Here is a 57,671-nt window from a genome sequence, read left to right on the forward strand (position 1 = left end):
CATAAATTAAATTGAAGGGGCATGCGGTATTTACTTTATTGATTTTGGACTATTCGTCTGAGGCAAAAGTTTACATGCCTTTGAGCTGTGCTGAAAAACTGGCAGATAATTATCTAGCTGAATGAGCCCAAATTCAACAGCACTGTTTAACAGAGCAAAATTGCCAATCAGCTCGATATGGGAGTGGTCTGCCATGATTTCCCGCCTTATGTCTGTGATAGAAATGTCCCCGTGAAACACACTAATAGGGAAGCTTAAAGCTTCTCCACTGATTTATAAGGAGGGTATAAGATGGCTACCCGTCAATCTGTAGAACAATTTCTTCAGCAGTGTGAAGATGCGATAAGAAATGCAAACGAGCAGTACCAGCAGGCAAGCATGCAGGAACACTTCAATAATCATGAATACACAGATGCAATGCAGGGGCTTGAGGTTGCTTTCAATGATATGGCTGATCTTGCCCACAGCGCCAATGCACAGCAGCGGGAGCAGCTCCACAGGATGAGGCTTCAGCTGCAGCAGCTTCAGAACAGCATGACACTGCTCAGGCATTAAGGGGGAAGCATGATGAAAAAACGTTCAAAGCAGAATAATCCGGAACAAAAGACAAGAAACGGCATCAATAACCAGGATATTGAGCTTGGCAGGGATTATGATCCTGTAAAAGAATCAAAAAAGAAATATGAAAAAAATCTCGGGAGCCAGCCCATCAAGTCGAAGCAGCATCCTGAGCCTGAACAGCTTTCATAAAAAGAAGCCGGCTCATCCAGAATGAGCCGGCTTCACCTATTATCCCAGCCTGGCAAGGAAACCTTCAACCGTATGATTGAATAAATCAGCTTCTTCAAGGAAAGGGCAATGGCAGCTGTCTTCAAAGATGACCAGCTCAGAATCAGTGCTGTGCTCCTGTATATATTGGCCAGCCGCGACAGGTATCAGTTTTTCCTCCCGTCCATAACAGAGCAGGGACGGCTTTTTCAGGGTGGGATAGAGCGCACGGTAATCAACGATTGATTGATCAAACAAGATGCTTGAAGCGATCGATTCAGGCATTGCGGTAACAGCATCCATCATCCATTCAAAATCTCTTTCCGCAATGGTTTTTTTGAACATCAGCGGCAGGAATCCGCTCACAAACCCGTGCCTGTTATTTTGAATCTCCTGCATAAAATGGATAAGGGCAGGCATATCAAACGCACCCATTGGAAAATCAGGCCACTTGAAATCAGAAGGCAGTTCATCAACGATGATCGTTCCCTTAAGATGTTCCTCCCCGAACTGCTTAATATACTCCCAGACGACAAAAGCTCCCATTGACCAGCCGGCAAGGACCACATCTTTTAACTCAAGCTTTTCCATAAAGTCATGAAGATCCCTGGCATATGAAGAAATGGTATGGCCGGAGTGCGGCTTGCCTGATTTCCCATGCCCCCTCATATCGACGGCAATGGTTCTCGCCCCGGAAATCCTTCCGAGCTGCTTTCTGAAAAAAGCGCTGCTCATCCAGACGCCATGTATGACAATGACCGGTGTCCCGGTTCCTGAATCCTCATAATACAGTTCAAGGTAATCGCTGATGGCTGCCCTTGGCATGAAAACTCCTCCTTTATTTTTAGATGGAAAATGAATATAAACCCACATGCTATACACGCTTTCCGCCTGTTATCCATTGAGAAAAACAGCTGCTGGGCAGGACGATATTTTCTTCTGTTTATTTTTATTCAATCCCTGGAAAGTTTAGGCGAAAAAACATGAAACTTTTCTATTGCAGGGAAGGGTAAAAACCACTAGAATTGTTTTGGTGTTCGAAATATTATTTAAGCAAAGGAGCGTTTTTCATGCCTCGTGCCCTCTGGCTTTTAATTATAGGGATGGCGGTGAATGTAACAGGCTCTTCTTTTTTGTGGCCTCTTAATGCCATTTACATTCACGACCATCTGGGCAAGTCGCTGTCGGTTGCGGGGATTGTGCTGATGCTCAATTCTGCAGCCAGTGTTGCCGGAAATTTATACGGCGGATATCTTTTTGATAAAATCGGGGGATATAAATCGATCCTCCTTGGAATAGGCATTACAGTATTAGCTCTCACAGGCCTTACCATCTGGCATGGATGGCCGCATTATGTGATCTTCCTGACTGTCATCGGATTCGGATCCGGGATTGTTTTTCCATCCATGTATGCCATGGCCGGTTCGGTCTGGAAGGAAGGCGGGAGGAAATCGTTCAACGCCATTTATGTAGCTCAGAATCTGGGTGTCGCGGTTGGAGCAGCTCTTGGAGGGCTTGTCGCCTCATATTCCTTCCAATTGATTTTTCTTGCGAATGCACTGATGTATATCATTTTCCTTTTGATAGCTGTCTTTGGGTATAAAGGGATCCAGACGATTTCCGGAAACCAGACATCTGTCCTGAAAGAAAACAAAAGGATCAAGAACCATGCCAAGCTGTACGCATTATTGATCCTTTGTGCCGGCTATCTGTTGTGCTGGGTCGGCTATGTCCAGTGGCAGTCCACGATTGCGGCTTATACACAGGAAATTAATATTTCCCTGAAGCAATACAGCCTGCTGTGGACAATCAATGGAGCACTTATCGTCCTTGGACAGCCGTTTTTAAATGTAATTCTGAAAAAAATCGGCAAGAATCTGAAGACACAGATCATTACCGGGATCATCATATTCATCGTTTCATTTGCCCTGGCAGCTTCTGCTGAGCAATTCTCTGCATTCATTGCTTCCATGGTCATTCTCACAATCGGTGAAATGCTCATTTGGCCGGCTGTGCCGACTATCGCCAATGATCTTGCCCCAAAAGGGCGGGAAGGTTTCTACCAGGGAATCGTCAACAGTACGGCGACCGGCGGCCGGATGATCGGGCCGCTTCTTGGAGGAATCCTTGTAGATTTAAATGGGATGGGCATGCTGTTCTCCGTATTGATCGGACTGCTGGTCATTTCCATCTTTACAACCATCATGTATGATAAAAAGCTAAAACAGTCGGAAGAAATGACTGTTCGTGCATCCTAAGCGCCGGATTCCGGCGCTTTTTATTTGGTTGTGCTATTCCATGTTTCACCCACATTTCTGACATTCAATCTGTCCAATTGTTCTGTGAAGTATTTATTTACAAAGGCAGGCGATAAGATGGGGGGAAATTTTACTTGAATTCTTCCAAAGCGGTTCTAACTGCCATCAAAGTTTAAATAAACCTGTTCATTGCAGTGCAAGGCACGTAGACTCCTGCGGGATTGCAGCGGCAATGCTGAGACCCCGCAGCGCGCAGCGCGAGGAGGCTCAGCGTCGCCCCGCGGAAAGCGAAGTGCCTGGAACGGAAATGAACAGACTGCATGACTGCGCCAACCCTTCTTTTAGAGAAGGGTATACAAAAGGAAATGCCAAACCAGCTTGTCCCAATTTTTTATCCTCCCTCCTTTATTATCAGAAAAATGTGATAAAATTCAAGTAAGATTAGAGTTAAGGGAGAAGCAGATGAATAAAACATTAATGGAGCTTCCATACGAGATCCTGGAAACGATTGTTGAAAATGCTTTCGGCTGGCTGGTAGTGGTCGATAAGGAAGGCAAAATCATCTATATCAACCGCAATTATTGCGAATTTATCGGCTGTGAACGCGATGAAGTAATCGGCCGGGATGTGACCGGAGTGATCGAAAATACAAGAATGCATATCGTTGCCTCGACCGGGAAAGAAGAAGTGGCAGATCTGCAGTATATAAAAGGGAATTATATGATTGCCAACAGGATGCCGATCATGTCAGGAGGAGAAATCATCGGCGCATTCGGAACCGTCTTTTTCCGCGATACACAGGAATGGATGAAGATGAACAGCCATGTCAAAAGCCTGCTGAATAAAATCCAGCATTATATCCAGCATATCGACAGCGGGGTGAAATACAGCCTCGAGGATATTTTGGGGAAATCAAAGCAGATTGCCAGCCTGAAGGAAAAAGTCAAAATGATCGCTTCCAGCGATATATCCATTCTGATCAGGGGTGAAAGCGGGACAGGAAAAGAGCTTTTTGCCCACAGCATTCATCAGCTCAGCGCCAGGAGCCATCAGCCTTTTGTCAAAATTAATTGCGGTGCGATACCGGAGCATCTCCTTGAATCCGAGCTTTTTGGATATGAGGAAGGAGCCTTTACCGGGGCGAAAAAGGGCGGGAAAAAAGGGAAGTTCCAGCTGGCGCATGGTGGGACTTTATTTTTGGACGAAATCGGCGATATGCCGCTCAATATGCAGGTTAAGCTTCTTCGCGTCCTTCAGGAAGGTGAAGTCGAGGCAGTGGGCTCTGTTAAGCCTATCTCAGTCGATGTCCGGATCATCGCCGCGACAAACAGGCCTCTGGAGAAAATGATGGAAGAAAAACGGTTCCGGGAGGATCTGTTTTACAGAATAAATGTAGTTCCGTTTTTCATTCCGCCCATTAGAGAGCGAATGGAAGACCTTGAAGAGCTGGTCGACTATTTTACAGGCAAAATTACTAAAAAGTCAGGAAAGAGAATAACGGGTATTGATGAAGAGGTGCGCCAGATTTTTCAGGCCTACAGCTGGCCGGGAAACATAAGGGAAATAGAAAATGTGATGGAAGCATCCATTTACCTGACCAGTGATGAACGAATCCGGAAAGGGTCTCTTCCAGAATATTTGCGGGAAAGGGCCATTCTCCCGATTGGGACGAGCAAACTGAAGGAAATCCTTGAAGAGACAGAGAAGAGAGTCCTGGCGCAGAGCCTGGAAAAGTATAAAGATGATAAGCTGAAAGCTGCTAAGGTTTTGGGCATCAGCAAGTCGACTTTTTATGAAAAGGTGAAAAAATACGGGCTGGAAATCTAGCAGTCCGGAAAATCGGAAAATATTCCGGTCTTCCGGACTTTTGTTTTTTTTTGAAAAGAAGATAAAGATTTCTCTTGCGTGTTTATTGAAGGCGATTATCTAGTAATCCAGAACCTCCGCAAATTTTATAGGCAAAAACTTTTTTTCCGGAAATCCGGAAAAAAATTCGCAGAATAGCCTCCTTTACCTGCTGCTGCTTATTCGGACACTTGGCACATATCTTGCATTGGAATATGGGCAGACAAAATCTTAAGAAGGGAGGGTGTTATCCATTTAAATGTAAACGGTTTCAAATAAGGAGATAAATAAGGGGGAAAACGAATGCTTAGTATGATTGGATTGGTAGGTGGGCTTGCCCTCCTGATATTCCTGACGATGAGGGGCATGAACCTGCTTGTTGTCGGGCCGCTTTCAGCTCTGTTTGTTGCCGTGTTGAGCGGGATGCCATTATTTCCGCAGCTGGCGGGCGAGGGGGAGGCCAACCTGGTAGGAAATTATATGTCGGGCTTTTCAGGGTTTGTAACATCCTGGTATCTGATGTTCCTGCTTGGCGCCATTTTTGGAAAAGTCATGGAAGACAGCGGTGCAGCCGACAGTGTCGCTGAATTAATTGTTGAAAAGCTGGGAATGAAATACGCTGTCCTTGCAATAGTAGCTTCTTGTGCAGTTTTGACTTATGGTGGCGTGAGTTTGTTCGTTGTAGCTTTCTCCGTTTATCCGATGGCATTGAGCCTTTTTAAGCAGGCCAATCTTCCGCGCCGCTTCATTCCGGCCGCCCTTGCATTTGGGTCGGTCACCTTCACTATGACTTCTGCGGGATCTCCTGAAATCCAGAACTGGATCCCGATCGAACACTTGGGGACATCCCCGTATGCAGGCTGGGAGGTCAGCCTTATTGTCGCAGTCTTTATGATGATCTTCGGCTACTGGTGGCTGAAAAGGATCATTACAAAAGCCGTCAGCAAGGGTGAAACCTTTATTTCCAGGGAAACAGATCCGGTGGCCGAGAAAAAAGAACTTCCGCATCCTGTAATGGGAGTCCTGCCTTTGGCAGTCGTGCTGGTCATTGCCTTTATTTTTCATGACTCACTCGCACAATCCGCACTTATCATTGCTTTATTGGGTGGAGTCATCGCTACTTATCTGCTGAACAGGAAGTACTTCAGGAATTTCTGGAATGCTGTTTCCGAGGGGACGCTTGGAGCGCTTATTGCCATCGGCAATACCGCCGCGGTCGTAGGATTCGGCGGGGTGGCCAAGGCAGTGCCTGCGTTCCAGACAGCGGTCGACTTTATGACAGATATCCCCGGAAGCCCTTTGATCGGAGGAGCAATCGCGGTCAGTGTTATCGCCGGGATGACTGGCTCCGCATCCGGAGGCCAGGTAATCGCCCTGCCGCTGATTGCGCCGCACTATATGGATATGGGAGTCAACCCAGAAGCACTGCACCGTGTAGCGGCCATTTCATCAGGTGCTCTGGATTCCCTGCCGCATAACGGCTATGTGGTTACCACAGTCAGATCCATCTGCGGAGAGACCCACCAGGATGCGTATGGAGCTGTCGGCATTGTGACCGTCATCGTACCTCTGCTCGGCCTGGCATTGGCAATCCTCTTATTCTCGCTTGGACTGGGCATATAACATTTTTCGGAAAGGGAGAGATTTATCCAATCCCTTCCTTTCCTTTATGGAAGGAGAAAAGAAATGGTGCAAGGAAGAACAGTTCTTATCACCGGGGCTGCCCAGGGGATAGGGTATGAGATAGGAAAAAACTTTGCCAGGCAAGGAGCTAATCTTGTCCTGACAGATATTCAGGAAGAACAGGTTGAAAAAGCTGCAGAGCAGCTGAGGGCAGAAGGGTTCAGGGCAGTGGGCCTGAGATGCGATGTGACACTTGAAGAAGAAATCAAAAAGTCCATCCATTCTGCGGTTGAAGAATTTGGGGGATTAGATGTACTAATCAATAATGCGGGACTTCAGCATGTATCCATGATTGAAGATTTTCCGACAGAAACATTTGAGTTTATGCTTAAGGTCATGCTGACGGCTCCTTTCACTGCCATCAAACATAGTCTGCCGATTATGAAAAAACAGGGCTTTGGAAGGATCATCAATATGGCCTCGATCAATGGCCTGGTCGGGTTTGCAGGGAAGGCTGCCTACAACAGCGCCAAGCATGGGGTCATCGGGCTGACAAAAGTAGCTGCCCTTGAAGCTGCGCCCTATGGAATCACCGTGAACAGCATCTGCCCAGGCTATGTGGATACCCCGCTTGTCCGAAATCAGCTGAAGGACCTGGCAGTTACAAGAAAAGTCCCGCTGGAAAAGGTACTCGAAGAAGTACTTTATCCTCTGGTTCCCCAGAAAAGGCTTTTATCAGTAGAAGAAGTTGCCGCCTATGCCCTTTTCCTGGCTGGAGAAGATGCGAGAGGCATAACGGGGCAGGCCGTTGTTATTGACGGGGGATATACAGTGCAATGAAAAGATGCAGACAGCCGGCAAGGCTGCTGCGTCTTTTATTTGCCATCACAAAGAATAGTGAAGCTGTTTGCACGAGAGCACAGCCTTTGCATACATTGAAAAGTATAACTTTTCTAATTGAAGAGCATACTTGCATACAAAGGAGAATTTTAATACAATAGCTTTATATATTTTAAAGCAAAAACTATGATGAGGAATAGTAATGATGTAGTTCCGCTCATTAGAGAGCTGGCGGGAGGTGCAAGCCAGCCGGGACTGTCATGAACTCGCCTTGGAGTTGCAGGTGTGAACCACAGTAATGCCTGCCGTTTTCCGCGTTAAGGATGAATGAAGAGAGCGGCAATGCCGCTAATGTGGGTGGTACCGCGGGAGAATACATATCCTCTCGTCCCTGTTTTGGGATGAGGGGTTTTTTTATGGTCTTTTTCGCTGTAAAGCAGACCGGCAAAACCTTTCCCCAAAAGAAAAATTCATATTATGCAGGAGGAAAGCACAATGAGCTTCAATCACAGGGAGATTGAAAAGAAATGGCAAAAGTCTTGGGAAGCCAATAAAACATTTAAAATGGGCGAGGAAAAGGGAAAAAGCAATTTTTATGCGCTTGATATGTTCCCGTATCCTTCAGGCGCCGGACTTCATGTCGGGCATCCGGAAGGATATACAGCGACAGATATTCTGTCCCGTGTAAAAAGGATGCAGGGCTATAATGTACTCCATCCAATGGGCTGGGATGCTTTCGGGCTTCCGGCAGAACAATATGCCCTGGACACAGGCAATGATCCGGCAGAATTCACGAAGAAAAATATCGATACATTCCGCCGCCAGATCAAATCGCTTGGATTTTCATATGACTGGGACCGGGAAATCAGCACGACGGACCCGGAATATTATAAGTGGACACAATGGATTTTCACTAAGCTGTATGAAAAAGGGCTTGCCTATATTGACGAAGTGGCTGTCAACTGGTGCCCGGCACTTGGAACAGTCCTGGCTAATGAGGAAGTAATCGACGGCAAGAGTGAGCGCGGAGGGCACCCGGTAGAGCGCCGCCCGATGAAGCAGTGGATGCTGAAAATCACGGCTTACGGCGACAGGCTGCTTGAGGATCTGGAAGAGCTTGACTGGCCGGAAAGCCTGAAGGACATGCAAAGGAACTGGATCGGCCGTTCTGAAGGCGCAGAAGTGACCTTCAGCATTGAGAACCATGAAGGGACATTCACCGTCTTTACAACCCGTCCTGATACGCTGTTTGGTGCGACTTATGCGGTGCTTGCACCAGAGCATTCTCTTGTTGAAAGCATTACGGCTGAAGACCGGGTTGAGGCGGTCGAAGCATATCTTGAAAAAGTGAAGAGCAAAAGCGACCTTGAGCGTACAGATCTGGCGAAAGAGAAAACAGGCGTATTTACCGGCGCTTATGCCATCAACCCTGTTAACGGCGAAAAAATGCCGATCTGGATTGCCGACTATGTGCTTGCAAGCTATGGAACCGGGGCCATCATGGCCGTTCCTGCGCATGATGAGCGCGACTATGAGTTTGCGAAGGAATTCAGCCTGCCGATCAAGGAAGTTGTGGCAGGCGGAGATATCGAAAAAGAAGCGTATACAGGCGACGGGGAGCATGTGAACTCCGGATTCCTTGACGGCCTTCAGAAGGAAGAGGCCATTTCCAAAGCGATTGAGTGGCTTGAAGAAAAGGGCATCGGGACGAAGAAAGTAACTTACCGCCTCCGCGACTGGCTGTTCAGCCGCCAGCGCTATTGGGGAGAGCCGATTCCGATCATCCATTGGGAAGACGGCACAATGACTGCTGTACCGGAATCAGAGCTGCCGCTGATGCTTCCGAAAACAACAGAAATCAGACCATCCGGAACAGGAGAATCACCGCTCGCCAATATTGATGAGTGGGTCAATGTGACAGATCCTGAAACAGGCAAAAAAGGGCGCCGTGAGACCAATACAATGCCGCAATGGGCGGGAAGCTGCTGGTATTATCTGCGCTATATCGATCCTAAAAACGAAAATGCGATCGCTGATGCCGACCTGCTGAAAGAATGGCTTCCGGTTGATATTTATATCGGCGGTGCCGAGCATGCGGTTCTGCACTTGCTGTATGCACGCTTCTGGCATAAGTTCCTGTATGATATCGGTGTGGTTTCTACCAAGGAGCCGTTCCAGAAGCTGTTCAACCAGGGGATGATCCTTGGAGAGAACAATGAAAAAATGAGCAAATCAAAAGGCAATGTAGTGAATCCGGATGAAATCGTCGAGTCACATGGGGCCGACACACTGCGCCTGTATGAAATGTTCATGGGGCCGCTCGAAGCCTCTGTTGCCTGGTCAACAAACGGTTTGGACGGAGCCCGCCGCTTCCTTGACCGTGTTTGGAGGCTGCTGATTGACACTGATGGAAACCTGCACAGCAGAATAAAGGATGCAGAGCCGGAATCAAGCCTTGAAAAAGCCTACCATCAGACAGTTAAAAAGGTAACAGAAGACTATGAGGGGCTGCGGTTCAATACAGCCATTTCACAGCTGATGGTATTCATCAATGAAGCTTATAAAGCAGAGACACTGCCGGTAAGCTATATTGAAGGTTTTGTTAAAATGCTGTCGCCGATTGCCCCTCATATCGCAGAAGAGCTTTGGGAGAAGCTTGGCCACAGCGGCACTATCTCTTATGAAGCTTGGCCTGCTTATGATGAAGCCAAGTTGGTCGATGATGAAGTTGAAATCGTCATCCAGGTCAACGGCAAGGTTAAAGCGAAGCTAATGGTGCCTGCTGATGCGGGACGTGAAGCCTTGGAGCAGATTGCGATGGATGATGATAAAATCCAGGAGCAGATTGATGGCAAAACAATCCGCAAGGTCATTGCCGTCCCAGGAAAGCTTGTTAATATTGTAGCCAACTAAAGCAAGGAATCCCCTGTTTCAGCGAGAAACGGGGGATTTTTTAAGGCAGGGAAGATGATTGCGATAGAAACTGTCATCAATGGAACCAGTTTTTTGCCTTATTTTACTTCCTTTGTTTATACTAATCATATTGGGTAGACGAATTAATGAGAGGGTGTCATAGATGGAAAATATTGAAATTATCACAACAGAAGAGCTGGAACAGTTGCTGAAGGAAGGCAAGAAGCTCGAGCTTGTAGACGTAAGGGAAGACGAAGAAGTGGAGCAGGGCATGATTCCCGGCGCCAAGCATATCAGGATGGGAGATATTCCTGCCAATATGGACTATTTTGATGATGAGAAAGAATATATTTTTATCTGCCGCTCCGGCCGCCGCAGTGAGAACGTCTGCTATTACATGCAGGACCAGGGCTATAAAGTCCGCAATATGGCTGGCGGAATGCTCGAATGGAAAGGCGAAACGAAGTAAAGAAGAAAGCTGCCTGTCGCAGGCAGCTTTTTATCATGGTTATAGTTTCTGAATATTTCGTCCATACTCTTAAAAAAGCAATTGAGGAGGGACAAAGTTGATTAAAGTGAAGCTCTTTGACCATGAGCATGAAAAAGATCTTGAAAAGGATATGAACCATTTCCTGGAACGGATTGATGAAAACAGGCTGATCGATATTAAATATAATGTTGCAGCCATCCAGGAAGAGGAAGAAGAACAAATTTACTGCTTTTCCGCCATGGTTGTTTACCGGTCCTGAACAGATGGGCCGTTTTTTTAATAGGACGCAGCTTCTGCTGCATTGGAACCGGCAAGCCTGCCTGTCACCAGCGCTGAGGTGATGTTATAGCCGCCGGTATAGCCGTGGATATCCAGGATTTCACCGCAAAAATAGAGGCCGGGCATCAGCTTGGAGGCCATTGTCTGCGGTTCGATTTCTTTTGTGGATACACCGCCGCCAGTGACGAATGCTTTTTCAATCGGAAGGGTGCCATCGGCTTTAAATTGAAATGCCTTGCAGCTTTTTACAAACAGGCGGATCTTTTCATGCGAAATGGTCCCGCCCTGAGCAGATGGATCGATTTCATTCCAATCGAGCAGGAACAGCAGGTAGCGTTCCGGCAAAAGTCCTTTCAGGATGTTTTTAATGCTCTTTTTTGGATCAGCCTTTATGATGGAGGACACTTCCTGGAATAACGGCTCTTCCTTCCGGTCCGGAACAGCATCAAGGCTTAATACGACTTGTTTAAGATCCCACTTCTTCATCGCTTTCACCACATACTGCGAACATCTCAGGACGGCAGGGCCGCTTACGCCGAAATGGGTGAAGAGCATGTCCATCTTATGGGTGATAAGGGGCTTGCCTTTAGGATTCAGGACACTTAGAGCTGCATCCCTGAGAGCAAGCCCCTGCAGAACTTTATTTTTTATAAATGGCTCAGAAGAAGTGACAGGCACCTCTGTCGGGAACAGATCGGTGATCGTGTGTCCGGCTTTTTCCGCCCATGCGTAGCCATCCCCTGTAGAACCGGTATGCGGGACTGACTTGCCTCCCACCGCAATAACCAGCGACCTGGCATCATACTTTGCTCCATTTTTCAGAAATACTGTATGCCCATTCTCCCCATAAGAAATATCCTCCACCGGTGAATCGGTTTTCACCTCGACACGGAGCTCCTTCATTTTTGAAAGGAGCGCATCAACGACCGACTGGGCCTTGTCTGTGACAGGGAACATCCTGCCATGGTCTTCCTCTTTCAGCTGGATGCCCATATCCTCGAAGAAGCTGATGATATCTTCGTTGCTGAAAATAGAAAATGCGCTGTATAAGAACCTGCCGTTGCCGGGAATATGCTTTATGATCTCATCGATGGGCAGGCGGTTCGTAACATTGCAGCGGCCTCCGCCTGAAATGGCGAGCTTTCTGCCAAGTTTGTTTCCCTTGTCGATAAGAAGGACTTTCATTCTCTTTTCTGCCGCCGCAATCGAAGCCATCAGGCCTGATGGACCGCCTCCAATTACAATTACATCGTACATTTTTTCACCAACTTTATTTACTTTTTGCTTTTTTAACATTAGTACAAACGGAAGGGAAAGGCAAATTTATTCAGGGGGAACACGTCTAATCTGGCGGGGCCTGCCCGATCTGCGTATTTTTCTGGTGGGACGCCCGGCAATCTAGTAGCTTTGGGGGCGAAAGAAGGGTAAACTACTAATAGTGTGTTTACATTTCGACAGAAACTGATAAAATTGGCGGTCTTGCGGCATGATGCCGGCCGCATGGATGAATGAAGCAAGATTTTCTTTTTAGGAAGGGATTATATGTCATCTAAGCTTTTAAGAGGTACCTTTATTTTAACCCTCGGAACCATTATTTCAAAGGTTCTGGGCCTGTTTTATGTAATACCGTTCTACCGGATTGTAGGGGACCATGGAAGTGCTTTATACCAGTACTCCTATGTTCCGTATACGATTTTTATCAGCATTGCTACAGCGGGGATCCCCCTTGCTGTTTCCAAGTTTATCGCCAAGTATAATGCCCTTGAAGAGTATGCTGTCGGCAGAAAGCTTTTTAAGTCCGGCCTTGTCGTCATGCTCTGCAGCGGGATTTTCTCATTTTTAATTCTTTTTTTTTCGGCCCCGGTCCTTGCAGAATTATTCATTCCTGACTCTGATCTGGACTCCAGTGTCAGTGATGTTATTACTGTCATCAGGGCAGTAAGCTTTGCTTTGATTGTTGTCCCGTTCATGAGTTTAATCAGAGGATTCTTCCAGGGCCATCAATCGATGGGACCGTCTGCCGTGTCACAGGTTGTTGAACAGATTGTCCGCATTGTCTTTTTGCTTGCCGGTGCCTATATTGTCCTGAACTGGATGGGCGGAAGCCTGGTCAAAGCTGTCAGCGTGGCAACTTTTGCTGCATTCATAGGAGCAATTGGCAGCCTTGCGGTACTGTTCTGGTACTGGTATAAACGGAAATCCCATTTGGATGACCTCCTCCTTCAAGACAAAGGGACGATGGATATTTCCCTGAAGGATATGTATAAAGAAATTCTCATATATGCTGCACCATTTATCTTTGTCGGCCTTGCCAACCCCTTGTTTCAAATCATTGACCAGCTCACATTCAACAGGGCGATGGCAGAAATTGGCCTTGCCGGGCAGGCTGAGTCATCACTGGCGGTGCTGAACTTTCAGGCGCATAAGCTGGTGATCATCCCAGTGTCGCTGGCAACGGCCTTTTCACTGACGCTTGTCCCTGCCATAACGAAGGCGTTCACAGATAATGACCGTATGAGCCTGAACAAGCAGCTGAACCAGACATTCCAGGTGCTCCTTTTTCTTACATTGCCTGCCGCAGCGGGGCTTTCACTGCTGGCTGAGCCGGTTTTCACTGTCTTTTACGAGCATAAGGAATTGGGTACAGAGGTTTTGAGAACGTATGCCCCGGTGGCGATGCTGTTTTCCTTGTTCTCCGTTACAGCGGCGATCCTGCAGGGCATCAATGAACAGAGATTCACGATTCTGAGCCTGCTTGTCGGTCTGCTCGTCAAGCTGAGCCTGAATATTCCGCTCATCAAGCTGATGGAAACACAGGGAGCAGTATTGGCTACAACCCTTGGATACACTGCAGCCATACTGATCAATTTATATGTCATCAGGACCTATGCGGAATATCCATTCCGCCTGGTCGTCAGAAGGAGCCTGCTGATCATCCTGTTCACGGCATTCATGTTTGCCGGAACTGCAGTATCCTATAAACTGCTGACATTATTCCTGTCTCCGGCTTCTACCATCCAGTCGCTGATCATCATTTTCATTTGTGCAGGCATTGGAGCAGCCATCTATTTTTACTTGGCCTTCAGAACAAGGCTTGTTTATTTCCTATTTGGACAAAGAGTGGAGAAAATCAAACAGAAGCTCCGCCTCCGCTTTTAATAAAGCCAAACGAAAGGCCGCCGCAGCACGAAGCGGGGCCTTTCATTTTTTTCCGTGAAGGGGTGCTAGAGCTCCGGATTATAGTAGATTGGGGCGGATCCGCCGAGCCCGAGCCTGCGCTCAATGCGGTTCAGCCTCCTGTTGAACCGGCTGCATTGTTTGTTAAGCTGCTCGACGGTGCGTTCAAGCTCGATGACGCGCTGCAGAATCTGGGCATCTCCCTGGGATAAAAAAGAAGGAGATGTACGGAAGACAGGGTGCAGGGGATAAGGGCAGACGGGAAAATAGTGAATAAGAAGCGCTCCTTTCATTTTGTAAAAAGTTCTACTATACTCAGGTAAATAACCAGATAGTGCAGTCTATGATAAAAGCAGTGGTCCCGGGACTGAAATTTTTAAGGAGGAAGAAGGATGAGAATTGATAAAGTGCTGGCCAATCTTGGATACGGCAGCAGGAAAGAGGTAAAAAAGCTGCTTAAGGACGGTTCGGTGACCGTCAATGATGAAAAGATCAAAGATGCCAAGCAGCATGTCGATCCTGAAAAAGATCTGATCCGTATAAACGGAGAAACCGTCGAATACAGGGAATTTATTTATTTGATGATGAACAAGCCGCCGGGCGTCATTTCAGCAACAGAAGATAACAGAGATGAAACGGTCATTGATCTCCTTGAGGCAGAGGATCTGATCTTTGAACCTTTTCCGGTCGGAAGGCTTGATAAGGATACGGAGGGTCTGCTTTTGATTACGAATGATGGCCAGCTGGCCCACCGCCTGCTCTCCCCAAAGAAGCATGTGCCGAAAACGTATTTTGCAGTCATAGACCAGGAAGTGACGGAAGAAGATGTCACTGCCTTCCGCAAAGGAGTCATCCTGGATGACGGCTATGCGACAAAGCCGGGAGAGCTCAATATCCTGAAGTCCGGAGAACGGTCTGATATCGAATTGACGATCACAGAGGGAAAGTTTCACCAAGTCAAAAGAATGTTTGAAGCTGTAGGGAAGAAAGTGGTATATCTGCAGAGGCTTTCGATGGGGCCGCTGCGGCTTGATGAGACGCTCGAGCTTGGTGAGTACAGGGAGCTGACAGAGGAAGAGCTGCAGTCTCTGATGGAATATGAAGTGAAGTAACAAAAAAATCGCCTGATAAGGGCGATTTTTTTGTTTATGGATCCCCCGAGCCCGGGAGACTGTATTTACGATGATAATTTAACTTTTCTTTGCGTCGTCGTCCATTTTCCTCTGCTCGGACTGATGACTAAATCATTATAGGCCAGGACATTCAAATCTCGTTGTATGGTGCGAGGAGTAATACCAAATTCCTCTACAAGCTCCTGAGTTGTTACAGTTCCGCGCTTACAAATAAACATGTAGACGGCTTTAATGCGGTTTAACATCCGGTTAGTCGAAGGTTTCAAAGAACCACTCCCTATCCTTTTTTCAAACCTTTGGCAAATTCCTGCAACCGACAGCTTCGATGAAGAAACATGTCTTCAAGGTATGTAGTTTTCTTTTCCCCAGACAACTCCTTTTCTAATCATTAAAGAATGTTCTAGATGTCATACTTCTACAATAATTGTACTCTTTCTTGCTTGATAATGCTACTTTAATACTTGAATTTACAAAAGATTAACACATTTTGGTTGGAATTGGCTCCATTTCCATACTGGTGCCTGCCTGATCAGAAACTTGCATGATGCCTGGCTCTCTTTACATCTCTATGCATTTAAGTATCTGCATATGTGTTTACCAGCTTTTTTTTAATGGGCCTATTTACCTGTATTCCCAAATGGGGAAATTCATTATAATCAATGAGTAATTTATGCAGATAACTGAAGGGGATGGAATTATTTGAATCATTCGTTGCGTGAACAGCTCGTACACAGAAAAGAAAGTCTCTATTTTGCTTTTGTCATTTTATTCGGCATCCTTACGTATTTGCTATTATCTATAACTATTATTGGCATTATCATGCTGGCCATTTTGCTGACTGCCACCATCATTCTCCACGGGCTGATGATGGCCGGAATCCGCAGGAACGGTGTAAAGCTTGGGAAAAAGCAATTCCCAGAGCTGTATGGAAAGGCGGTTTCAGTGGCCGGGCAGATGGGGCTTGCGAAAGTCCCGGATATTTATATTGTGGAATCCGAAGGGGTTCTCAATGCTTTTGCAGCCAGGTTTTTCAGAAAAAATATGGTGGTGCTGTATTCTGGTATTTTTGAATTGATTGAGCAGAAAGCGGAGAAGGAGGTATTGTTTGTACTGGCACACGAGTTTGCCCATCTGAAACGAAGGCATGTGACAGTCAGCTTCCTCCTGCTGCCTGCTCTGTGGGTGCCATTTTTGGGAAATGCGTATTTAAGAGCTTGCGAGTATACCTGTGACCGCTATGCTGCCTACTATACTGAGTCTTATGAAGCTTCCAGGAATGCGCTGACAATGCTTGCCATCGGGAAAGAATTATATAAGAAGGTCGACCAGGAAACCTATATGGAACAGATCGAGTCGGAGCAGGGCATTTTCATATGGCTGAATGAGAAGCTTTCCACTCATCCGCATCTTCCGAAAAGGCTGCATGCACTGGCACAGTTTTTTGCCCCGGAAACGGCACTGGTGCTTAAAGAGAAGCAAAGTACTGTCTGGATTGGTTCTATCGCAGCTGTGCTCTTTCTGGCCCTTGCCGGAACAGGGCTATGGTTTGGCTTAAAAGGAATCGAAAATCTTGATATGCTCTCAGATATGCCAATTGATGGACCAGTAGAAGAAGTGGAAGGAATTACGCCTCTGATGGAGGCTGCAGAGACAAGTGACCTCGCCTCTATTGAAAACCAGATTGGGAATGGAGCTGACATTAATGCTGCTGACAGTGAAGGCTCAACTGCCCTGCACTGGGCCGTGTACAGCGGACAGGCCGATGCCGCCCGGCTCCTGGCAGAACACGGAGCTGATCCAAATACAGTGGATGCCTATGACACAACGCCTTTAATGAGCTCGGTTTTTGCAGATGATGCCAGTATGGCTGAATTGCTTCTGGAATATGGGGCAGATCCGTTATATACAGATGCAGAGGGCCTTACAGCCTATGATTACGCTCAGGAATACGGAAACCCTGAAGTATTGGAAGTGCTTAAGCCTTATTATGAATAAGAAATGAACGCTGCTGAAGAGTTCAGCAGCGTTTTTTGGTGCTTACCATGAGTTTTTCGAGTAAGCGTTGTCTGCCGTCTGAACAAACACCGTGCTATAATATGGAAAAAAGCAGCGGGAAAGGGGAGAGAGATATGAAGGTGGGAACGATTAAAGAAATCATCAGGCACCCTGTCAAATCCTTTGGCGGTGAAAGTGTGGCAGAGACGCGGCTGATGTCTTACGGATTATATGGAGACAGGAGCCATGCTTTCCTGGACACGTCGAGGCCCGGGAAATTTCTGACCATTACCCAGGCTCCCGAGATGGCCACATTTTCAGCGCGTTTTGCAGGAAAGGAACAGGATAACATGTTTCCGGCAGTCATCATCAGAATGCCTGACGGGAGTAGCGCCAAATGGGGCGATCCCCGCGTAGCAGGTTATTTAGAAAGCCTCACAGGCAAAAAAACTGAGCAGATTCAATACTCGCCAAAGAGTGTACCTTTAGGTCCAATAGAAGAGGAGCATCTGCAGCTCGTTTCCGCCGCTTCATTGAGAAAGCTCGGTGAAATGCGGGGCAGAGAAGTTGATCACCGGCGCTTCCGGGCCAATATTATCCTTGATATTGAAGGATCTGTTCCCTTTGCAGAAGAAAGCTGGTTTGGGAAAAAGCTGATCATCGGCAGCGGAGGATCCGCTATCATGATTAAGCGTCATTGTGAAAGATGCCAGATCATCACAGTCGATCCGGAGGATGCCGGTAAGGATGCCGCCCTTCTGAAAATGGTTGCCAAAGAAAGGAGCAATCATTTCGGCGTCTATGCTTCAGTGGTGCGTACAGGTCCGATCCGAACAGGTGATGCAATCTATCTTGCAGATTGACCAAGGAAACTTTTTCCTTCTCTTCGCCGTATATATATCGGGGGGAAAACAATGAAACTATTAACAGCGCAAATAAAACAGGCGGGATACAGCAAAGAGGCTCCATATCTGCAGGATATTCAATTTGAAGTCCATTCAGGAGAGCAGATCGGCCTGATCGGGGCGAATGGTGCGGGAAAGAGCACTACGATCAAAACGATCCTTGGCCTGATGGATTATACAGAAGGAGAAACCGTTTTTAAAGAGGGGATCAAATATTCTTATGTTCCCGAGCGGCCCATCTTTTATGACGAGCTTACATTATGGGAGCATCTCGACTTCATTGCTGCAGTAGAAGGGCTCAGCGATCAGGAATACAGGGAGCAGGCGGAAGAGCTGCTGGAGCTGTATAAGCTGGCAGACTATGCACATGATTATCCCCATACATATTCAAAAGGGATGCAGCAGAAGGCCATGCTGGTCCTCTCTCTGATCATCAATCCTTCTGTATATATCATTGATGAGCCTTTCATCGGCCTGGATCCGAATGCAACAAGGCTTTTCCTGGAATCAGTCGAAAAGGAGCGCCAAAAGGGTGCAGGCATTTTGATGTCGACCCATGTTCTGGACACTGCCGAAAAGGTTTGCGACAGGTTTATAATCATTAATAAAGGCAGGGTCGCGGCATCAGGGACCATGGATGAAATCAGGCAGCAATGCGGCCTGCCGGGCGGGTCGCTGTTCGATTGCTTCCACATGTATTCAGAGGAGCATGTAAATGACTAGCAGCAGGCTCCTTTTTAAAAGGCTTTCGGCAGAATGGAAATATCAGTACAGCGTCTTCAGATCAATTGCGGACTGGACCATCATACTTTATCTGGCGGTTCCTGCAGCAGTCATCTCCTTTTTCATATACAGATCCTGGTGGACAGAAATGCCCGGGTGGATTTTAATGGTGCCGGCAGCTTTCCTGTTCCTTCCAGGCTATATTGCCTCATGGGGCGGCCATTACCGAACCTTTATCCAGGAGGCAGATAAGGTATTTCTAATTAAAAACCGGAAGCTTTATTTCGGCCTTAAAAAAGGAGCTTTTTTCTATTCTCTTCTGGCTGGAGCATGCCAGGCAGCCTTCATAGCCATTCTGCTGCTTCCCTTTTTAATAGGGCACTACGGCTTTACAATGCTATATGCCGTTTCTTATTTCCTGTTTTTCTTTTCCTGCAGAGTATTTATTATGTGGCTGAAGCAAAATCTGAGGAAGATAGAAGGGAAGCTTTTAAGGATACTATTCAGTCTTGCAAGCTTTGTGCTGTTAAGCTGGATGGTCCAGCTGGTTTTTGCCCTGTGGCTCGGGGGAAATCTGCTGGCCTTTAATATGTCGGCTATTCTGCTGCTTGCCCTGGGAAGCTTCCTATACAATAGGAATCTGTCCAAAACACATACCTTTGATACTGAAGCGGCATTTGAGAGGGAGGAACGAGTCAAATATACAGGCTTAATTTTCCAGCTTTCCTATGAGGTAGAGATGCCTTCGCCTTCCGCAGTAAGAAAAAAGCCTTTTTTGTTCAGGCAATCAAAAAGGATCTTTAAAAAAAGGACGGTCTCTGCCGGATTTCTGGAAGTTTTCATTAAAGTATTCCTGCGCAACCCGTCTTATTGGGGAAACTATTTAAAAATCATATCACCTGCAGTGGCAGCGATCGTCATCATTCCGCCTATCTGGTTTAAAACACTTATAGCCATCGGCTTCCTCATCATGATGTTTTCCTGGCTGCAGATGGTTTGGGGGAAAATTACTATCTCCCACCCCCTCACAAAAAAATACGGTGAAAGAGATGCGTATTTTTCGGCAAGGACCAAAGCGGTATGGGCTCTCTTTCTTCTGTCCATCATTCTTGTTATACTGGCGGCAGCGGGAGGACTTTGGCTGACAGGCGAGATGCCTGCTGGCAGCCTTTCTCTTTGATTTAAGGTTTTCCATTGAAATGATTTATAATGGAAGAGCGAAATTGGTTTAATTATTCCGGATGCAGCCGGTCTGCTTTTTGAATGTACATAAGGAGGATTTGTATGAAAAACATTGATTGGCAGAAAGAAATAGAAGAACGTGAGCAGGCTTTCCTGGCTGATACCCAGAAGCTTCTGCAAATCAGGAGCATTCTTGATGAAGAGAATGCGACTGAAGATGCCCCTCTGGGAAAAGAAGTCAAAGAAGCACTTGATTTTATGCTGGAGCTGGGCAGCAAGGACGGATTCTCCGTGAAAAACACCGGCAATCTTGCTGGACATATTGAGTTTGGGAGTGGAGAAGAAATCGTCGGGATTCTTTGCCACGTCGATGTTGTTCCTGAAGGTGACGGATGGACAAGCGATCCTTTTGCTGCAGAAATAAGGGATGGAAAGATTTTTGCACGCGGGGCGCTGGATGATAAAGGGCCTACAATGGCCGCTTATTATGCTATGAAAATAGTCAAGGAGCTTGGGCTGCCGCTGAGCAAAAAAGTGCGGATGATTGTCGGGACGGACGAAGAGAGCGACTGGCGCTGTGTGGACCATTATTTCAAGCACGAGCAGATGCCTGATATCGGCTTCGCCCCAGATGCTGATTTTCCGATCATCTATGCAGAAAAAGGAATTTCCGACTTTGACCTTGTTCAGGAAAGCACAGCAGAAAATCAGGATGGCGATGTCAAGGCAGAAGTTGCTTCATTCCAGTCCGGCCGAAGATACAACATGGTCCCTGACTATGCCAAAGCATCCCTGCTTGTCCATCATGAACAGACAGAGGTGCTGCAGCGTTTTGTAGATTTCCAGAAGCAGCATGACCTGAAAGGCAGCTATCATGTGGATAATGGTGAGTTGATTCTTGAGGTTGAAGGAATTTCTGCACATGGGATGGAGCCTGATAACGGGAAGAATGCAGGCTTATATTTAGCTAAATTCCTGTCAGAGCTTTCAATCGATTCAAAGGCAGCCCAATTTTTCAGCTTTGCTGACCGCTTTTTCTTCAAGGATTCCCGCGGCAGGCAGCTGGGCGCGGCCTACTCTGACGATATCACAGGCGACCTGACCATCAATCTTGGAAAGATAAGCTATTCACAGGCAGAAGGCGGACGGCTTGGATTGAATCTCCGCTACCCTGTCACCAATGATATGGCTTTAACCAAGGAAACGGTCATGGCTGCTGCTGGAAAAGAAGGGTTCCGCCTCGAAAACTTTACAGATTCCAAGCCCCATCATGTGGATGAGGATACTTTCCTGATCCAGACCCTGAAAAAAGTGTATGAGGAGCAGACTGGAGATGAGGCCAAGCTCATCTCGATCGGGGGAGGAACGTATGCCCGTTCCCTGAAGGCCGGTGTCGCTTTTGGCCCATTATTCCCTGACAGGGAGGACATTGCCCACCAGAAGGATGAATATATGTTTATTGAGGACCTTGTAAAGGCTGCAGCCATCTATGCACAGGCTATTTATGAGCTGGCAAAATAAAAGAAACAGGCTGAATATTGTATAGGGGAGGAACGAAAGTGGAATATGCAATCCTGAATGGGGAATTGATTGAACGCAAAGATGCCAAGGTTGACATTGAAGACAGAGGCTATCAGTTTGGCGATGGTGTCTATGAAGTAATCCGGGTATATAACGGCAAAATGTTTACAGCTGAGGAACACCTGAACAGGCTGTCTGAAAGCTGTGAAAAGATCGGACTGAACCCTGGTTTTACAAAGGAAGAGCTAAAAACGAAACTGGAAGAGCTGATCGGGAAGAACAAAATTGGTTTCGGAACAGTCTACCTTCAGTATTCAAGGGGCATTTCGCCAAGGAATCACGCCTTTCCGGGCAGTGAAGTCCCTGCCGCTTTCGTAGCTTATACCCGTGAAGCTGCGCGGCCGGAGGAGAATATGAAATCGGGGATCAAGGCAATACTGACTGAAGATATCCGCTGGCTCCGCTGCGATATTAAAAGCCTTAACCTTCTTGGCAATTTGCTGGCCAAGCAGAAGGCAGCCCAGTCTGGGTGCTTTGAAGCCATCCAGCATCGGGGCCATACAGTGACCGAGGGCAGCTCATCTAATATCTTCATCGTAAGCGGCGATAAACTGGTGACACATCCGGCTGACCATTTCATTCTTAATGGGATATCACGGCAAAAAGTGCTCGAGATTTCCCGTGAGAATGATATTCCGTTTGAGGAAAAAGCATTCACGATTGATGAGCTCCTTGGTGCAGATGAAATCTTCATTTCCAGCACAACAGCTGAAGTGATGCCGGTCATCGGGATTGACGGCAGTCCTGTGAAGAACGGTAAGCCAGGAGAGCTGACGCAGAAGCTGCAAGGCCTATTCCTCGAAAAAATTGAAAAGGAATGCGGAAGCATTCAAACAGGTGCGTTGAACAGCTGAAAAAAACCGGCCAGGCACTCCAGATCAGGAGACATGGCCGGTTTTTTCATATAAAGCTGTTTCCGTCATTTATACTATCTTACTCAAAACGGAACAGGTCGCTGGAAAGGTATCTTTCTCCTGTATCACACACAATGAAGACGACTGCATCTTCGGGTGTGAGCTTTTTGGCGACTTCGATGGCCGCAAAGCAGGCTGCCCCTGAGGAAGGGCCGACAAGGATGCCTTCCTCCCTGGCGAGCCTCCTTGTTGTGTCATAAGCCTCTTCGTCCTTGATCTGGTGGATTTCATCATAAACATCCTGATTAAGGATTTCAGGGATAAAACCGGGGCTGGTGCCTACAAGCTTATGCTTGCCGGGCTTGCCTCCTGAAAGGACTGGAGAGCCCTTCGGTTCAACAACGTGGACCTCAAGACCCGGATATTTCTCTTTCAGCACCTCTCCGGTTCCGGTGATCGTTCCGCCTGTGCCTGCAGTCGCGACGAAAGCAGACAGGGGCTTTCCGATCTGTTCCATCCCATCAATGATTTCAAGTGCGGTTGATTTTCTGTGGGCATCGGGATTTGCTTCATTATCAAATTGCATCGGGACAAAGCTGTCCGGGATTTCCTCTGCAAGCTCCAGCGCTTTTTTGATTGATCCGGGCATCTTTTCATCACCTGGTGTGAGGACCACTTCCGCCCCATACGCTTTCAGCAGATTGATCCGTTCAAGAGTCATTGTGTCAGGCATAACAAGAATGGCCTTATAGCCGCGTGCAGCAGCATTCATCGCAAGGCCGATCCCGGTATTCCCGCTTGTAGGCTCAATGATGGTTGACCCTTTTTTCAGCCTTCCTTCTTCCTCTGCTTTAATGATCATATTAAAAGCTGCCCGATCTTTGACGCTTTTGCTCGGATTGTAAAATTCGAGCTTTGCATAAATGGCTGCCCCATTCTCTGGGGCCAGCCTGTTCAGCTTCACGAGCGGCGTGTCGCCAATCAAGTCAGACAGGTTGTCTACAACCTTCATAAAACTCTTCCTTTCTAAAAATAATAATAAAGCTATTTTGCATTCCTTCAGCAAATCTCATGCAAAAGGAGGGAAAACTAAATGATTTTCATTTAATGCTCTGCTCCATAATCATACCTAAAAGGTGGGAAGGCTATCAAATCTTAAGGATTTTCCGGCAGCTTTTTGTTCCCGGCTGTGCAAATTTTGTTAAAATAAATAGAAATGTCGTGGAAAGGGCGTTTTATTGATGCAAACACATTATTTTTTTGCTGTGCGGCTTCCTGACGATGCCAAAGAAAAGCTGAAGCTGAAATGCGAAGCGGCAGCAGGAATGCTTGAATTTCAAAAATGGGTCCATTATCAGGATTATCATATTACGCTGGCCTTTCTGGGAAATGCAGGGAAGGATCAGCTGCAGCATGCAGCCAGGCTTGTCAGGAAGGCACTTGAGGAAGAGGAAGCTTTCAGCCTATCCACCTCAAGGTTTGGCGTCTTCGGAAAGCCGGATAAGCCCAGGATCTTTTGGTCGGACACAGCAGCCCAGCCCAGGCTTGGCGAGGTAAGGAAGAAAGTTTTTGATGCCTGTAAGGAAGCAGGCTTTCAGCTGGAGACCCGGCCATTTAAGCCGCATATCACTCTGGCAAGGAAGTGGGCAGGCATCAGCCCTTTTGAGCCGGACCTTTTGGGAAATGAATCTGTTTTAACAGAGACAATCTCATTTCCTGCCGCAGAAGTGGTTTTATATCAGACGCATATGGATAGAAGTCCTAAATACGAAGCAATCGAGGTTTATACACTGAAATAAAATACAAGGAAACAAGGAAGGCAGAGGGAATGGGACAGTTAATAAAGCTACAGGATTATATTTCACGCTATGAACAGGATATCTTTTTATATCCTTCCAGATATGTCCGACTGAAGAAGCAGCGGTGGGCACAGCTTTTGGACGCATGGGAAAATTACGATGGTCGGTTTTTCGGCCCTGAACCGGGACAAGCAGAGGATGATTGGAAGCTGGAAGAGAAACAGCCCCTGTCAGAGAGGATTAAGGGAATATTCAGCCTGAAGAGGAAGTCAGAGGACGCTGAGCCGGTTCCTGAAAAGGCAGTGGAAGAGAAGCTCGATTTTGATCCGCAGTTTGCCTCAAGGCCGGATACGGCAGATGAATTGAAGCAGCAATTCCTGGATCAGCTTTTTAGATTTCAAATGAAGTGGGCGAGCTCGACCATCATGGAAAAATCATTTGTTCAGAGATCCTTTTTCTATGACCCCGAGCTCCGCTTCCTCCTTCAGCGTTTTCCGGACACCTATCTGCTTCTTTATAAGCCTGTATTCCGTTTGAAAAAAGCGCCTGTAGAGGCAGAATCGGTCTTTATTACGCCGACTGGGGCCTATTGCCTTTCCTTTATGGAAGAAGATGAGCAGGCTGTTTTCATCGGTTCCAAGGAGCATTTCTGGTTAAAAAGGACAGGGAAGGAAGAAAAGAAAATACTGAATCCGCTCATCGCCCTGGACCGGACAGAAAAAATTGTAAAGAGCATTTTTCAAATGTATGAAATTGATTTCCCGGTACATAAAGTATTAGTAAGCCGGAAAGGCTATTTTGATTATCCGAATGTACCATATGGGGTGGAGCTGATTGAGAAGCGCGGATTCGAGGAGTGGTTTGAAGCTATGAGGAAAAACACGTCCCCCATCAAGCATATCCAGCTTAAAAGCGCGCAGATCCTCCTGCAATATTGCCAGACAACCTGTGTGAAACGCCCGGAATGGGGAGAAGTTGAATAAGGCACATGATCTTAAATACATTTCTAGGCAATTATCAAAAGGTCTTGTAGTAATTCATCCTGATTTTGGGCTCGTTCGTGTGAATAGCTGTTAAGACACCCTTTAAAAAATGCCCTGGGCAAGGTTTGGGGCAGCCTGTATTACAGGTAATAAGGAAGTACTCAGAGGAAAGCCGAGAATAGAAGCGGAGTGAGACGATGATCACAGTGGAACGGATGTACCATGCATACCTTGATGAATTGAATATCATTGCCATCCTGCTTCCCCGTTCTTATTACAATGGCAGCTGTTCTGAATTTGCTCTTTCAGGCCAGGAAGGGAAGAAGGAGCTCTTTATTAAAGAACAGCAGGAACTGGAAGAGGAGATTAAATATATTTGCACCTTCGAAGGTGATCTGGATCTCGGAACAACCTGCTGGATCCATGATGAACATGGGGGGAAGACAGACCTTCAGATTGGATCTGTCATCCGGACAGAGGCATTTGATGAAAAATATTATTATAGCGGGAGCCTGGGGTGCTTTTATACAGAAGAACAGACAGTGTTCAAGCTATGGGCCCCTACCGCCACTCAAGCCAGGCTGTCGTTAGAAGAGCCAGGGAAGGGTATCACGGAATATGCAATGGAAAGAGGAGATTACGGTGTCTGGTCCTATTGTGCCGAGGGAGATCTTGAACTTCATGCCTATACTTACAAGGTATGCATCGATCTTGAGTGGCGGGAGGCTGCAGACCCATATGCTGCCGCGCTTACAGCCAATGGGGAGAAAGCCGTCGTTGCCAGCCCCGGGAAAATAAAGATGCCTGAGCTTGAGCTTCCGGAGCTGGAACATGATACAGATGCGGTTATATACGAAACCCATATCAGGGACTTTACCATCCATCCCGGGAGCGGCGCGGATAAAAAAGGCACATACCGCGGTGCGGCAGAGCTGGGTACAAAGGGGCCGGAGGGCTGTTCGACCGGCCTTTCCTACGTAAAGGAGCTGGGGGCGACCCATATCGAGTTCCTCCCCTTCCACGACTTTGCGGGGGTGGATGAGCTCGGGGGAAAATCGGATTATAACTGGGGCTATAACCCGCTCCACTTCAACGCGCCTGATGGCAGCTACTCCGAGGATCCTTCAGACCCGTATTTGCGGATCCGTGAGCTGAAGGACTTGATTTCAGCTGTCCATTCCCAGGGCCTGCGGGTCATAATGGACGCTGTGTACAACCATGTCTATATAAGGGAATCATCCGATTTTGAAAAGCTTGTACCAGGCTATTACTTCCGGCACGATGAGTTCGGGATGCCATCAAATGGAACCGGGGTAGGCAATGACTTTGCCTCTGAGAGGAAGATGGCAGGGAAGTTCATCGTCGATTCCGTGAAGTTCTGGCTGCATGAATATAAAATTGACGGGCTGCGCTTTGATCTGATGGGAATCCTGGATGTCGGGACGATGCAGGAGGTCAGGAAAGCTGCAGATGAAGCCGGCAGGCATATTCTCATCATTGGGGAGGGGTGGGACCTTAACACTCCTCTCCCGCAGGAACAAAAGGCCAATCTGCGCAACCAGGCCAAGCTCGAGAGGATCGGCCAGTTCAATGACTGGTTCAGGGATTCTATTAAGGGAAGCACATTCAATATTTATGATAAAGGATATGCACTGGGAAATGCACATTACCGCGAGGATGCGAAACAGGTTCTTGCCGGAAGCATCGGAATGGGGAAAAAGGCTAAGCCTCTCTTCCGTTCTCCGGGGCAGTCTGTGAACTATGCCGAATCGCATGATAACCATACACTATGGGATAAGCTTGGCGCATGTTTCCCTGAAGAGAGAGAGGAATTCAAGGTGAAGCACCACCGGCTTGCGACGGCAATGGTCATCCTTGCACAGGGAATTCCTTTCCTTCACAGCGGACAGGAGTTCTTCAGGACAAAAAATGGGGACGGCAACAGCTATCGGTCCCCAAATGAGGTCAACTGGCTTGATTGGGAGCGCCGGCTTCACTATCAGGATAATGTGGACTATATAAAAGGGCTGATTAGCATAAGGAAGAACATCAAAGCTTTCCGTTTTCACAGCACAGACCTGATCAGGAGGCATATGCAGTTCATCCAGGCAGAAGAGCCGATGATTGCATTCGAGCTGCAGGATATCAGGGAATTCGGGGGCTATGATTCCATCAGGGTATGTTTCAATCCTTCCCGGGAAGAGCGGAAGTTCCCTGCTGATGGAGAATGGGAAGTTTTGGCGGACGGAGACAGGGCGGGTGCAGAACCGGTAAATACTGTGAATTCGGGCGCTGCAATAATTGCCCCATGCAGCCTGCTGATCCTTGCCAGAAGGTGAAAGAAGCTGCCCTTTTGCCCGCCCGAAGCTGAATCGGGATCAAACCATAAAAATTGAAAAAGAAATCATTATAATAAAATACTGTTTTTATCTCTGATTGACTTGACTAGAAAACACGCTAAGAGATAAAATTTATAAGATAGCTATTGCAGGACATTTGCTTCAATAGCTTTTTTTTATTTTACTTTGCTTTTCTATACAATAGTCCTTTAATCAATTAGCGGCGGAATGGACAGGAGCGGGCTTTGCTTTCTTTGCAGTTCCGCATATATAGATAGGAGACTGTAAAAGGCCTGGCTGAGATGCGGGCCTTGCACTTTCCTTACTCGCATTTAATTTGCAGAAAAACATTGTAGGTGAACAATTTTGGAACATTTATTCGGACAAGATTGGGAGATAGTTCCTGCCGGAGGAGCGACAGGTGAAGCGTTTTTTGCCCAGCATGAAGAGCAGCAATTATTCTTGAAGCGGAATTCATCGCCTTTTCTCGCTGTTTTGTCAGCAGAAGGAATTGTTCCAAAGCTTGTGTGGACAAAAAGGCTTGAAAATGGGGACGTCATAACAGCCCAGCAATGGCTTGCCGGAAGGGAATTGAAGCCGGGGGATATGGAAGATGAGCGGGTAGCCAGGCTTCTCAAGAAAATCCATGACTCCAGGCCGCTCCTTGGGATGCTTAGCAGGCTGGGAAAATCTCCCCTGAAGCCAGAGGCAATACTGAACGCGGTCACAGAAGAGCTGGATGAAGAAATCCGCAGACTGGATGCTGTCAGGAAAGCCCTTGGGTTCCTTGAAAAGGAGAAGGGGAATATCTTCTGTGAAGATATGGTCGTCTGCCACTGCGATGTCAATCATAACAACTGGCTGCTCACAGAGAACGACCAGCTGTATCTGATTGATTGGGATGGGGCAATGATTGCCGACCCTGCCATTGATCTCGGGATGCTCTTATACTGGTACATCCCCCGTGATAAATGGCATTCCTGGCTGAAGCGGTATGGAATGGAATTAACATCCTCCCTTGCCCTTCGCATGAAATGGTATGTGGCTGCCCAGACTTTGACATCGATTCAATGGCATAAAAGCAAGGGGAGATATGAAGAAATGGATAAGTGGATCCAGTTCATCAAGGAGCTTGACCTGGGCTAGGAAAGCTGGTCAATGCTCTCTACCCACTGGGAGAGCTCCTGCTGGTGCAGCTCTATATGGCCGTCGAGATTGGAAGAGCCGGCGCCGTTTTGGCTGTAGCTGTAAATCTGCTCCAGTACTGTCCTTACCTCCTGGCCGATATTTGCATTGACCATGAGGGATTTTACCAAGCGCTCCAATTGTTCACACTCTGAAACCGACCCGCAGCAGTCTGTCTGATGGCTGCTTAATATATCCCTCAGCAGGGTTAGTTGATCTGTATGGCACAGCGGCATATGATTCAGCATCCTTTCTATTTGTACATGAATGGGATTGAGGCACCAACAAAAAAAGGAATTCACATTTATCATGTGAATTCCTTTTTTTTATTATTCATCAGCTTATCTTTTATAGATGGTTGACAGGCTTTCCGATATAAAGGCTCTGTCTCTTTGATCTGACTTTCTGAGTCCATTTTCTGTTCCTAAGCTTCTCATACGGATAGACAGTCACACTGTAGCCAAGGAACATGATGCCTATAACTAAAAGGACGGCCATTTCCAATCCTGTCTCAATCAATTTTCCCATGTATATTTCCAGCTCCTTTTGATGCCTGAAGGAAAAGCATTTCAGGCTCGGGTTTTTCCGTTCGGGTACACTCTTAAAACCTTAACAAAACATCATATAAATGAAAAACGCGGTTTCGATTGATATACAGGAGATATTTCCGGTAACATAAGATGAACGCGCTTTAACAGACAGTGCCCTTACATATGCGGCCGGATGCTCCCCGATCCTTCCTGAACGAGGGTTGCATCGATAGGGAAGGCATGGTATTGTTTGAACGATATTATTATTTAGGGGTGTCCTCATGAGACAAAGAAACAAGCCTTGGGCTAAAGATAAATTAATGCAGCATCCGCAGTATGTCATCCTGGAGCCGATTCAGCATAAAGGAAAATGGGCTGAAGTATTTGAAGAAGACCAGCCGCTCCATATAGAAATTGGAACAGGGAAAGGCCGATTCATCACAGGGATGGCAAAGGCCAATCCTCATATCAACTATATCGGCATAGAATTGGCAGAAAGCGTCATCGTGACTGCCCTTGATAAGCTTATTGAAGAAGAGCTTCCAAACCTTAAGCTGATGAATGCCAATGCCAAGAACCTGGCTGAGTATTTCGATAAAGGGGACGTAGACAGGGTTTACCTTAATTTCTCAGACCCTTGGCCAAAGACCCGTCATGAAAAAAGAAGGCTCACTTTCAAAAGTTTCCTTGATGTCTACAAAAGCATCCTTGTCGATAAAGGAGAAATCCATTTCAAGACTGACAACCAGGGGCTGTTCGAATATTCACTTACAAGCTTCTCCGAATACGGACTCCTCCTCACTTACGTCAGCCTCGACCTTCACAACAGCGACTATGAAGGCAATATCATGACCGAATACGAAGAAAAATTCTCCGGCAGAGGCAGCAGAATCTACCGCTCTGAAGTGAGATATCAATAAAATTGCATAAAGCTGCTCGTGAGCGGCATTGGTATAGAAAAAAGGAGTACGGACATTTCGTACTCCTTCTTTGGTTATGTTTTTTAGGATTTACTGTGAAAGGCCACAACAATTGTTCATTTGTTTAGCTTTTTAAATGGGCTGTTAATTTCCGTTCCAGGCACTTCGCTTTCCGCGGGGCGACGCTGAGCCTCCTCTTCGCTACGCTCATGCGGGGTCTCAGCCTTGCCGCTACTTCCCGCAGGAGTCTGCGTGCCTTCCACTCCAATTAACAGGTTCAATAACCTTGGGAATGCAACTAAGTTTTTTAAAGATAAAACCAAAAATCTTCCTAATTTCAATACATTTCAATAATTCTGTTGTATCTTATTTTATGCTGAGCAAATATTCCACCAACTCCCCTCTTAATGATAAACTAACAAGTATACATACAATCTGCTGAAAAAGGGAGTGTCCAAATGGAAACCTTAAAATTAAAAACAGTCAAGCTCACGTGGCTCAACGGCGGGGTCACACATCTGGATGGCGGCGCCATGTTCGGCGTTGTCCCAAAAGCTCTGTGGGAAAAGAAATATCCCTGCAATGAAAATAACCAGATCGAGCTTAGAACAGATCCAATCCTTGTGGAAGCTAACGGGAAAAAGATGCTCATAGAAACAGGCATTGGCTCAGGCAAGCTTAACGAAAAGCAAAAGCGGAACTACGGAGTGACAGAAGAATCCAGTCTTGAAAAATCCCTCGGAGAGCTTAGCCTCAGCCCGGAGGATATCGACTATGTACTGATGACCCATCTGCATTTCGACCATGCATGCGGCCTTACCAGACTTGAAGGAGAAGAATTTGTTTCAGTGTTCACCAATGCAAAAATCATTGTATCGGAAACCGAGTGGGAAGAGATGCGCAATCCGAACATCCGGTCCAGGAATACATACTGGAAAGAAAATTGGAGCGGGATAGAGGACCAGGTGATCACATTCAAAGATGAATGGAGCTTCGGTCCAGTGAGAATGGTCCACACAGGCGGTCACAGTGATGGACATGCCATTATTCTCATCGAGGAAGAAGGGGAAACAATCGTTCATATGGCAGACATCATGCCGACACATGCCCACCAGAATGTTCTATGGGTTCTTGCCTTTGACGATTATCCGATGGATTCAATCGCTGCGAAGCAGAAATGGCTTGAGTACGGAATCAGCAAGGATGCATGGTTTACGTTTTACCATGATGCCTATTTCCGGGCGGTGAAATGGGACGGGGATAAACAGCTGAAGGAAGAGCTGAAACGCACCAGATAAAGGCAAGCTAAAGGCCGGATAAAAGAATCCGGCCTTTAGCTTGCAATCTTTAAGACAGCGGATAGGCATCCAAAATCGTTCCGGTGCGGCTGTCTGCGACAAACTCGTATTGAGATACCTCTCCATCAGCTGTCCTTGAAATGCCGCCTTTATAGACATTATAGCTAAGCCCATGCTTCTCATAAGGTTCAGGCTGCATATGTATCCATGATCCGCTGATCGGGCCATTTTTCTTGAAAGCGGCTTTAGCCTGGTCAAGTGCTTTCTCTGGAGAAACCGCGGTTTTATCTGCCATTAATTCCTTCACAGCCAAGCCGCCTGCTGCTCCGACTCCAACACCAAGCAAAAATGATTTCCAGTTCATGATCTGCCCCTCCGTCTTTTTCCATCATTGTTGTTCTTTATTCCATTCTACCAAATGTAACCGGATATATTAAAGGAATTCACATAAAGTGAAAGAACATGGAACCATATCTGGGGGACGGCTAGGAGGAAAAGGTGGTAAGAGGTAAGAAAGTTCTGTAAAATAACTGTATACATAATAATGATATAAATCCCATTAAAGGAGCAGGTACAATGAACAATAAAACATTGCAGCTTTTTAAAACACTGACAGAATTGCCGGGAGCGCCGGGGAATGAACATTTAGTCCGCAAGTTTATGCGAGAGCAGCTTGGCCAGTATTCTGATGAAGTGGTCCAGGACAAGCTTGGGGGAGTATTTGGAGTAAAAAGGGGAGATGAGGAAGGCCCGACTGTGATGGTAGCAGGCCATATGGATGAGGTTGGCTTCATGGTTACCTCCATCACCGATAACGGCATGATCCGCTTCCAGACCCTTGGCGGCTGGTGGAGCCAGGTCCTGCTTGCCCAGAGGGTGCAGATCTTGACCAATAATGGCCCGGTCACAGGCGTCATCGGTTCCATCCCTCCGCACCTGCTGGATGAAGCCAAGCGCAGCAAGCCAATGGATATTAAAAATATGCTGATTGACATCGGTGCAGATGACCGTGCGGATGCAGAGAAGATCGGCATTAAGCCCGGACAGCAGATCATCCCTATCTGTCCGTTTACGCCAATGGCAAATGAAAAGAAAATCATGGCGAAAGCCTGGGATAACCGTTATGGATGCGGGCTTGCGGTTGAACTTCTGGAAGAAGTGAAAGACGAAAAGCTGCCGAACATCCTTTATTCCGGAGCGACAGTCCAGGAAGAAGTCGGGCTGAGAGGTGCGCAGACAGCCGCCAATATGATCAAGCCTGATATTTTCTTTGCATTGGATGCAAGCCCTGCGAATGACATGACAGGCGACAAAAGGGAATTCGGCCAGCTTGGGAAAGGTGCGCTGCTTCGCATTCTGGACCGCTCCATGGTTACGCACCGCGGCATGAGGGAATTCGTGCTGGATACAGCTGAGAAGAATAATGTGCCTTACCAGTATTTTGTTTCCCAGGGCGGAACAGATGCAGGGCGTGTCCACACTTCAAATGAAGGAGTCCCAAGTGCGGTAGTCGGCATTTGCTCCCGTTATATTCATACTCACGCTTCCATTATCCATGTGGATGATTATGCGGCAGCAAAAGAGCTTCTGGTCAAGCTTGTTAAATCCTGCGACAAAGCCACTGTCGCATCCATCCGCGAGAACGCGTAAAAACAACAGCCCGGAGGCAGCAGCAGTGCTGCCTCTTTTCAATGGGTCAAAATGGGGCAATATAGATTGCAGCAATGAAAAAGGAGAACAGCTTTATGAAAATTATAATAGGTTCTAAAAATCCGGCGAAAATAGGTGCTGTGGAAGCCATTTTCAATGAAAGCGGCTTTAAAGTCGATTCTGTGGATGTACCTTCCGGTGTGAGTGACCAGCCTTTTACAGATGATGAAACGATTAAAGGGGCTGTACAAAGAGCGGAGCTTGCACTGAAAGAAGGAGATGGCGATATAGGAATCGGTCTGGAAGGAGGGGTTCAGAACACAGCTGCAGGTTTGTTTCTCTGCAATTGGGGGGCGCTTGCGCAAAAAGGCAAAGAAACAATTGTCGCTGGAGGGGCCAGAATTCCCCTTCCGCAGGAAATTGCCGAAGAGCTGCTCGCAGGCCGAGAGCTTGGGCCTGTCATGGATGAATATGCCCAAAAAGAAAACATCCGGAAAAAAGAAGGCGCCATCGGTGTGTTCACAAATGGCAGGGTCGACAGGGCCGAAATGTTCGCGCATGTTGTCAGGCTGCTCGCCGGGCAGCTGGAGTACCGGAACAGAAATAGGGAGAGGCGTTGACGCCTCTCCCCAGCTTGTATTAAGCAAGCCGCTTCCGCATTTCAGTTTTCTTCAAAGACATATGAAAGAATTTTGATTGCCTGATTAACGGTTTCGACTGTTGCGTTTGCTTTTTGTGAGAGTTCTTTAAGCGGGTGGTGCAGTTTTTCAGGCCTGATCAGGATCAGCGGCTTTTTCAGTGCAAGGGCAATGCTGGCATCCATGCTCGTGTTCCATTGCTTATACTGCTCGCCGAACAGCGCAATGACCAGGTCGGATTTTTCCATCAGCAGCTGGGTCCGCAGATTGTTGATGCTTGAAGAAGCCTGGTCGAGGTAAACAGGGCCCGGCTGTTCCCCAAGTATTTCTTCCCCAATCTTATCAGAGCGCTCGTGGTTTTCCATCGGTCCGACAAAATGGACCGGAAGCTGAAGGGCTTTTGCTTTTTCCTTCAGCTCTCCCCTCCAGTCTGTATGAATCTCGCCTGCCAGATAAACTGTCAATTCCATCATACTTCCTCCTCTTTGGTAGATATCTTACATTTTACCACTTCTGTTAATAACAAACCGTCCGCAGGCCTGAAAAACCGGCAGGAGGGGTTGTCAGATAATTAAAAAGACGGTTATGATAGAAAAGGACGATATTTTTTCCAGCAGGGAGGAAAATAGTATGAAAAAAATCAGCATCGCCGCCTTGCTAATGATATGCTCCGTTCTGTTCCTGAGCGCCTGTTCTGCATCCTTCCAAGAGGAGCAGAAAGCAGCGAAGAAGGCAGCGGAGACAGCTTTCACCCAAAAGCCCAAGGATGCAAATAATGAAAATGAAGAGATAGATTATTATTTGCCTTTTGGTGTCGAGGTTGAAGAAGAGAGCCCAAACAATCTAATCTTAAAAAATGGAAGCAAAACATATATCCTGTTTTATAACCAGAATGAGGGCAAAGGCAGCAAGGTGGTTTATGAGTCTGCGAAACTTCAGAACGAAAGCTATGAGGTGGATGAAACCTTCCAATATGATGGCAGATTCGGATTTATTCTAATTAAAAAGCTGGATGATGACAGAAGCGAATTGATTGTCGGAGCTGATGGGGTCAAGATCACAACGGAAACAAAGACCTCCAGCCTGAAAGCAGATGCTTCAATGATGATTGATATCGTCAATTCCGTCCGGATGAAATAGGCAGGCAAAGGGGTGTCCCTTTGCTTTTTTTTGTGTTTTTTCTAAGGACAAAAGGAAAATCTGGTTTCTCATAACAGAAAGCGCCCATACTAGGAAGGTTCCGGGTATATTTTTCTTCCTTTTTACATTGTACATGCTTACAATATAGGTTGTAACATCTGTCTTGACACATGACAATGAAGAATGAACGGGGGATTTTAAATGAGAGAGTTTGTGAAGAGAAAAGGGGTCAGCCTGTCTGCGAGGGTTTACTTTATAGATGCATTGAGCAGCATGGCATTAGGCCTGTTTTCTTCTCTGATTATAGGTCTGATCATTAAGACAGTGGGAGAGCAGCTGCCGGCAGGATATGGCGGGAGTTTTTTCATAGAAATGGGGACGCTCGCGATGGGGCTTATGGGGCCGGCAATCGGCGTTGCTGTTGCTTATGGGCTGAATGCGCCGCCGCTGGTACTGTTCGCTGCGATTGCAAGCGGGGCAGCAGGGGCCGCGCTGGGCGGACCAGCCGGGAGCTTTGCAGCTGCCCTGATATCTGTGGAGATTGGAAAGCTTGTCAGCAAGGAGACGAAAATCGATATTATTGTTACGCCTTTTGTTACGATATTGGCTGGCTATGGAACGGCAGCGCTGATCGGACCCGGAATAAGCTTCCTGTTAAAGGGTCTTGGAAGCATGATCATGTGGGGGACGGAGCAAAGGCCGATCTTAATGGGAATCATTGTGGCAGTGCTGATGGGCCTCGCCCTTACAGCACCTATCTCCAGTGCAGCCATTGCGCTGATGCTTGATCTGCACGGGCTTGCAGCAGGGGCGGCAACAATTGGATGTGCAGCCCAAATGGTCGGTTTTGCAGTCAGCAGCTACAGGGAAAATAAAGTAGGCGGCCTCATTGCCCAGGGACTTGGAACTTCAATGCTGCAGGTGCCGAATATCATCAGGAATCCGATGATCCTCCTCCCGCCGACCATTGCGGGGGCAGTTCTTGCACCGCTTGGTACCACTTTATTTGTTCTCGAGAACAATGCGGCAGGTGCGGGAATGGGGACAGCCGGCCTTGTCGGGCAGATCATGACTGTGACAGCAATGGGATTCAGCTCGGCTGTCTTCCTGAAAATAGTCATGCTGCATTTTGTTGGACCAGCCGCAATAAGCTTGTTATTATCTGAGTATATGAGGAAAAAAGGCTGGATCAAACATGACGATATGCTGATCCAGACAGGAGGAAAAAGAAATGAAAAAGCTTGAATCAATGGAACAGTTTGAGCAAATGAAAAATGAGGGGCAGCATATTTTTATGTTTTCAGCAGACTGGTGCCCTGACTGCCGCATCATCGAACCGATCCTTCCAGAGGTAGAAGAAAAGTTCAGCGATTATACCTTTGTATATGTAGACCGGGATGAATATATTGATCTGTGCGGGCAGCTCGATATCTTCGGCATCCCGAGCTTCATTGCCTTCAGGGATGGAGAAGAATCAGGACGCTTTGTCAGCAAGGATAGGAAAACACAGGAAGAAATCGAGAATTTCATCGCCGGCCTCGGCCGCTGATATCTTTTGCCCTCCGTCTTCTTTGAGATGGAGGGCTTTCTATTGTACAATGGAAACTGCAGAAATTTCCCGTTAAGGAGGGAAAAAGGATGAAAATGGACAGCAGGAAAATGAAGGATGAATTAATGAAGAGGCTGGATGCTGATAACCGGTCTTTCGAATTTGATAAAAAAAAGGATACCCTCCGGATTGAAAATAAAGGGACGGGCAAAGGGATCACCATTTCGCTGCCTGGCATCATTGCTAAATGGCAGGAGCATAAGGACAAGGCGATTGAAGAGGTGGCCTATTATGTGGAAGAAGGACTCAGGGCCATGTCGGGAGAATCCGGGCTTGAAGGCCATGAAAAAAATATCTTCCCTGTCATCAGGTCAACTTCTTTTCCGCAGGAATCTGAAGAAGGAATCTTGTTCCTGTTTGACGAACATACAGCAGAAACGAGGATCTATTATGCCCTTGACCAGGGCAAAACCTACAGGCTCATTGATTCAGCGCTCATGGAAAAAGAGGGCTGGACAGCTGAAAGGATCAGGGAGATTGCCTTATTTAATGTCAGGTCCCTGTCAACCGGGATTAAAAAGGACGAAGTGGCCGGCAATATCTTTTATTTTTTGAACGCAAATGACGGCTATGATGCGAGCCGCATCCTCAATGAAGCTTTTCTGAAGAGCATGGAGCAGCAGATAACCGGTGAGATGGCACTTGCCGTTCCCCATCAGGACGTCCTGATCATAGCGGATGTGCGGAATAATACAGGCTATGATATCCTCGCCCAGATGAACATGAGCTTCTTTGCAAGCGGCAGGGTACCGATTACGGCATTATCATTTCTTTATGAAAACGGGGAACTTGAGCCGATTTTCATTCTCGGCAAAAATAAGAAAAAGTGACAGGGGAAGGATCACGAAATGTGGTCCTTTTTTATATCTGATAGACAGGGAAAAGCCTGCAGGTTACACTGCCTGTAACAGTTGTAAACCCGATGTTAAACTGGTTATGCCAAAAGTATAAGCATGATGAGGAAAACTGTGGCAATTTTACCCATAAAGCCTATAAAAAGGCTCATTCTCTCTTTTTAACTCGAATTTTTATGAATAGCTGATAAAATAAAAGGGTAGGAAGAATAAGCTGCCCTTTTCATAGAATCTTAAGGGTTATTCTGCTTTTGTACCAGAAATTTGAGCATCCCCATACACCGACAGCTTTGCCTAAACAGCCTTTAAGAAAGAGTGATTGATATTGAGTTGGATAAAAAAACTATTCCGAGTGTTTAATAATGAAGACGAGTATAAAGAAACAGAAGAAGAGCAGCCGTACATAGAACCGGCAAAACCGAAAAAAGACAGAGACGGACGTGAGATGGAGGCCAGGATCCTCTACCAGTACCCTAAGGGTCAGTTCAGATTTCCGCTTATTCCTGATGAAGGCTCACCGGTAAAGGAAAGGAGACCCAGAGAAAAGCCGGAAAATCCTGGACATAATCCGCGAAGAAGCCAAAGGGAGCAGCCGGCGGCAGAAACCTGGAAGCATGGGCGGGGAAAGGCCGGCCCGCTGAATGATAGTCAAGAAAAAAGAAATAAACGGCAGCCGGAGCAGCATGAATCTTATTCGAAGCCTTCCCAAAAAAGCAAGAGCGAGCAGCCGATAGACAACCGCCACCGGCGCCCCTTCAGGCCAACGGAAATTCCTTCCCCGATATACGGGTTCGAACGGCCGAAGAAAAAGGAAGAATCAGTAGTCTATGAGATGAATAGCTTTGACCAGGTGAAAAACGCGCCACTTTTCGATGATATTGATTTTCTGAAGAAAACGGTCCTTGATGGAGGCCGGGAAAATGAAAGCAATACTGTGAATAATCCGCCAGAGCCAGTGCCTGGAGAACAGCCGGAAGGCATCTCTGACCTGAAAGGAACCATCAGCCCTGATTTAAGGGTAGGATACGAAGAAGCCTCTGCCGTGCCAGGCAGTGCAGAAGAGAGTCCTGCTAAAGTAACGGATACTGACACCTATACGGGCGGCCTCTCCAATCCAGCTGCTGAAAAAGCTTTTTCTGAAAAAGCGGACGAAGACGAACTTGTCGTGACAACAGAAGCAGGGCAGGAGAGGGAGATGCTTGAAAGTGGCGATTCATATGCAGAGCTGCCGGCCGGAAGAATTGAAGCTGACAGCAGCATCAAACCTTTCGACGGTACCCCGCCGCTGGATGGCATGACTGAAGGGATCACCAGCAGTAACCCTGAAGTAATGGACAGCAGCATTCCTGTGGCCGGATATAGTACTGCCCCGGCCGTAGAATTAGACTTTGAGCCCGATGAGGCGGAAGATGAAATTGCCGGTGAAGCGCTGGTTAACAGCAACGATACAATCCTGCATGAAGACGCTGAGCCAAATAGAATAGATACTGAAGAATATAACAGGGATATCCCATATAACCCGTCGGGAACCGGGCCGGCTCCACTTAATTTTGAAGCAGTGCCGGAACCTGCGGACGATCCTGCAGATTTGCCGGATAAGAATGAAATTGATAAAGAAACAGAAGCAGCAGTACTATCCGGAGACCATGCTGAAAAAAATGCTGAACTCCAGGCAGGATCTGTCAAAGGTGAACAGTGTACTCAGATAACCGGCCAGCATGAAGCAGCGTCTGCCCTGCTGCTGGATGAGGCGGAGCCGGAAACTGTAGAGGGAAGGGCCGGGGAAACCCGTGAGGACATTCCTCCCCGCGCAGAAGAAGAGCCGAAGCCGAAGCCAAGATCACCGCTGCCTTTCAATGTGATTATGCTGAAGCAGGACAGAAGGATTGCAGAGCAGAAGAAAAAAGAACAAAATACCGCTGTGAAGCAAATGCCTGTCACCCGGGAAAATACAGAAGAAGCAACGCCGCCGGCTGTCTCAGCTGAAGTTATCGGGAATGAAGCGCCTGCAAATACAAATGTACAGGGACGCGGCGAGGATAATGCCCTCGCTTCTGATTATAATTATGCTCCACAGCCAAATGAAACTGCAGCAGCGGCAGAACCAGCACAATTCCATCAGCAGGCTGAAGAGCCAGCTGAACAGACACAAGCAGGGACGCGACAGGAACTGGACGGATTCCATCAGTATGGCCAGCCGGCAGAAGATCCGAAATACAAGGCCTATGAATTTCCGGCAAAAAGCCTGCTTGCCCCTCCAGTCATTCCTGAGGACAATGAGGAGTGGCTGCTGGAGCAGGAAGAGTTCCTTAATCTGACACTGAAGAATTTCAATGTCAGGGCAAAGGTTGTTAATGTAACCCAGGGGCCTTCTGTTACCCGATTTGAGGTTCAGCCGGAGCCCGGAGTTAAAGTAAATAAAATCACGAACCTGACTGATGATATTAAGCTCAGCCTGGCCGCCAGGGATATCCGTATGGAAGCGCCGATCCCGGGCAAGCATACCATCGGAATTGAGGTGCCGAACCAGAAGAGCAGGCCGGTATTGATCAGCGAGATCATCAATACGCCTGTGTTCAGGGACGGAGAATCGCCGCTGACTGCAGTCCTTGGGCTGGACATCTCGGGAAGCCCGATCGTCACTGATCTGCGGAAGATGCCTCACGGACTGATTGCCGGTGCAACCGGATCCGGAAAAAGCGTCTGCATCAACTCAATCCTTGTCAGCCTTCTTTATAAAGCATCGCCTGATGAGCTGAAGCTTCTGCTGATCGATCCGAAAATGGTCGAGCTTGCTCCATACAACCAGATACCTCATCTTGTCAGCCCGGTCATTACAGATGTGAAGGCCGCCACTGCAGCACTGAAATGGGCGGTGGAAGAGATGGAGCGGCGCTATGAGCTGTTTGCACACGCAGGTGTCAGGGATATCAACCGTTTCAATCAGCTGGCTGAACAGCATAAACGCTATTCTGACAAGCTTCCGTTCATTGTCATTGTCATTGATGAGCTTGCTGACCTGATGATGATGTCCCCGGCAGATGTTGAGGAAGCAATCTGCCGGATCGCCCAAAAGGCGAGGGCATGCGGCATTCATTTGATCATCGCCACACAAAGGCCGTCTGTCGATGTCATCACTGGCCTGATTAAAGCCAATGTCCCGACAAGGGTGGCATTCTCTGTATCCTCCCAGGTCGATTCACGAACCATCATCGACATCAGCGGTGCCGAAAAGCTCTTGGGCAGAGGGGATATGCTCTTCCTGGAAAATGGCTCATCCAAGCCGGTCAGGCTTCAGGGAACTTATGTTTCCGATGCAGAAATTGATGAAGTCGTCGCCCATGCGAGGAGCCAGCGCAAGCCGGATTATTTATTTGAACAGGAAGAGCTCCTGAAAAAAGCACAGGCAACCGAGGAGGAAGATGAGCTTTTCTATGAGGCGTGCGAGTATGTTGTCGATCAGGGCAGCGCATCGACATCAAGTGTCCAGAGGCGCTTTAAGATCGGCTATAACCGTGCTGCAAGGCTGATCGGCATGATGGAGGACTGCGGCTATATCTCTGAGGCAAAAGGAAGCAAGCCGCGTGATGTGCTGATCACGGAAACAGACCTCGAGGCCATGCAAGACACTAGTACAATGCTATAATACGTGGTATTCTTTACATGCATGTAAAGAATACTAAAAATAACGGTAGTTATAACTGATTTGGTATGAGGAGCTTTAGGATGAAAGAAATTGAGCTAAAGATTCAAGGCAAGATCAAGCGGCTTACAAATAAGACCTTTAAATTTGATGAAAGAGTAAGAGACGGCTGGTTTTCAGCTGTCTATTTCTTAAAGACACGGGAGATTGTCAAGAAATATCACAAAGACAATATCGTGACCATGCAATTCTTCCAGAAAAATCATGCTGTCCTTTGCGGGACCGATGAAGTGATTGCATTGATCCATACATTCGCCGAAAATCCGGATGAGCTGGAAATCTTTTCTTTGAAAGATGGAGATAAAATCAGCCCATTCGAAACGGTCATGACGATTACCGGGCCCTATCAGAGCTTCGGCTATCTTGAGGGGATCATTGACGGCATCCTTGCGAGGAGAACGTCAGTTGCCACTAATGTGTATAACACGGTCAAGGCAGCAGGAACGTCAGGCAGGCAAAAACAGGTCATCTTCATGGGTGACCGGGATGACCATTATATCACCCAGGCCGGAGACGGCTATGCCGCCCATATAGGCGGAGCGACTGCCCAGGCTACCCATGCCATGAACGAATGGTGGGGCAAGCAGGGGATGGGAACAATGCCGCATGCCCTTATCCAGATGTTTGACGGGGACCTGGTGGCAGCAACCAAGGCATATCAGGAGACATACCCTGAGGATGCCCTGATTGCGCTTGTTGATTATAATAATGATGCTATAACAGATTCCCTGAAAGTTGCGAGGGAATTCGGCGATGAGCTGAAGGGTGTCCGTGTTGATACCTCCAGGACAATGATCGACCAATATTTCCTGAGGAATCAGCATCTTCTCGGGACCTTTGATCCACGGGGCGTTAATGCGGAGCTGATTTTTGCATTAAGGAAGGCGCTGGATGACGAAGGGTATAATCATGTGAAAATTGTTGTCAGCGGCGGCTTTAATGAAATGAGAATCCAGGAATTTGAAGAAAACGGTGTGCCAGTCGATACTTACGGCATAGGCAACAGCCTGCTGAAGATCAATATCGGCTTCACCGGAGATAATGTTCTGATCAATGGTAAGCATGCTGCAAAAGCAGGAAGGCGCTACAGGCCGAATCCGCGGCTGGAAAAAGTAGAGTTTTAATTCATTTTCGGCCCTGGGGAATTGGAGGGAGCACCCGGATATGGAGAATACAATTAAAGACTTGGAAGCCTACCGCAAACAGAAGCAGGCTAAGGGTGAAGAGAACGCGCTGGCCCTTTACCGGAAAGCACAGAAGGATTCTGCGGTGAATGCGAACATAAGAGAAAAGGTCCGTGCCCGCCATATTTTCCGGGAAGCAGCCGGCCTGCCGGGCGGAATCCCATTCAGCAGTGAACAGGAAGAAGTGTTTGAGGACTGGTTCTTATTCGATTATATAAGCATCAGGGGCTTTACGATGTTTAACCTTTTCCTCCGCCGGAATACCGGGCAACTAGCCGAGGCAGATCTCATTCAGGGAGCGCTTTTCCTCAGCTCTGTCCTCCAGCCTGTAAAGATTGAAAGGGCAGAAGGAGAAATACTTGCTGCCTGTGATATTCTGACCGGGGAAAAGCTTCAGCTGAAAGCCGCGGAAAGCATCAGCCTTGAGGAGGGACGCTCCTATTTCATCAGGTGCATACCCGTTTTCTCCCGGACCTTCTGTTTTGGCCCTGCTTTTCCAATGGACAATACAGACGCTGTTGTGGAGAGTTACAATGAGGCTGTTCGGGAAGGTATGGCCTATAGGCCTTTTCTAAAAAAGACTGCCGTGGCCTTCCTGTTCATTGGTGATATGTGAGTCTATTCACGCTGATTTTTGCCAATTTTAGCCATGCAATCCCGGCCGAACCCCGTTCAGGCCGCCCCTGCCGCCAGCCGGAGTGTGGTGCTACATAGTTTTTGTGCTTGAAAGATGATATAATACTTTAATCTGCTTATGCAGGAAACGTTTGTCCGTAATGAATATATGAGCAATTTATAGTCAGATATCATATACTGTGTTACAGATAGACGACAGTTGGAGGTTCTTTATATGACTATTTACCATTTTGTAGGTATAAAAGGGTCTGGAATGAGCGCCTTGGCTCAAGTCCTTCATGATATGAATTATCATGTTCAGGGATCTGATGTAGAAAAGCGTTTTTTTACACAGATTTCGCTTGAACAGTCAGGAATAAAGATCCTTCCTTTCCAAAAGGAAAACATACAGCCTGGAATGACCGTTATAGCAGGCAATGCGTACCCGGATACGCATGAAGAAATTCAGGAAGCCATGAAGCTGGGCCTTCCGATCGTCCGCTACCACCGCTTCCTTGGGGACTTTATGAAGAAGTTCACCAGTGTAGCTGTTACTGGGGCGCATGGCAAGACCTCCACTACAGGGCTGCTGGCCCATGTTATGAAGGGAGCAAAACCGACTTCTTTCCTTATTGGGGACGGAACGGGCAGAGGGGATGCCGATGCTGAATATTTCGTTTTTGAAGCTTGCGAATATAGAAGGCATTTTCTTTCATATTTCCCTGATTATGCAATCATGACGAATATAGATTTTGACCACCCTGATTATTTCGCCAATATTGATGATGTGTTCTCTGCATTCCAGGAGATGTCATGGCAGGTGAATAAGGGTATTTTTGCATGCGGCGATGATGAGCAGCTGCAAAAGATCCAGGCAAAGGTTCCTGTCCTGTTTTACGGATTTGGGGAGGAGAATGACTTCCAGGCACGAAATGTCATCAAGAGCACGGAAGGAACAACCTTTGATGTTTTTGTGCGCAACACCTTTTATGATACTTTCTCAATCCCTCAGTTCGGCGACCATAACGTACTGAATTCATTGGCCGTTATTGCACTTTGCCATTATGAGGAAATTGATTCTGAAATCGTCAAAGATCTCCTGTTGACATTTGAGGGAGTGAAAAGAAGATTTTCGGAGAAGAAAGTGGCAAGCCAGGTTATCATTGACGACTATGCTCATCACCCGACGGAGATTCGCGCGACGGTCGAGGCAGCCAGGCAGAAATATCCGGAAAAAGAAATAGTGGCTGTATTCCAGCCTCATACCTTTACCCGGACACAGACATTCCTGGATGACTTTGCCGAAAGCCTTAATAAAGCTGATAAAGTTTATCTTTGCGATATTTTCGGTTCAGCCAGGGAGAACCATGGAAAGCTGACCATTACAGATCTTCAGGACAGGATCCCAAGCTCGGAAATCATGAAAGAAGAAGATACAAGTGCGCTGAAACAGCACGAAAACAGTGTCATCCTCTTTATGGGAGCGGGAGACATCCAGAAATTCCAGGAAGCATATGAGGGCTCTTTATAAGTTCCGTGCAGAAGCGTTGGGCAGGCTGTCTCCTGGCGCTCTCCGGAAAGGCCTTTTGGCTACATAAGAAAAAGGATGCAGGCTCATGCTGCATCCTTTTTTGCTGTTAAGGAATTTATAAATTGTAAGACTTGTGTATAATTTTCAATTCTTGATCCACGTCCAGCAGCTGCGCCCAGGTCACTAGCCAAACAACCCAAAAAGGTTTCCGGGAGGTTAGTCTTGAGGGCTCCAGCATGGGAGTCATGCAGACGTTGCCACAGGACGTGGCGTTCTTAGTCTGCGTTTCTTAAGGTGATCAAGGAGCTTGCGCTTTTATTCCTGTTTATTTAAGATTTTCAGGGTTCAGCGCATCGAGTTCAGGGATGACGAATCTTCCATCCTTCCGGATCAGGACATCATCAAAGTAGATTTCCCCTCCGCCATAGTCCGGACGCTGGATATTGACCATATCCCAGTGGATATTGGATGAATTGCCATTATAGGCTTCATCATAGCATTGCCCTGGCGTGAAGTGGAAACTGCCATCAATTTTCTCATCGAAAAGAATGTCCTGCATCGGATGGAGGATATAAGGGTTTACGCCGATGGCGAATTCCCCGATATAGCGGGCGCCTTCATCTGTATCAAAGATCTTGTTGATTCTGTCTGTATCATTTGCTGACGCCTCAACAATCTTTCCATCCTTAAAGGTAAGCTTGACATTCTCAAAAGTAAATCCGTGATAAGGAGATGGAGTATTATATGTAATCACGCCGTTAACAGAATCTTTCACAGGAGCTGTATAGACTTCGCCGTCAGGAATATTCATCTGTCCAGAGCATTTGATTGCCGGAATATCCTTAATGGAGAAGGTCAAATCTGTCCCGGGGCCTGTCAGCTTTACTTTGTCTGTTTTGTCCATAAGCTCCACAAGGCTGTCCATCGCTTTGTCCATCTTGCCGTAATCCAGATTGCAGACATTAAAATAGAAATCCTCGAACGCCTCTGTGCTCATTTTCGCAAGCTGTGCCATTGAGGAGTTAGGATATCTCAGTACAACCCATTTTGTTTTTGGCACGCGGATTTCCCTGTGGACTTTCTTACCGATCGTGCTGCCGTGGATTTTCATTTTATCATCCGGCACATCGGCATGTTCATTGATGTTATCTCCAGATCTAAGGCCAATATAAGCATCCATCTTGCCCATCACGTTTGCTTCAAAGTCAGCCATCATATCGAACTGCTCATCCTGCGCGCCGAGCAGGAGCGCCCTGTCGACCTGCTGGTCCTTCAGCAGCACGAACGGGAAGCCGCCCGCTGCATAGGCTTCAGCGACAAGTGCAGTAACCAGTTCGCGCTGAAGTCCAAAGTTTTCAATTAAAACTTTCTCACCTTTTTGAAGGCGCACTGAATAATTAATTAAATTTTTTGCCAATGTTTGAATCCGGGGATCTTTCATCCTGATTCCTCCTTCATTTCTTCGTACAGCTATTATTGTACCCGAAAAAGCTTTTTTCTGCTTTAAATGATTATACTGGCAGTTGTGCCTGTGGGGATTTGCAAAAGCTCCATGGTGATGCATATAATATTTTCGTACATAGTCAATCTGCAATCAGCTTTATTAGTTCATGCTGATTTTTGGCTCATTGTGAAACTCATCTGTTTTACAAGCGCCTTTTAGCCATGAAGAACATCTGGCTGAATGATCCCCAATATCAGCCGCAATGTTTAACACAGCCTGCAATTATAATGCTAAATGCCGCAAAAAGCAGGAGATTCAGGCCAGCTGATGGAATTACTTACAAGGACGGCCCTGGTTTAGGGTGCCTATCCCCGGGTAATAGAATAAATATATAACAATCATGGAGGTGCTTCTTTTGGAAATTATTCTATATTTGAGCGTGGCTTTAATAGCAGTAGCCTTTTTAGTGCTCGTCATTTTCCTATCCCGAACATTGAAATCCCTGGCGACAACATTGGATAGTGTGTCAACTACCTTAGATGGGCTTGAACAGCAGCTGGACGGTGTAACCCGTGAGACCACTGTTCTGCTTCATAAGACGAATGCCCTTGCGAGCGACATTCAGCAGAAGTCGGAAAGCCTTAATGGAGTGGTCAATGCGGTGAGGGATGTCGGAGATTCTGTCAGAAAGTTCAATGGGACGATTCAATCCATTTCTTCATCGGTCAATACGCAGGTTGAACAGAATAAGGATAAAATCTCCCAGGTGGTTCAATGGAGCAATGTATTCCTTGAGCTGAAAGATAAGTGGAAGATTCGCAAACAGCAGTCTTCTCCGCTCCAGAACCATATTGAGGATATACCGCCCGCAGAAAGAGCAGTAGAAAGAGCGGCTGTGAGAGCCCGGGAAAGAGAAAGAGCAAAATATTAAAGGAAGTGTAGGAGGATCCCACATGGCTTACAATGAAAGAATGACTACGCAGGCAAACGAGACAAGGCAGGAAGATAATATTAATTCCAAGGATTTTCTGATTGGTGCCCTGGTCGGCGGAATGGTGGGTGCTGCGGCAGCATTATTCCTTGCCCCTAAGACAGGGAAAGAGCTGAGGACAGACCTGAATGAGCAGGCTGCGGTGCTGAAGGAGAAAACTGGCCATCTTAAAGAGACAGCTGTGACAAAAGGTTCTGAATTGGCATCAGCAGCCAAAGAAAAGACCAGCACACTTACTCAGAGCGTTTCAAAGCAGTCTTCAGGCCTGGTTGAAAAGGTAAAGGGCATGTCAGGAAAGGCCGGCAGGCAATCTGAGGATTCCAGCGAAGAAGAGGAGGCGTTCACTGAAACAGTGCCTTCCGGCTCAGCTGCAATGCTTTCAGAAGAGGATGGGGAAAGCATACAGCAGAAGCTGGAGGAAACAAAGAACGCTTTTGATGAAACAGAAATGAAATACCGATAATTAGGAAATCAGGCGGTGGAGTGTTAAAATGACTCTGCCGCATTCTTTATTTCAGGAGGAAATAAGATGAAACAAATACATTCAATCGAAGAATTTAATAGCATTTTAGAAGAAAAGAGCCCGGCATTTCTACTGAAGCACAGCACCACCTGCCCTGTAAGCCAGGCGGCTTATGAAGAGTATGAAAGCTTCACGTCTTCTAACAGCAGCGTTCCTGCCTATTTTTTAACTGTACAGGATGCCCGCCCTGTCTCCAATCATGTGGCTGAGGAATATCATATTAAGCATGAATCCCCTCAGGCGATTCTTTTCTTGAACAAAGATGTTGTATGGCATGCATCACACTGGAAAATAACGGAAGATTCACTGGCGAAGGCTGTAAGTGAAAACAGCTGACACCAAAAGGCCGTTCCGGTAAAGGGACGGCCTTTTTAATTTATTTTACTTTAATGTGCTCAGGCCAGTGGATATGAAGGGTGTCCCCAGCATTTACCGGTTCATGGAAGGAGCATTTCCTTCCATTCCTCATTAGTTCAAAGCTGCCGGCTGCATGAGCGGGCGGCTTTACTTCAACATAGGTGAAAAGATCCTGGAAAATAAAAGGTTCTTCAGGGAGGTTCCTGATCTGGATTGAATCCCCGCTCCTGATTATACTCTCAGCTTTCAGCTTCACATCTTCGCGCCAAACCTCGGCTGCATCCCTTGTCAGGGTAATGCGCTCGCCGTTAAAGAATACAGGCAATGTCCGCGTAAGTGTCAGCTGCTTCTTTTCAGCCAGCTCGGCCACTGTTGCCTGGTGTTTTCCCGCGGCTTCAATCACATCCCCATCTTCACAGCCGCTTGAAGGTTTGGCATCAATCCCATTTCGGGTCAGCCTTCCAGAAAGAGAGGGAATGTATGTTTCTTTTCCGTTAATCCTCAGATGGAAGGGCTTTATGCTTTTTAATAAGTCCCCCAGGTTAAGAGTCTTTAAGACCGATTCAATGCTGTCAGCACTTCTGCACTCAATTTTATCGCGGTCCTCCACAGAATCTTCCGAAGACGCTGCTATACCGTTTTTGGAAATGATTGCTTTGACACTATAGTCCTTCCCATTGACGATCACATTTTTATCCGGAATGGTATCGACCAGGTCCTTAATTTTAAGAAAAGATGCTCTTCCGTCAGCGCCCCTGGCAACTGTCAGCATATCTCCATCCTTGACTCCGTCATCCAAAGAACAGGCAGAGCCATTTTGCAGCAGAACAGGCGGATTGCCGTGCTCTCCAGGTATCGTGATGCTTAGGCCATTCAAGGATATAATCTTGGCCATGCCGGGCTTTCCATAAAGCTTGCTCATTTTGATCCCGGCAGCAAGGAGGCAGTCGCCCACAGTCAATTTTTTCACTTCAAAAAGGCGGACAGGCAGATCATTTACATAAACGGTCCTGTATTGGACAGGAGACTGCAAGGCCGCTATCGCTATCCCAACCGGCGTAACAAGATCAGGGCCTTTTAATATATGGTCGGCGAAGGCCAGGGAAGCGACTGCATCAATCCCCCTGATGGCAACCCGGTTCTCCGGGAGTTCCAGGCGGGCTGCAACCATTTGGGGCAGGCGCGGCGTAAGGCTCCCGCCCCCCACAAGCATGACGGCCTTGGGAGATTTATGAGTATTGAGCTGCAGAATTTCATTACAAATCGAATCTGCAAGCTTTTCGATTGCCGGTTCAATTTGTGAAATAATATCTTCACTGTCCCAGTCTGTTTCAAAGCCGAGAATATCTGTCGTTTTAATCGTATTGTGATCAAGCAGTTTCCGTTTTGCTTCTTCAGCCAAAGGGAAATCGAGAAGAAGCTGATCGCTGAGTGACTCAGTGATCTCATCCCCTGCAACAGGGACCATACCATATGCAATAACGGTTCCGGAATCTGTAAGGGCAATATCAGAAGTACCCGCCCCAATGTCGACAAGCGCAACGTTCAGCCTCCTCATGGACGGCGGTATGAGGACATTGATGGCGGCAATAGGCTCGAGTGTAAGAGCCTGCATTTCAAGGCCGGCACGGTGGAGGGCAGAAATCAGCGACTCAACGACCACTCTGGGAAGGAATGTTGCAATAATATCGACTGAAGCTTCTTCTCCCTGCTGGTCAATGAGATTGCCAATTTCTTCACCATCCAGCCTGTAATGCAGCACAGAGTATCCGACACAATAATAATAATGGCTTTTATCCGACTTCTGCTCTTCCGCTACTTCTGCCTGCGCCTGCTGAACCGCGCTCAGCTCAAGATGGAGGATATCATCCTTCTGGATTATTGGCTTGCCGGTGATATTGACGGATGCCTGGGCCCTTTTAGTTTTGAGGGCCCTTCCGGCAGCTGCGACGCAGACCTTTTTTAAGGGGCCATGGGCTGCTTCAAGGTCTTCCTTAATCTCAGCGATGATTTTGGATACAGAGATGACGTCGTGGATCTGTCCATCAAGCATGGCTCGTTCTTTATGTTCTTTCGTGTGGATATCTATTACTTTGAACTGCCCGTCCTGTTCTTCCAGGATGATTCCGACCACTGAACGGGTGCCGATATCAAGGGCGAATATTTTATTTTTAAGCAAGGGATGCACCTTCTTTTACAGGATAGAGGAAACTTAAGCCTATCTCCATAGGTAAATTTCTTTAATGCTTAAAAGCGTTTAATTAATAAAGAAAAAATACGTGACATTGGCAGTTAATTCATATATAATAATCCCTAATTATAAAAAATGTATCATATTTTAACAGGCCGATAAAGAAGAACCGTTGCGGATGCTAATTTAGGGCGCAATACTTCGGTTCAGCCAAAGAGAAGGGACGGGACATGATGAGCAATAAAGAATTAGATCAGCTGCGCGAACGAGTAGAGGAAATCAATCTTCAGCTGTTATCATTGATCAGCGAGAGGGCAAGCCTTGTTCAGGAAATTGGAAGGGTTAAGGAAACTCAGGGTGTTAACCGCTATGATCCTGTCCGTGAAAGAAAAATGCTGGATTCCATTAAAGAACATAACGAGGGGCCGTTTGAAAACTCAACGATCGAGCACCTGTTCAAGGAAATCTTTAAGGCAGGGCTTGAACTGCAGAAAGATGACCACCGCAAAGCGCTCCTTGTTTCCCGGAAGAAAAAGCCGGAAAATACCATTGTCGATTTAAGAGGCGAAAAAATCGGCGACGGCAACCCGCATTTTGTCTTTGGTCCATGTGCTGTCGAGTCCTATGAACAAGTGGCTACAGTTGCGGCAGCAGTAAAGGCCAAGGGCATGAAGCTTCTCCGCGGCGGTGCCTATAAGCCTAGAACCTCTCCTTATGATTTCCAGGGGCTGGGACTTGAAGGCCTGAAAATCCTGAAGAGAGTCGCAGATGAATATGACCTTGCTGTTATCAGTGAAATAGTCAATCCTGCTGATATTGAAACAGCTTCAGAATACCTGGATGTCATTCAGATCGGTGCAAGGAATATGCAGAACTTTGAGCTCCTGAAAGCAGCGGGTGCAGCCAATAAACCGGTATTGCTTAAGAGGGGCCTTGCGGCTACCATTGAAGAATTCATCAATGCCGCTGAATATATCATGGCTCAGGGCAATGGGCAGATTATCCTCTGCGAGAGGGGCATCCGCACATACGAACGTGCAACACGCAATACGCTTGATATTTCTGCCGTTCCAATCTTGAAGCAGGAAACGCATCTTCCTGTTATGGTCGATGTCACCCACTCTACCGGAAGAAGGGATTTGCTTCTTCCAACTGCCAAAGCAGCACTGGCAATCGGTGCAGACGGCGTCATGGCCGAAGTCCACCCTGATCCTGCTGTGGCTCTCTCGGATTCAGCACAGCAGATGGACCTGAATCAGTTTGACGATTTCATGGCACAGCTTAAGGCTTCTTCCTTTGTAAAAGTATAAGGCAGAGCATACAGGGATATTCCTTTGCCGGCTATATAAAAAGGGCTCTTCTGATTTTTTCAGGAGAGCCCTTTTCTTTGATGGGAAGGTCATTTGCATAAAATATAAAGAGGTTTTGGCATTTACGGAGTTATGTCTTTGAATAAATCGCCGCTTTTTTGTAAAATAAAAGGGCTTTACATTGCGGCAAACGCCTGTCTGTCGTATGATTAAAGACATAATTAGACAAGTTTAGTTATTCACAAACAGGAAAATTGCGTTACTGTTTGGGATATCAGGACAACATAAGTAATGAACTTAAAAAATGCATGGCCAAATCAATTTATATTTTTCTTTTTATTAGGCTGTGTTAGTGTACCTTGTTGATTTCGGGCTCATGCGTGCGAAACTTTGTTTCACACGATTTCAGCACAGTTGAAATGATCCTAAAATTTAACAGCAATGTTTAACAAAGCCTTTTATTAATAAAGCTGATTGGCAAAGGATACTGGCTAAGACAGTGTGGTAAAAGAGGAATGTTCAAGTGAAAAAGGAGTGTTTTAAATGAATGTAACAATCTATGATGTTGCCCGTGAAGCAAATGTTTCAATGGCAACGGTTTCCCGTGTAGTAAACGGAAACCCGAACGTAAAACCTGCAACAAGGAAAAAAGTGCTTGAGGTCATCGAGAGGCTTGGATACCGTCCAAATGCCGTTGCCAGGGGACTTGCCAGCAAGAAAACGACCACTGTAGGCGTCATCATCCCGGATATTTCCAGCACCTTCTTTGCAGAGCTGGCAAGGGGCATCGAGGATATTGCAACGATGTATAAGTACAATATTATCCTGAGCAATTCTGACCAGAATAAAGATAAAGAGCTTCACCTGCTGAATACTATGCTGGGCAAGCAAGTGGACGGGATCGTATTCATGGGCGGAAATATTACAGCTGAACATGTGGATGAGTTCGAAAAATCCCCAGTACCGATCGTTCTGGCCGGTTCCATTGAGGAATCAGAGAAAATTCCTTCTGTTAATATCAATTACGAGCAGGCCGCTTATGATGCGGTACAGACTTTCATTGAAAAAGGCCATAAGGAGATCGGCATTGCCATCGGGCCGCTGCATGAACCGATCAATGAAGCGAAAAAGCTTGCCGGCTACAAAAGGGCACTCAGTGAAGCAGGCATTGAATATAGGGAAGAGCTGGTTGCAGAAGGAGATTATACGTATGATTCCGGAATCGAAGCGTTTGAAAAGCTGATGGAGGCATCTGTAAAGCCGACAGCCATCTTTGCCGGGTCTGATGAAATGGCCCTGGGTGTTGTCCATGGTGCAGAGGACAAAGGCTTTTCTGTACCTAACGACGTTGAAGTCATCAGCTCAGACAACACACGCCTTGCTTTGATGGTAAGGCCGCAGCTTACGAGCGTCGTCCAGCCGCTTTATGATATCGGGGCGGTTGCCATGCGCCTCCTGACCAAATATATGAACAAAGAGAAAGTAACGGAAAACATTGTCGTCCTGCCTCACCGGATTGAATATCGAGACTCAACAAAATAATAATAATGCCGATATAAAAAGAGAGCGGGCAGAATCCTTCATGCCAGGATCAGGGGATTCTGCTCTCAGGTGTTATTGGATTATAAGCTAACCAGGGAGAGGAATTATGAGAAAGCTCGATACTCTTACACCGATTGGCTTGTTTATCGGTTTTGCAATGCTGGTTTTTGGAATTATGACAAACGGGGGCTTCAGCGGCTTCCTGTCTTTTGTGGATCCCGCTTCTATGCTGATTGTCCTTGGCGGACTGATTTCCGGCCTGCTGGTCAGCTTTCCATTGAGGGACATCAAGCATTCCTTTACAGTGGTCCGCCAATCTTTTTCAAATGATGAAAAGAATTTGGCCGAGATCATCGATGTATTTGTCAAGCTATCGGACAAGGCCCGCCGGGAAGGACTGCTGTCCCTTGAAACCGAGATAGAACAGATGGAAGATCCTTTTATCAGGAAGGGTGTCCTGCTGGCTGTCGACGGGCTGGAGCCGGATGTGATCAATGATATTATGAATGCCGAGATTGCGGCCATGGAGGAAAGGCACCGGAAGGGCAGGAGCATCCTTGAAAAAGCAGGAGAATATGCTCCTGCCTGGGGGATGATCGGGACTCTCATCGGGCTTGTACTGATGCTGAAGAATCTGAATGATCCTGCAAGCCTTGGGCCGAACATGGCAATTGCCCTCCTCACGACCTTATATGGTTCGCTGTTGGCCAATCTTGTTTTTTTGCCGATGGCAGCCAAGCTTCTGCTGAAAACTGAGAAGGAAGTATTTCTGAAGCAAATTGTCATTGAAGGCGTTCTCGGTGTACAGGCAGGGCAGAACCCGAGGCTGCTGGAAGAAAAGCTGGGCGCTTTCCTTTCTGCCCAGGAAAGAAAAGAGAAGTATGAGGCTCAAGCATCAGCGGAGGGCCTAGAATATGGCGATTAACAGACGACCGAGAACAGAGCCGAAGGGTGCGCCAAAGTGGATGGTGACATTTTCTGATCTTGTCACTCTTATCCTCGTATTCTTCATTTTGTTATTTTCTATGTCGCAGATTGATATTGTCAAATTCAAGGCCGTTTCTGAATCGTTCCAGGACAAGCAGTTCATGGATTTTTATCCTTCAATCATTCCATTTGAAAATCCTTCGGAAAATGACAAGAATGTTGTGAACCAGGGGCCGGATTCGGACAGGCAGGAAGAGGAGAGACTGGAGAACCTTCTGCAGGAAGTGGAAGGCTATCTTGAAAAGAACGGCCTTGAGGATGTTATTGTGGCCAACCGGACAGAGCGCGGTGTGGTGCTGGTCCTACAAGAGCAGGTACTGTTTGAATCAGGTGAAGCTGAAATCATCGACAGGAACAGCGGGTTTCTGGATAAGGTGGGGTCACTGCTTGCCGGTATGCCGAACCTAGTCAAGGTAGAGGGGCACACGGACAACAGGCCGATTGCCACCTACCGATATCCGTCAAATTGGGAGCTTTCTGCCGCGCGGGCAAGTAGTGTCATCAGGTATCTGGCAGGCACAGGCCTTGACAGCAAACGCTTTATTGCTGTTGGCTACGGAGACACCCGGCCGCTCGTCCCGAATGATTCGGCGGAAAATCTTGAAAAGAACCGGCGGGTTGAAGTTATCATTTCAGATCCCCGCTATGAGGAAAATACAGATTCATAGGAATAGGAAAAAGGCTGTATCTCTTTCTTGAGAAACAGCCTTTTTTCTATTCCATTTGTTATTTCTTGTCCAGAAAGTTCTTTCCAAACTCCGAGAGCAGCCATGGCCAGGGCAAGGATTCTAAATTGAACTCAAATTTGCCATCATCATTCCCGCCTATTGGCGTAAGCTGCTGGTGAAGAACTGTGTTTCCTTCCTGGGCAGCAAGGCTGGCATTCCTGCCAAAGCAATTCGCTATAACTTCATCGCCGCCGATAATCCGGATTTCATAGAAAAGTACACCAGCAAGATTTGTATACATGACCGCCAGCTTCTCAGATTCCAGCTTATGCGGGAACATCACCGCATTATTCTTCCCAATCAGGACGGGAAGCTTTGCCGGTTTTGAATAGGACGACCAGTTCCATACTTCCACAGTCACTTCCTGCCCGCTTTGCCCTGTATTGGCCAGATTGATAACCGCAGCCACTGTCCCTGGCTCTTTGCGCAGGACACCTGTGGAGAGAGTCCTCATTTTCCCCAATTTGCATATCTCCTTTCATAGAAAGCATCGCAGCATATTGTATGCAAACTGAAAGGATGAGCTTGGACAAAGGGCATGGCTTGCAGGATTTTTTGCCGGAAAGACTAGAGGGATTCAGAATGTGTCTTATTCCGGATAGGATACAGAGCCTTGGCTGCTGTATTGGCATTTTTCTCGGTTATTTCAGGTTTTCGCGGGATGGGCGGATACAGATTGTCAGGATCATCCCACTCTTCCGGCAGCTCTACCGGAGCCTGATCTTTCCATGTCTTAATCCATCCCTCCGGCAATCTCCCATAGCAATTGGAGTTTCCCGTCATCTCCATCCAGATCAGGGCCCAGGCCCTTGGCACAACCCGCCAGATATCATAGCCGCCTCCGCCGACGGCAATCCATCTTCCATCACAATATTGGTGGGCTATTTCATGGGCCAGCTTAGGAATTTCACGATAGATTTTCATGGTCGCAGATAAATGTGTAAGCGGATCCAAATAATGAGAATCGGCGCCATTCTGTGTCACAATGACGTCAGGGCGGAAAAAGTCGGCGATCTCTCTTACTGAATCGCGGTAAGCCTGAAGCCATGATTCATCTTCCGTAAAAGCGTCCACCGGGATATTAAAAGAATAGCCATACCCTTTCCCCTGCCCTCTTTCATTGACATTGCCGGTCCCTGGAAAAAGATAGCGGCCTGTTTCATGGATAGACAGGGTGCACACATCAGGATCATCATAAAACGCCCATTGAACACCGTCACCGTGGTGTGCATCAGTGTCGATATACAGGACACGGGCTTTATATTTTTCCTGAAGATATTTTATGGCAACAGAGCTGTCATTATAAATGCAGAATCCCGAAGCTTTGCCGCGGAAACCGTGGTGAAGGCCTCCGCCGAGATGGAGGGCATGCTGCGCTTTGCCCTCCATTACATAATCTGCCGCAGTCAGGCTTCCCCCGACAAGCAGGGAGCTTGCTTCATGCATATCAGCAAATATCGGAGTATCCTCTGTACCAATTCCATAGCTTTCGGCCATTTCTGCCGGAAGCTTGCCCTGGCCTGCCAGCTTCACCGCCTGTACATAATTGGGATCATGGATAAGGCATATTTCCTCATCGGAAGCAGGTCTGGGCGGAATGATGCTGCCGGCATCAATTGCTCCGGCCTGCTGAAGAAGATCAAGTGTAAGTTTTAATCTCAGCTGGTTAAAAGGATGCTGGGGATTGAACTTATAGTTCAGCAGCTCCTCTGAAAAAATAAAAATGCTGTCGCGGGTCATGGCAGCATCCCCTGGCCATTCGGCCACAGCACATGATGCCCGGCCTTTTTCAGGTCTGATATCAAGGTTTGCGGATTCATGGTCCTGACCCGGAGCACAATGATTTTAAATTGTTCATCCTGCTTGTCAGGGTAGACGAGGACACTTTGGATATTGACCTTGCGATCTTTGAAAACCTCTGTCAGGTCTGACAGAACGCCGGCCCTGTTCGGAACCCTCACTTCTATTTGGGAACCTGGCTGGTTGGCGCCTGTCAGCTCCACCAGGGTATAAAGCAGATCCGTTTCCGTTACAATACCGACCAGTGTCCCTTCCTTCACGATTGGGACGCAGCCAATATTATGTTCATATAGCACTGCTGCAATTTCCTCCGCAAAATCAAGCGGATGGCCGGTGATGATATCTGTTTTCATGATTGCCTTCAGCGGCTTGCCCAGCTCGCTCCTGTCGGCATCCAGCTGGAAAATGGAAGGAGCCGCATCGCGGATATCCCTGTCAGAAATGATGCCGACTAACCGGCGCTCCGAATCTATGATCGGAAGATGGCGGATTTTCCTGTCATTCATAAGCCTGAGGGCTTCTGCAATAGAATGGTCAGGAGAGAGTGCGGCAACATCGACTTTCATTATGTCTTCTACAATCATGGAGATTTTCCCCCTTAACTAGAGAAATAGAAAAGGCTAGTACATAAATCGGTTCATAAAGCGGAGCTGGTCAAATCTCTGGATGGATTCAGGGTCCACCCTTTTGCCGATCCTTGCCATCAGGCAGTTGGCCGGATGGGAACTGATTTCAGGATCATCCGTGGCATACCATTCGAGCCCGCCTGCATTCATCATTTTTTCCATTACCTTGCGATATTCCCACACATTCAATCCTGTCCCTTTAAGGTCCCAATGCCAGTAATATTCTGTCGTTATGATAATATAATTTTCCATATAATCATCCATCATGGATACCTGCAAAAGGCTTTTTCCTGTGCCTGCACCCCTGAACTTCGGGATCACCTCAATGGCTCCCAGCTCTATCAGGTTTTTCATATTGCCTTCCGACCATCTTTCGAGGGGATCGGGGTACAGATAGGTCACATAGCCGACAATCGTCATCCCGTCCCGGGCGATGATGATCCTGCCTTCCGGAAGGGACGCGATTTCAATCAGGGCCTTATGCTGCTGCTGCGGAGGGCGGAATGCGACCAGGTCCTCGTGAAACTCATACTGTGCCAATTTTTCTGACGGGACGGGACCCTCGATGATCAGGCTCCCTTTAACTGTCTTCAATTCTTTCGCATTATAAGTCATTGTATGTTCCATC

55 protein-coding genes and 1 other annotated feature are annotated in these 57,671 nt (G+C 47.1%); of the genes, 40 read left to right on the plus strand and 15 right to left on the minus strand.

Annotated elements, in window-relative coordinates; all coding sequences use genetic code 11:
- Window positions 1-291 precede the first annotated feature (291 nt).
- Both ABU165_RS00345 and ABU165_RS00350 read left to right on the plus strand, forming a co-directional pair.
- Window positions 292-555 (plus strand): YtzC family protein, encoded by a 264-nt coding sequence (locus tag ABU165_RS00345; RefSeq protein WP_318059619.1) that lies wholly within the window; start codon window positions 292-294, stop codon window positions 553-555.
- A 12-nt stretch (window positions 556-567) separates the two neighbouring features.
- Complete coding sequence (locus ABU165_RS00350) at window positions 568-750, plus strand: hypothetical protein (protein WP_022544302.1); 183 nt, start codon at window positions 568-570, stop codon at window positions 748-750.
- A gap of 39 nt (window positions 751-789) precedes the next feature.
- Here ABU165_RS00350 and ABU165_RS00355 read toward each other — a convergent pair whose 3' ends face one another.
- Window positions 790-1,593 carry an alpha/beta fold hydrolase gene (locus tag ABU165_RS00355; protein ID WP_318059618.1) on the minus strand — a complete coding sequence of 268 codons (804 nt, stop codon included), beginning with the start codon at window positions 1,591-1,593 and terminating at the stop codon, window positions 790-792.
- A 245-nt stretch (window positions 1,594-1,838) separates the two neighbouring features.
- Here ABU165_RS00355 and ABU165_RS00360 point away from each other — a divergent pair, with 245 nt between their 5' ends.
- The 7 genes from ABU165_RS00360 (at window position 1,839) to ABU165_RS00390 (ending at window position 10,996) form a co-directional block, all read left to right on the plus strand.
- The gene (locus ABU165_RS00360) at window positions 1,839-3,026 is read left to right on the plus strand and encodes an MDR family MFS transporter (RefSeq protein WP_022544300.1); all 1,188 of its coding nucleotides are present in this window, start codon (window positions 1,839-1,841) and stop codon (window positions 3,024-3,026) included.
- Between the two features lie 462 nt (window positions 3,027-3,488).
- A complete protein-coding gene (locus ABU165_RS00365) occupies window positions 3,489-4,853 on the plus strand; it encodes a sigma-54 interaction domain-containing protein (RefSeq protein WP_318059617.1) in 1,365 nt (454 codons plus the stop codon).
- A 321-nt stretch (window positions 4,854-5,174) separates the two neighbouring features.
- The gene (locus tag ABU165_RS00370; protein WP_318059616.1) at window positions 5,175-6,494 is read left to right on the plus strand and encodes a GntP family permease; all 1,320 of its coding nucleotides are present in this window, start codon (window positions 5,175-5,177) and stop codon (window positions 6,492-6,494) included.
- Window positions 6,495-6,557: 63 nt separating this feature from the next.
- A complete protein-coding gene (locus ABU165_RS00375; RefSeq protein ID WP_101550556.1) occupies window positions 6,558-7,334 on the plus strand; it encodes a 3-hydroxybutyrate dehydrogenase in 777 nt (258 codons plus the stop codon).
- A gap of 177 nt (window positions 7,335-7,511) precedes the next feature.
- Window positions 7,512-7,730, plus strand: a binding site (T-box leader).
- A gap of 99 nt (window positions 7,731-7,829) precedes the next feature.
- Window positions 7,830-10,247 (plus strand): leucine--tRNA ligase, encoded by a 2,418-nt coding sequence (leuS, locus tag ABU165_RS00380; protein WP_009795254.1) that lies wholly within the window; start codon window positions 7,830-7,832, stop codon window positions 10,245-10,247.
- Window positions 10,248-10,410: 163 nt separating this feature from the next.
- Window positions 10,411-10,716, plus strand: a complete 306-nt coding sequence (locus ABU165_RS00385) for a rhodanese-like domain-containing protein (protein ID WP_009795252.1) — start codon at window positions 10,411-10,413, stop codon at window positions 10,714-10,716.
- A gap of 97 nt (window positions 10,717-10,813) precedes the next feature.
- The gene (locus ABU165_RS00390) at window positions 10,814-10,996 is read left to right on the plus strand and encodes a sporulation protein Cse60 (protein WP_009795251.1); all 183 of its coding nucleotides are present in this window, start codon (window positions 10,814-10,816) and stop codon (window positions 10,994-10,996) included.
- Window positions 10,997-11,013: 17 nt separating this feature from the next.
- Here ABU165_RS00390 and ABU165_RS00395 read toward each other — a convergent pair whose 3' ends face one another.
- Window positions 11,014-12,273 carry a BaiN/RdsA family NAD(P)/FAD-dependent oxidoreductase gene (locus ABU165_RS00395; protein ID WP_022544296.1) on the minus strand — a complete coding sequence of 420 codons (1,260 nt, stop codon included), beginning with the start codon at window positions 12,271-12,273 and terminating at the stop codon, window positions 11,014-11,016.
- Between the two features lie 285 nt (window positions 12,274-12,558).
- Between ABU165_RS00395 and ABU165_RS00400 the strand changes: the two genes are divergently transcribed.
- The gene (locus ABU165_RS00400; protein WP_318059615.1) at window positions 12,559-14,175 is read left to right on the plus strand and encodes a putative polysaccharide biosynthesis protein; all 1,617 of its coding nucleotides are present in this window, start codon (window positions 12,559-12,561) and stop codon (window positions 14,173-14,175) included.
- Window positions 14,176-14,240: 65 nt separating this feature from the next.
- Here the strand turns inward: ABU165_RS00400 and ABU165_RS00405 are convergent, their stop codons facing one another.
- The gene (locus ABU165_RS00405; RefSeq protein ID WP_022544295.1) at window positions 14,241-14,486 is read right to left on the minus strand and encodes a hypothetical protein; all 246 of its coding nucleotides are present in this window, start codon (window positions 14,484-14,486) and stop codon (window positions 14,241-14,243) included.
- A 99-nt stretch (window positions 14,487-14,585) separates the two neighbouring features.
- Between ABU165_RS00405 and ABU165_RS00410 the strand changes: the two genes are divergently transcribed.
- Window positions 14,586-15,305 (plus strand): pseudouridine synthase, encoded by a 720-nt coding sequence (locus ABU165_RS00410; RefSeq protein ID WP_009795248.1) that lies wholly within the window; start codon window positions 14,586-14,588, stop codon window positions 15,303-15,305.
- A gap of 65 nt (window positions 15,306-15,370) precedes the next feature.
- Here the strand turns inward: ABU165_RS00410 and ABU165_RS00415 are convergent, their stop codons facing one another.
- A complete protein-coding gene (locus ABU165_RS00415) occupies window positions 15,371-15,592 on the minus strand; it encodes a DeoR family transcriptional regulator (RefSeq protein ID WP_009795247.1) in 222 nt (73 codons plus the stop codon).
- Between the two features lie 433 nt (window positions 15,593-16,025).
- Here ABU165_RS00415 and ABU165_RS00420 point away from each other — a divergent pair, with 433 nt between their 5' ends.
- The 6 genes from ABU165_RS00420 (at window position 16,026) to dat (ending at window position 22,566) form a co-directional block, all read left to right on the plus strand.
- On the plus strand, window positions 16,026-17,321 hold the full coding sequence (locus ABU165_RS00420; RefSeq protein ID WP_318059614.1) for a M48 family metallopeptidase: 1,296 nt from the start codon (window positions 16,026-16,028) through the stop codon (window positions 17,319-17,321).
- A 134-nt stretch (window positions 17,322-17,455) separates the two neighbouring features.
- Window positions 17,456-18,184 carry an MOSC domain-containing protein gene (locus ABU165_RS00425; protein ID WP_129613898.1) on the plus strand — a complete coding sequence of 243 codons (729 nt, stop codon included), beginning with the start codon at window positions 17,456-17,458 and terminating at the stop codon, window positions 18,182-18,184.
- Between the two features lie 51 nt (window positions 18,185-18,235).
- A complete protein-coding gene (locus ABU165_RS00430; protein WP_318059613.1) occupies window positions 18,236-18,949 on the plus strand; it encodes an ABC transporter ATP-binding protein in 714 nt (237 codons plus the stop codon).
- A complete protein-coding gene (locus ABU165_RS00435; protein WP_318059612.1) occupies window positions 18,942-20,129 on the plus strand; it encodes an ABC transporter permease in 1,188 nt (395 codons plus the stop codon). Before ABU165_RS00430 ends, ABU165_RS00435 begins: the two co-directional genes overlap by 8 nt.
- 104 nt (window positions 20,130-20,233) lie before the next feature.
- Window positions 20,234-21,652 carry a dipeptidase PepV gene (gene pepV / locus ABU165_RS00440; RefSeq protein ID WP_318059611.1) on the plus strand — a complete coding sequence of 473 codons (1,419 nt, stop codon included), beginning with the start codon at window positions 20,234-20,236 and terminating at the stop codon, window positions 21,650-21,652.
- 38 nt (window positions 21,653-21,690) lie between these two features.
- Window positions 21,691-22,566 (plus strand): D-amino-acid transaminase, encoded by an 876-nt coding sequence (gene dat, locus ABU165_RS00445; protein ID WP_129613901.1) that lies wholly within the window; start codon window positions 21,691-21,693, stop codon window positions 22,564-22,566.
- 79 nt (window positions 22,567-22,645) lie between these two features.
- Here the strand turns inward: dat and cysK are convergent, their stop codons facing one another.
- Window positions 22,646-23,578: a cysteine synthase A gene (gene cysK, locus ABU165_RS00450; RefSeq protein WP_009795240.1), complete on the minus strand. Its 933-nt coding sequence runs from the start codon at window positions 23,576-23,578 to the stop codon at window positions 22,646-22,648.
- 229 nt (window positions 23,579-23,807) lie between these two features.
- On the opposite strand from cysK, the gene thpR reads away from it, so the two are divergent.
- The 4 genes from thpR (at window position 23,808) to ABU165_RS00470 (ending at window position 28,833) form a co-directional block, all read left to right on the plus strand.
- Window positions 23,808-24,365 (plus strand): RNA 2',3'-cyclic phosphodiesterase, encoded by a 558-nt coding sequence (gene thpR / locus ABU165_RS00455; protein WP_129613902.1) that lies wholly within the window; start codon window positions 23,808-23,810, stop codon window positions 24,363-24,365.
- 29 nt (window positions 24,366-24,394) lie between these two features.
- Window positions 24,395-25,348 carry an NERD domain-containing protein gene (locus ABU165_RS00460; RefSeq protein WP_129613903.1) on the plus strand — a complete coding sequence of 318 codons (954 nt, stop codon included), beginning with the start codon at window positions 24,395-24,397 and terminating at the stop codon, window positions 25,346-25,348.
- 197 nt (window positions 25,349-25,545) lie between these two features.
- Window positions 25,546-27,687 (plus strand): type I pullulanase, encoded by a 2,142-nt coding sequence (gene pulA, locus ABU165_RS00465; RefSeq protein WP_318059610.1) that lies wholly within the window; start codon window positions 25,546-25,548, stop codon window positions 27,685-27,687.
- A gap of 366 nt (window positions 27,688-28,053) precedes the next feature.
- Window positions 28,054-28,833, plus strand: coding sequence for a phosphotransferase family protein (locus ABU165_RS00470; RefSeq protein WP_009795234.1), 780 nt, complete (start codon window positions 28,054-28,056; stop codon window positions 28,831-28,833).
- Here the strand turns inward: ABU165_RS00470 and ABU165_RS00475 are convergent.
- Both ABU165_RS00475 and ABU165_RS00480 read right to left on the minus strand, forming a co-directional pair.
- Entirely contained in the window at window positions 28,830-29,108 is a 279-nt protein-coding gene (locus ABU165_RS00475) for a YtzH-like family protein (RefSeq protein WP_009795233.1), read from the minus strand. The genes ABU165_RS00470 and ABU165_RS00475 overlap by 4 nt on opposite strands.
- 112 nt (window positions 29,109-29,220) lie before the next feature.
- The gene (locus ABU165_RS00480) at window positions 29,221-29,400 is read right to left on the minus strand and encodes a hypothetical protein (protein WP_009795231.1); all 180 of its coding nucleotides are present in this window, start codon (window positions 29,398-29,400) and stop codon (window positions 29,221-29,223) included.
- 283 nt (window positions 29,401-29,683) lie between these two features.
- Here ABU165_RS00480 and trmB point away from each other — a divergent pair, with 283 nt between their 5' ends.
- Window positions 29,684-30,322, plus strand: coding sequence for a tRNA (guanosine(46)-N7)-methyltransferase TrmB (trmB, locus tag ABU165_RS00485; protein ID WP_022544290.1), 639 nt, complete (start codon window positions 29,684-29,686; stop codon window positions 30,320-30,322).
- Between the two features lie 458 nt (window positions 30,323-30,780).
- Window positions 30,781-31,620 carry a YtnP family quorum-quenching lactonase gene (locus ABU165_RS00490; protein WP_129613905.1) on the plus strand — a complete coding sequence of 280 codons (840 nt, stop codon included), beginning with the start codon at window positions 30,781-30,783 and terminating at the stop codon, window positions 31,618-31,620.
- A 49-nt stretch (window positions 31,621-31,669) separates the two neighbouring features.
- Here the strand turns inward: ABU165_RS00490 and ABU165_RS00495 are convergent, their stop codons facing one another.
- A complete protein-coding gene (locus tag ABU165_RS00495) occupies window positions 31,670-31,984 on the minus strand; it encodes a PepSY domain-containing protein (protein ID WP_009795384.1) in 315 nt (104 codons plus the stop codon).
- A 212-nt stretch (window positions 31,985-32,196) separates the two neighbouring features.
- Between ABU165_RS00495 and ABU165_RS00500 the strand changes: the two genes are divergently transcribed.
- Together ABU165_RS00500 and ABU165_RS00505 are read left to right on the plus strand one after the other, a co-directional pair.
- Window positions 32,197-33,270, plus strand: a complete 1,074-nt coding sequence (locus tag ABU165_RS00500) for a M42 family metallopeptidase (RefSeq protein ID WP_129613906.1) — start codon at window positions 32,197-32,199, stop codon at window positions 33,268-33,270.
- Between the two features lie 95 nt (window positions 33,271-33,365).
- Window positions 33,366-33,890 carry a DUF84 family protein gene (locus ABU165_RS00505; protein ID WP_094766873.1) on the plus strand — a complete coding sequence of 175 codons (525 nt, stop codon included), beginning with the start codon at window positions 33,366-33,368 and terminating at the stop codon, window positions 33,888-33,890.
- Window positions 33,891-33,931: 41 nt separating this feature from the next.
- On the opposite strand, the gene ABU165_RS00510 is transcribed toward ABU165_RS00505, so the two are convergent.
- The gene (locus tag ABU165_RS00510; protein ID WP_129613924.1) at window positions 33,932-34,378 is read right to left on the minus strand and encodes a YtoQ family protein; all 447 of its coding nucleotides are present in this window, start codon (window positions 34,376-34,378) and stop codon (window positions 33,932-33,934) included.
- A gap of 160 nt (window positions 34,379-34,538) precedes the next feature.
- Between ABU165_RS00510 and ABU165_RS00515 the strand changes: the two genes are divergently transcribed.
- From ABU165_RS00515 to murC, 8 genes are all read left to right on the plus strand, one after another.
- Window positions 34,539-35,048, plus strand: coding sequence for a hypothetical protein (locus ABU165_RS00515; RefSeq protein ID WP_094767241.1), 510 nt, complete (start codon window positions 34,539-34,541; stop codon window positions 35,046-35,048).
- A 201-nt stretch (window positions 35,049-35,249) separates the two neighbouring features.
- Window positions 35,250-36,293 carry a PTS sugar transporter subunit IIC gene (locus ABU165_RS00520; RefSeq protein WP_248137477.1) on the plus strand — a complete coding sequence of 348 codons (1,044 nt, stop codon included), beginning with the start codon at window positions 35,250-35,252 and terminating at the stop codon, window positions 36,291-36,293.
- Window positions 36,280-36,597, plus strand: a complete 318-nt coding sequence (locus ABU165_RS00525) for a thioredoxin family protein (RefSeq protein ID WP_094766876.1) — start codon at window positions 36,280-36,282, stop codon at window positions 36,595-36,597. Before ABU165_RS00520 ends, ABU165_RS00525 begins: the two co-directional genes overlap by 14 nt.
- An 89-nt stretch (window positions 36,598-36,686) precedes the next feature.
- The gene (locus ABU165_RS00530; RefSeq protein WP_248137476.1) at window positions 36,687-37,487 is read left to right on the plus strand and encodes a DUF1444 domain-containing protein; all 801 of its coding nucleotides are present in this window, start codon (window positions 36,687-36,689) and stop codon (window positions 37,485-37,487) included.
- A 349-nt stretch (window positions 37,488-37,836) separates the two neighbouring features.
- Entirely contained in the window at window positions 37,837-41,157 is a 3,321-nt protein-coding gene (locus ABU165_RS00535; RefSeq protein WP_318059609.1) for a DNA translocase FtsK, read from the plus strand.
- Window positions 41,158-41,237: 80 nt separating this feature from the next.
- On the plus strand, window positions 41,238-42,338 hold the full coding sequence (locus ABU165_RS00540; protein ID WP_009795375.1) for a nicotinate phosphoribosyltransferase: 1,101 nt from the start codon (window positions 41,238-41,240) through the stop codon (window positions 42,336-42,338).
- 40 nt (window positions 42,339-42,378) lie between these two features.
- Complete coding sequence (locus ABU165_RS00545; protein WP_248137474.1) at window positions 42,379-43,014, plus strand: hypothetical protein; 636 nt, start codon at window positions 42,379-42,381, stop codon at window positions 43,012-43,014.
- Between the two features lie 234 nt (window positions 43,015-43,248).
- Window positions 43,249-44,544: a UDP-N-acetylmuramate--L-alanine ligase gene (gene murC / locus ABU165_RS00550; RefSeq protein WP_094766878.1), complete on the plus strand. Its 1,296-nt coding sequence runs from the start codon at window positions 43,249-43,251 to the stop codon at window positions 44,542-44,544.
- A gap of 325 nt (window positions 44,545-44,869) precedes the next feature.
- Here murC and ABU165_RS00555 read toward each other — a convergent pair whose 3' ends face one another.
- The gene (locus ABU165_RS00555) at window positions 44,870-45,985 is read right to left on the minus strand and encodes an aminopeptidase (protein WP_094766879.1); all 1,116 of its coding nucleotides are present in this window, start codon (window positions 45,983-45,985) and stop codon (window positions 44,870-44,872) included.
- Window positions 45,986-46,403: 418 nt separating this feature from the next.
- Between ABU165_RS00555 and ABU165_RS00560 the strand changes: the two genes are divergently transcribed.
- The 3 genes from ABU165_RS00560 to ytxJ all read left to right on the plus strand — a co-directional run bounded on the left by ABU165_RS00560 (window position 46,404) and on the right by ytxJ (window position 47,838).
- Window positions 46,404-46,919: a DUF948 domain-containing protein gene (locus ABU165_RS00560; RefSeq protein ID WP_022544286.1), complete on the plus strand. Its 516-nt coding sequence runs from the start codon at window positions 46,404-46,406 to the stop codon at window positions 46,917-46,919.
- A 22-nt stretch (window positions 46,920-46,941) separates the two neighbouring features.
- Entirely contained in the window at window positions 46,942-47,442 is a 501-nt protein-coding gene (locus ABU165_RS00565) for a YtxH domain-containing protein (protein ID WP_094766880.1), read from the plus strand.
- A gap of 66 nt (window positions 47,443-47,508) precedes the next feature.
- Window positions 47,509-47,838 carry a bacillithiol system redox-active protein YtxJ gene (gene ytxJ / locus ABU165_RS00570; protein ID WP_009795368.1) on the plus strand — a complete coding sequence of 110 codons (330 nt, stop codon included), beginning with the start codon at window positions 47,509-47,511 and terminating at the stop codon, window positions 47,836-47,838.
- A 40-nt stretch (window positions 47,839-47,878) separates the two neighbouring features.
- Here the strand turns inward: ytxJ and pilM are convergent, their stop codons facing one another.
- Complete coding sequence (gene pilM / locus ABU165_RS00575; RefSeq protein WP_094766881.1) at window positions 47,879-50,038, minus strand: cell division protein FtsA; 2,160 nt, start codon at window positions 50,036-50,038, stop codon at window positions 47,879-47,881.
- 245 nt (window positions 50,039-50,283) lie between these two features.
- Here pilM and ABU165_RS00580 point away from each other — a divergent pair, with 245 nt between their 5' ends.
- The 4 genes from ABU165_RS00580 (at window position 50,284) to motS (ending at window position 54,557) form a co-directional block, all read left to right on the plus strand.
- Complete coding sequence (locus tag ABU165_RS00580; protein WP_035403260.1) at window positions 50,284-51,360, plus strand: bifunctional 3-deoxy-7-phosphoheptulonate synthase/chorismate mutase; 1,077 nt, start codon at window positions 50,284-50,286, stop codon at window positions 51,358-51,360.
- A 543-nt stretch (window positions 51,361-51,903) separates the two neighbouring features.
- A complete protein-coding gene (ccpA, locus tag ABU165_RS00585) occupies window positions 51,904-52,902 on the plus strand; it encodes a catabolite control protein A (RefSeq protein WP_009795364.1) in 999 nt (332 codons plus the stop codon).
- A 106-nt stretch (window positions 52,903-53,008) separates the two neighbouring features.
- Window positions 53,009-53,827: a flagellar motor protein MotP gene (motP, locus tag ABU165_RS00590; RefSeq protein WP_094766882.1), complete on the plus strand. Its 819-nt coding sequence runs from the start codon at window positions 53,009-53,011 to the stop codon at window positions 53,825-53,827.
- Entirely contained in the window at window positions 53,817-54,557 is a 741-nt protein-coding gene (motS, locus tag ABU165_RS00595; RefSeq protein WP_148951077.1) for a flagellar motor protein MotS, read from the plus strand. The genes motP and motS overlap by 11 nt, the downstream gene beginning before the upstream one ends.
- A gap of 58 nt (window positions 54,558-54,615) precedes the next feature.
- Here the strand turns inward: motS and ABU165_RS00600 are convergent, their stop codons facing one another.
- From ABU165_RS00600 to ABU165_RS00615, 4 genes are all read right to left on the minus strand, one after another.
- The gene (locus ABU165_RS00600; protein ID WP_022544284.1) at window positions 54,616-55,080 is read right to left on the minus strand and encodes a hypothetical protein; all 465 of its coding nucleotides are present in this window, start codon (window positions 55,078-55,080) and stop codon (window positions 54,616-54,618) included.
- A gap of 104 nt (window positions 55,081-55,184) precedes the next feature.
- Window positions 55,185-56,357 (minus strand): acetoin utilization protein AcuC, encoded by a 1,173-nt coding sequence (locus ABU165_RS00605; protein WP_009795360.1) that lies wholly within the window; start codon window positions 56,355-56,357, stop codon window positions 55,185-55,187.
- Complete coding sequence (locus tag ABU165_RS00610) at window positions 56,354-57,001, minus strand: acetoin utilization AcuB family protein (protein ID WP_009795359.1); 648 nt, start codon at window positions 56,999-57,001, stop codon at window positions 56,354-56,356. The genes ABU165_RS00605 and ABU165_RS00610 overlap by 4 nt, the downstream gene beginning before the upstream one ends.
- Window positions 57,002-57,037: 36 nt before the next feature.
- Window positions 57,038-57,670 carry a GNAT family N-acetyltransferase gene (locus tag ABU165_RS00615; protein ID WP_094766884.1) on the minus strand — a complete coding sequence of 211 codons (633 nt, stop codon included), beginning with the start codon at window positions 57,668-57,670 and terminating at the stop codon, window positions 57,038-57,040.
- Between the last annotated feature and the right edge of the window lies 1 nt (window position 57,671).

It is taken from the genome of Cytobacillus sp. T106, assembly GCF_040492155.1.
Classification (GTDB): domain Bacteria; phylum Bacillota; class Bacilli; order Bacillales; family Cytobacillaceae; genus Bacillus_AB; species Bacillus_AB infantis.

Coding starts and splice junctions, on each gene's coding strand:
- ABU165_RS00540 (WP_009795375.1), top strand. CDS start 41,238: ATGAAAGAAATTGAGCTAAAGATTCAAGGCAAGATCAAGCGGCTTACA.
- ABU165_RS00400 (WP_318059615.1), top strand. CDS start 12,559: ATGTCATCTAAGCTTTTAAGAGGTACCTTTATTTTAACCCTCGGAACC.
- ABU165_RS00525 (WP_094766876.1), top strand. CDS start 36,280: ATGAAAAAGCTTGAATCAATGGAACAGTTTGAGCAAATGAAAAATGAG.
- ccpA (WP_009795364.1), top strand. CDS start 51,904: ATGAATGTAACAATCTATGATGTTGCCCGTGAAGCAAATGTTTCAATG.
- ABU165_RS00370 (WP_318059616.1), top strand. CDS start 5,175: ATGCTTAGTATGATTGGATTGGTAGGTGGGCTTGCCCTCCTGATATTC.
- ABU165_RS00430 (WP_318059613.1), top strand. CDS start 18,236: ATGAAACTATTAACAGCGCAAATAAAACAGGCGGGATACAGCAAAGAG.
- ABU165_RS00480 (WP_009795231.1), bottom strand. CDS start 29,400: ATGGGAAAATTGATTGAGACAGGATTGGAAATGGCCGTCCTTTTAGTT.
- ABU165_RS00515 (WP_094767241.1), top strand. CDS start 34,539: ATGAAAAAAATCAGCATCGCCGCCTTGCTAATGATATGCTCCGTTCTG.
- pepV (WP_318059611.1), top strand. CDS start 20,234: ATGAAAAACATTGATTGGCAGAAAGAAATAGAAGAACGTGAGCAGGCT.
- ABU165_RS00580 (WP_035403260.1), top strand. CDS start 50,284: ATGAGCAATAAAGAATTAGATCAGCTGCGCGAACGAGTAGAGGAAATC.
- thpR (WP_129613902.1), top strand. CDS start 23,808: ATGCAAACACATTATTTTTTTGCTGTGCGGCTTCCTGACGATGCCAAA.
- ABU165_RS00530 (WP_248137476.1), top strand. CDS start 36,687: ATGAAAATGGACAGCAGGAAAATGAAGGATGAATTAATGAAGAGGCTG.
- ABU165_RS00360 (WP_022544300.1), top strand. CDS start 1,839: ATGCCTCGTGCCCTCTGGCTTTTAATTATAGGGATGGCGGTGAATGTA.
- pulA (WP_318059610.1), top strand. CDS start 25,546: ATGATCACAGTGGAACGGATGTACCATGCATACCTTGATGAATTGAAT.
- motS (WP_148951077.1), top strand. CDS start 53,817: ATGGCGATTAACAGACGACCGAGAACAGAGCCGAAGGGTGCGCCAAAG.
- ABU165_RS00475 (WP_009795233.1), bottom strand. CDS start 29,108: ATGCCGCTGTGCCATACAGATCAACTAACCCTGCTGAGGGATATATTA.
- ABU165_RS00350 (WP_022544302.1), top strand. CDS start 568: ATGAAAAAACGTTCAAAGCAGAATAATCCGGAACAAAAGACAAGAAAC.
- ABU165_RS00555 (WP_094766879.1), bottom strand. CDS start 45,985: ATGAAAGATCCCCGGATTCAAACATTGGCAAAAAATTTAATTAATTAT.
- ABU165_RS00355 (WP_318059618.1), bottom strand. CDS start 1,593: ATGCCAAGGGCAGCCATCAGCGATTACCTTGAACTGTATTATGAGGAT.
- ABU165_RS00605 (WP_009795360.1), bottom strand. CDS start 56,357: ATGACCCGCGACAGCATTTTTATTTTTTCAGAGGAGCTGCTGAACTAT.
- ABU165_RS00395 (WP_022544296.1), bottom strand. CDS start 12,273: ATGTACGATGTAATTGTAATTGGAGGCGGTCCATCAGGCCTGATGGCT.
- ABU165_RS00495 (WP_009795384.1), bottom strand. CDS start 31,984: ATGAACTGGAAATCATTTTTGCTTGGTGTTGGAGTCGGAGCAGCAGGC.
- ABU165_RS00510 (WP_129613924.1), bottom strand. CDS start 34,378: ATGGAATTGACAGTTTATCTGGCAGGCGAGATTCATACAGACTGGAGG.
- ABU165_RS00435 (WP_318059612.1), top strand. CDS start 18,942: ATGACTAGCAGCAGGCTCCTTTTTAAAAGGCTTTCGGCAGAATGGAAA.
- ABU165_RS00365 (WP_318059617.1), top strand. CDS start 3,489: ATGAATAAAACATTAATGGAGCTTCCATACGAGATCCTGGAAACGATT.
- cysK (WP_009795240.1), bottom strand. CDS start 23,578: ATGAAGGTTGTAGACAACCTGTCTGACTTGATTGGCGACACGCCGCTC.
- ABU165_RS00610 (WP_009795359.1), bottom strand. CDS start 57,001: ATGATTGTAGAAGACATAATGAAAGTCGATGTTGCCGCACTCTCTCCT.
- ABU165_RS00375 (WP_101550556.1), top strand. CDS start 6,558: ATGGTGCAAGGAAGAACAGTTCTTATCACCGGGGCTGCCCAGGGGATA.
- ABU165_RS00410 (WP_009795248.1), top strand. CDS start 14,586: ATGAGAATTGATAAAGTGCTGGCCAATCTTGGATACGGCAGCAGGAAA.
- ytxJ (WP_009795368.1), top strand. CDS start 47,509: ATGAAACAAATACATTCAATCGAAGAATTTAATAGCATTTTAGAAGAA.
- ABU165_RS00345 (WP_318059619.1), top strand. CDS start 292: ATGGCTACCCGTCAATCTGTAGAACAATTTCTTCAGCAGTGTGAAGAT.
- trmB (WP_022544290.1), top strand. CDS start 29,684: ATGAGACAAAGAAACAAGCCTTGGGCTAAAGATAAATTAATGCAGCAT.
- ABU165_RS00490 (WP_129613905.1), top strand. CDS start 30,781: ATGGAAACCTTAAAATTAAAAACAGTCAAGCTCACGTGGCTCAACGGC.
- ABU165_RS00460 (WP_129613903.1), top strand. CDS start 24,395: ATGGGACAGTTAATAAAGCTACAGGATTATATTTCACGCTATGAACAG.
- ABU165_RS00425 (WP_129613898.1), top strand. CDS start 17,456: ATGAAGGTGGGAACGATTAAAGAAATCATCAGGCACCCTGTCAAATCC.
- ABU165_RS00565 (WP_094766880.1), top strand. CDS start 46,942: ATGGCTTACAATGAAAGAATGACTACGCAGGCAAACGAGACAAGGCAG.
- ABU165_RS00545 (WP_248137474.1), top strand. CDS start 42,379: ATGGAGAATACAATTAAAGACTTGGAAGCCTACCGCAAACAGAAGCAG.
- murC (WP_094766878.1), top strand. CDS start 43,249: ATGACTATTTACCATTTTGTAGGTATAAAAGGGTCTGGAATGAGCGCC.
- ABU165_RS00615 (WP_094766884.1), bottom strand. CDS start 57,670: ATGGAACATACAATGACTTATAATGCGAAAGAATTGAAGACAGTTAAA.
- ABU165_RS00385 (WP_009795252.1), top strand. CDS start 10,411: ATGGAAAATATTGAAATTATCACAACAGAAGAGCTGGAACAGTTGCTG.
- ABU165_RS00520 (WP_248137477.1), top strand. CDS start 35,250: ATGAGAGAGTTTGTGAAGAGAAAAGGGGTCAGCCTGTCTGCGAGGGTT.
- ABU165_RS00405 (WP_022544295.1), bottom strand. CDS start 14,486: ATGAAAGGAGCGCTTCTTATTCACTATTTTCCCGTCTGCCCTTATCCC.
- motP (WP_094766882.1), top strand. CDS start 53,009: ATGAGAAAGCTCGATACTCTTACACCGATTGGCTTGTTTATCGGTTTT.
- ABU165_RS00500 (WP_129613906.1), top strand. CDS start 32,197: ATGAACAATAAAACATTGCAGCTTTTTAAAACACTGACAGAATTGCCG.
- leuS (WP_009795254.1), top strand. CDS start 7,830: ATGAGCTTCAATCACAGGGAGATTGAAAAGAAATGGCAAAAGTCTTGG.
- ABU165_RS00505 (WP_094766873.1), top strand. CDS start 33,366: ATGAAAATTATAATAGGTTCTAAAAATCCGGCGAAAATAGGTGCTGTG.